Source organism: Streptomyces sp. NBC_01012, assembly GCF_045162755.1.
Classification (GTDB): Bacteria; Actinomycetota; Actinomycetes; order Streptomycetales; family Streptomycetaceae; genus Streptomyces.
In genome coordinates, this window is the sequence record NZ_CP108688.1 from 2177091 (window position 1) to 2234761 (window position 57671).

Consider the following 57671-nt stretch of genomic DNA (forward strand, 5'->3'; position numbering starts at 1 on the left):
AGCAGCACGACAACGATGCCACCGGCCATCGCGCCCTTGTCCCGCTTGAAGCGCGTCCAGGCGATGCGGCCGAGCGAACGTCCCTCGATCTCCTTGCGCCCGGCGCCTTCCAGCACCGTTTCGGGCAGCGCGTCCGCCCCGGTGGTCTCGATCGGTGCCGTCATTGCGCTGGAGACCCCTCTCGGCCGGCGGTGGCCGGCCTGTGACCGCCGCTGTAGCGGCTCGTATGACATGTGCGTGTGGTGGCGCTGCGGCCGAACGAACCCAGTTTGGAAAAGGGGTGCGAAGGGCATGGACCACCTGCTGTGTGGAGTCTTCAGCCACTTTGCGATCACCCGCCAGACCTGACGGGGAATGTTTGCTCAAACGTGATGCTGCCAGAGGGCTTCCGTTATCCGGACAGTCATGCTTGTTCAGCGGATCTCTCGGTCACTAATCCGCGATAACGGACATGCGGCGCAACAGCGTTGAACAGGCACCAATGACCCGCACGCCCCCGCGCCCGCTGACGCCTTCTCAGTATGCGTGGGGAGCGGGGCCCGCGGCGGGCGGATAGCCGTAACCGGGGGCGGCCGGTGCGGGGGCGTGTGCCTCGCGGTCGTAGAACGGCCGGGAGTTCGCGTTGAGCCACATCGCGACCGGGTCGTACTCGTCGGACAGCGAGACCGTCGAGACGGGCAGCCCGTCGGGGACCACGCCGATCGACTGCTGCATCATCACGCGGACCGCGTCGACCGAGGGCCTGCCGGTGTCGTAGAGGTCGAGCCCGATCGCGAGGTACGGGGCACCGAGCGCCGGCTGCACCCAGGCCCGGCGCAGCGCGCGGACCGCGGAGGTGCGGTGGGCGTTCTGCGTCAGCAGGGCGTAGAACTGCGGGAGTTCGATGGCGGGTTCGGAGAGCCGCAGCGGCCCGGCGGGCATCCGGTCGAGGCCGGTCGCGATGCGGCGCAGGTCGAGCCAGGGGATGCCGACGCCACCGCCCGGGGCGTGCGGGTTGAGCCAGATGCCCCAGCGGTCGGGAAAGAGGGAGCGGGCGATGTCGCGGCCCGTGGTCACCTCGTGGGCCCTGTTCCAGCCGCTGGCCGAGAGCTCCTGGGCGGAGGTCACGCAGGGGGCGTAACCCAGCCCCTGGACCTCCATGTTGCCGTACTGGGCGTCGGGGGAACCGGCGGTGCCGTGCCAGAGCAGCATCCAGACCTGGCCGTCCGCCAGGGACCGCAGCAGCGCCTCGTACGCGTCGAGGCGCCCCGGGGTCACCTGTCGAAGCATGTGCTCCAGCTGCCCGGCCGCCGCGGTGCCTGACGCACTCACCCTGGGTCCCGCCCCTCTTCGTTCCGCCTCGTCGTCGTCCAACAGCTTAGGCGTCACCCCCGACACGGGCTTGACGCCATCAGCCGCCGTGGACTTCCGCTCAGTACGCGTCTCAGTACGCGTCGCGCCGGTAGAACGGGCGCACCTTCTCCAGCATCCAGTCGCCGACCGGGTCCTGCGCGGCGTCGAGCAGGACCAGATTGACGGGCCAGGGCACCTGGACCCGGCCCAGCGCACGGCCCAGGGCGTCCAGCGGGGCGCTCTGCGCCGCGGATTCCCACACGGTGGGCGACTCGACGCCGACGAACAGCACGGGGCTCTCACCCTCGATGCTGGCCAGCGCCCGGCGCGCGGTGTTCACCACGCCGGTCGCCTGGAATTCGGCGGACACCGCGGAGAGGAAGTCCACGGGGTCCTCCTTCCAGTCCGGCTCGTACATCCGCACCCGGCCGCCGCTCGCGGGGCCGTCGAGCGGGGTGCGTCCGGCCCGGCAGAGCTCCGCGACGGCGGCCGGCGGCAGGGGGACCCCGACGGCACCACCGGGGTTGACCGCGACACCGAGCTGCGGGGGCAGCCCACGCGCGAACTCACGCGCGGGCGCGACGGTGAAGGAGAGATGGGAGCCGACGCACTGGAGGAACTGTGCCTCGGAGCTGAACACGGGGACGTACGCTCCGCCGTCGATGTCGACCGTGGGCAGGTCGAGACCGATGCTGTCCGGCCCTCCGCCGTTCGGCAGGGGCACCCAGACCTGGCTGCGGCCGAGCACCTCGACGAGCCTGCCGCCCGCCCCCGGCACGCCGATGGAGGCGCTGAGCACTTCTTCGAGCTCGTTGGCCGGCCACCCCTGCGACGGATGCGACGGGGCCTGGGCCTGAGCCGGAATGTCCACGGTGTCTGTGTCCCTTTCTCGCCTTGTGGTGCGGCTGAAACCTTAGACGGTCCGCCGCGCGTGGGGGGCGTCGCCGGCGGGCGCGACGCTCCGGTCCACCGCACCGTCCAGATACCGGACGGCCCGCCGGACGCATGCGAACTGTGCGTATGCGAACAGTGCGTATGCGAACAGTGACGCCCGCGGTGATCCCCCGGGAGCCACCGGGAAGCGCTCCCCGCCGGCGCCGGCTTCACGGGACCTACCCCTGTGGGAGCCGCGCCCGGGGGAACGAGATCCGGCCGATCCCCGAGGCCGCCTCCCGGTCGAGCAGCACCGCCGAGGCGCACCCCGGCGGGAGCAGTCCGGTCTCCGTGTCGCGCAACAGCCGGGCGAACGCCCGCCGGTGGCGGGCGAAGGCGTATCCGGACACCCGCCGCCCCCGCTCCCGCTGCCCCTGCCTGGCCACCCCCGGGGCGACGTCGAGCAGGACGAGATGCAGCTCGCCACCCCGGCGCCGGGCCTCACGCACCAGCCAGCGCCGCACCCAGGGCTGCGTGCCGCAGTCGTGCACGACGACGGACGCACCCGAGCGCAGGCGCCGCCGCAGTCCGGCGAAGTGCGCGGCGCGCACCAGGGGGCGGTAGAGGGCGTACGGGACGAACCAGGGCAGGACGGCCGCCCAGCGGTCCCTGGCGTCCTGCGAGTCGACCGCGTGCCCCCTGACCGCCCGGCGGATGAGTGTCGACTTCCCGCTGCCGGGCAGCCCCGAGACCACCACCACGTCACCCGCGGCGAAGTCGAGGGCGCCCGGCCCGCCGCGGCCCCCGCCCCGCAGATCACGCACCGCGGGCGCCGGCGGGGCCGCGCCGGGCCGTGGGTGGGGCAGCGCACCGGGCGGCGCACCGGGTAACGCCCCCTCGGTCGCCGCATGGCCCCGCAACGTCATCGCCGTCCCCCTGCCGAGTCGCCCACCGCGCTACCCGTGAAGTGTAAAGAAAAGGCAATCTTGCCCAACGCGTGCGATGATGACCCCGCCAACTGCATACCGGCCGTTTGAATCCGCGCGGGAGAGTCCCGGACACCGTGTGCGCCGGGCGCCGAAGGAGCAAGTTCCTCCCTTGAATCTCTCAGGCCCCGTACCGCGTGGATGAGGCAGATCTGAAAAGCGGGCCGCTCCGCGGCTCCACCCAAGGTGCAAGCCGGACCCTTCCAGGGGCTCTCGGCGAACCTCTCAGGTTCCGATGACAGATGGGGAGGGAACCATCCCCTGTCGTCATGCCCTGGAGTCATGCCCATGAGCACTGCCCCGAGCGCCCCCCGCCGCACCGCCCTCCCGTCGCCCGCCACCACCCTGCCTGAAGGCGCTGCGCGCCAAAGCCCTATTCAGGCCCTGCACCGTTCCCTGGGCGCGACCATGACCGATTTCGCCGGCTGGGACATGCCGCTGCGGTACGCCAGTGAGCGCGACGAGCACAACGCCGTACGCGGCGGGGCCGGCCTGTTCGACCTCTCGCACATGGGTGAGATCACGGTCACGGGTCCGCAGGCGGCGGCCTTCCTGAGCTACGCGCTGGTCGGCAACATCGCCACCGTCGGCGTCGGCCGGGCCCGCTACACGATGATCGTCGCGGCGGACGGCGGGATCCTGGACGACCTGATCGTCTACCGCCTGGCGGACGCCGAATACATGGTCGTCGCCAACGCGGGCAACGCCCAGCTCGTCCTGGACACCCTCACCGAACGCGCCGGGGGCTTCGACGCCGAGGTGCGCGACGACCGTGAGGCGTACGCGCTGCTCGCCGTCCAGGGACCCGACTCCCCCGCCGTACTGAAGTCGGTCACCGACGCCGACCTGGACGGACTGAAGTACTACGCCGGACTCCCCGGAACGGTCGCCGGTGTCCCCGCCCTCATCGCCCGTACGGGCTACACCGGTGAGGACGGCTTCGAGCTCTTCGTGGACCCGGCCCACGCCGAGCAGCTGTGGAAGGCCCTGACGGAGGCCGGCGCACCGTACGGGCTGATCCCCTGTGGGCTCTCCTGCCGCGACACGCTCCGCCTGGAGGCCGGCATGCCGCTGTACGGGCACGAGCTGACCACCGCGCTGACCCCCTTCGACGCGGGCCTCGGCAGGGTCGTGAAGTTCGAGAAGGAGGGTGACTTCGTCGGCCGCGACGCACTGTCCGCCGCCGCCGAGCGGGCCGAGGCCGCCCCGCCCCGCAAGCTCGTCGGCCTGATCGCCGACGGCCGCCGGGTGCCGCGCGCCGGCTACCCGGTCGTCGCGGGCGGCGAGGTCATCGGCGAGGTGACCTCCGGCGCGCCGTCGCCCACCCTGGGCAAGCCGATCGCCATGGCGTACGTGGACGCGGCGCACGCCGCACCCGGCACCGAGGGTGTCGCGGTCGACATCCGGGGCACGCACGAGCCGTACGAGGTCGTGGCGCTGCCCTTCTACAAGCGCCGTAAGTGACGCGGCGCGCGCAGCGCACGTGACGCAGTCCTGTCTCACACCGTAAGACCATCGTTCATCAGCACTCCCCCGCGTACAGGAGAATTCAGGTCATGAGCAACCCCCAGCAGCTGCGGTTCAGCAAGGAGCACGAGTGGCTGTCGGCCCTCGAGGACGGCGTGGCCACGGTCGGCATCACCGAGTTCGCGGCCAACGCGCTCGGTGACGTCGTCTTCGCCCAGCTCCCCGAGGTCGGTGACACGGTGACCGCGGGCGAGACCTGCGGAGAGCTGGAGTCGACCAAGTCGGTCAGCGACCTGTACTCGCCGGTGACCGGCGAGGTGACCGCGGCGAACCAGGACGTCGTGGACGACCCGTCGCTGGTGAACTCCGCTCCCTTCGAGGGCGGCTGGCTGTTCAAGGTGCGCGTCGCGGAGGAGCCGAACGACCTTCTCTCCGCCGACGAGTACACCGCGTTCTCCGGCAACTGAGACCTTAGGGACTTAACTGATGTCGCTTCTCAACTCCTCCCTCCACGAGCTGGACCCGGACGTCGCCGCCGCCGTCGACGCCGAGCTCCACCGTCAGCAGTCCACCCTCGAGATGATCGCCTCGGAGAACTTCGCTCCGGTCGCGGTCATGGAGGCGCAGGGCTCCGTCCTCACCAACAAGTACGCCGAGGGCTACCCCGGCCGCCGCTACTACGGCGGCTGCGAGCACGTCGACGTGGTCGAGCAGATCGCGATCGACCGCATCAAGGCGCTCTTCGGCGCCGAGGCCGCGAACGTCCAGCCGCACTCGGGTGCGCAGGCCAACGCCGCCGCGATGTTCGCGCTGCTGAAGCCTGGCGACACGATCATGGGCCTCAATCTGGCCCACGGCGGTCACCTGACCCACGGCATGAAGATCAACTTCTCCGGCAAGCTCTACAACGTGGTCCCGTACCACGTCGACGACACCGGCGTCGTGGACATGGCCGAGGTCGAGCGCCTCGCCAAGGAGTCGAAGCCGAAGCTCATCGTGGCCGGCTGGTCCGCCTACCCGCGTCAGCTGGACTTCGCCGCGTTCCGCCGCATCGCGGACGAGGTCGGCGCGTACCTGATGGTCGACATGGCGCACTTCGCGGGCCTGGTCGCCGCGGGCCTGCACCCCAACCCGGTGCCGCACGCCCACGTCGTCACGACCACCACGCACAAGACCCTCGGCGGTCCGCGCGGCGGTGTGATCCTCTCCACCCAGGAGCTCGCCAAGAAGATCAACTCGGCGGTCTTCCCCGGTCAGCAGGGTGGCCCGCTGGAGCACGTGATCGCGGCCAAGGCCGTCTCCTTCAAGGTCGCGGCGACCGAGGAGTTCAAGGAGCGCCAGCAGCGCACCCTGGACGGCGCCCGCATCCTCGCCGAGCGCCTGGTGCAGCCGGACGTCACCGAGGTGGGCGTGTCCGTCCTCTCCGGCGGCACGGACGTCCACCTGGTCCTGGTCGACCTGCGTAACTCCGAGCTGGACGGCCGGCAGGCCGAGGACCGGCTCCACGAGCTGGGCATCACGGTCAACCGGAACGCCATCCCGAACGACCCGCGCCCCCCGATGGTCACCTCGGGTCTGCGGATCGGTACGCCGGCGCTGGCCACCCGTGGCTTCCAGGCCGAGGACTTCACCGAGGTCGCCGAGATCATCGCGTCCGCGCTGAAGCCCGCGTACGACGCGGACGACCTCAAGGCCCGCGTGATCGCGCTGGCCGAGAAGTTCCCGCTCTACCCCGGCATCAAGTAGTCACCCGCAATTTGCACACAGGGTGGGGGCACCGCGCACACTGAACACAGTGAGCCCGGTGCCCCCACCCCTTTGCCCCGCGCTCACGGGCCCATCAGGCCCGTCCCCCGCACCACCCGGCGGACAACGACGTCCACCAACGCCTTAGGAGTACTCCCGTGGCCCTCTCGGTCTTCGACCTCTTCTCGGTCGGTATCGGCCCGTCCAGCTCCCACACGGTCGGCCCGATGCGCGCGGCCCGTATGTTCGCCCGCCGCCTCAAGAACGAGGGCCTGCTGGCCCACACCGCCTCGATACACGCCGAGCTGTACGGCTCGCTCGGCGCGACCGGTCACGGCCACGGCACCCCGAAGGCAGTCCTGCTCGGCCTGGAGGGCGAGTCGCCCCGCACGGTCGACGTCGAGGGCGCCGACGCGCGCGTCCAGGAGATCCGGGACTCGGGGCGCATCAATCTGCTGGGCATGCACGAGATCCCCTTCGACGCCGACGAGCAGCTGGTGCTGCACCGGCGCAAGGCCCTGCCCTACCACGCCAACGGGATGACGGTCATCGCGTACGACCGCGACGGCGCCCCGCTCCTGGAGAAGACGTACTACTCGGTGGGCGGCGGCTTCGTCGTCGACGAGGACGCCGTGGCCGGCGAGGACCCGATCGTCCCGGACGACACCGCCCTGAAGCACCCCTTCCGCACCGGCGACGAGCTGCTGCGGCTCGCCCAGGAGACCGGCCTGTCCATCTCGTCCCTGATGCTGGAGAACGAGCGGGCCTGGCGCACCGAGGGCGAGATCCGGGCCGGGCTGCTGGAGATCTGGCGCGTCATGGAGGCCTGCATCGCGCGCGGCATGTCCCGCGAGGGCATCCTGCCCGGCGGCCTGAAGGTCCGCCGCCGCGCCGCGAACTCGGCCAGGCAGCTGCGCGCCGAGGGCGACCCCCAGACGCACGCGATGGAGTGGATCACCCTCTACGCGATGGCCGTCAACGAGGAGAACGCCGCCGGCGGCCGCGTCGTCACCGCCCCCACCAACGGCGCCGCCGGCATCATCCCGGCCGTCCTGCACTACTGGACGACCTTCGCCGCGGGCGGCTGCACCGAGGCCGAGAAGGAGGACAGCGTCGTCCGCTTCCTGCTGGCCGCCGGCGCCATCGGCATGCTCTTCAAGGAGAACGCTTCCATCTCGGGCGCCGAGGTCGGCTGCCAGGGCGAGGTCGGCTCCGCCTGCTCCATGGCGGCGGGCGCCCTCGCGGAGGTCCTGGGCGGCTCCCCCGAGCAGGTCGAGAACGCCGCCGAGATCGGCATGGAGCACAACCTGGGCCTGACCTGCGACCCGGTCGGCGGCCTCGTCCAGATCCCGTGCATCGAACGCAACGGCATGGCGGCGGTCAAGGCGGTCACTGCGGCGAGGATGGCACTGCGCGGCGACGGCAGCCACAAGGTCTCCCTGGACAAGGTCATCAAGACCATGAAGGAGACGGGCGCGGACATGAGCGTCAAGTACAAGGAGACGGCGCGCGGCGGGCTCGCGGTGAACATCATCGAGTGCTAGGGAAGCGGGCCCTGAACAGCACTTCTTCACCTTTCCGTGCTGTGGTCCCTCCCTCGGCTCCGTAGGCCCCTGTGGTGTCCCCTTCACGCACCGGTGAGGGCCACCAGGGCGGCCAGACGGTCGTCGAGGGGACCGGAGACCGTACGGACGGGGGCGCCCGCCGCGTGGAGGGTGTCCAGGAGAAGGCGGTCCGAGAGGGCGCGGAAGTGCTCGGCGACGGGCGGTGTGCCGTCGTGCAGGGGGAACTCGACGGGGAGGTGGACGAAGACGTCGTACGAGGTGAGCGCGCGGTGCAGGAACTCGCGGCCCAGATGGTCGAGCACGGTGCGGTAGGGGTCGCCGTCGCCCACGCCGGCCACCACGTCCCGCACGTCCTGGCCGGCGCCGGGGTGGAGACCGACCGCGAGCCGGACCGTCGCGTAGATCCACTCGTGCAGGAGCGAGCCGTCCGAGAGAAACCCTTTCGGGTACGCGGCCTCGGCCAGGAGCCGCTCGGCGTGACGGCGTACGACGAGTTGGACCAGCTCGGGCTCGGTGGCCTCCTCCAACGAGGTGGGCCGGCGGCTGCCCACCGGGTCCCGCATGGGAGTGCCGTGTGCGGCGGGCAGCCCGACGCGCGCCGTGGCGGCGCTGATCAGGGTGGTCTTGCCGGCTCCGTAGGCGCCGACGAGGGCGATCCTCACAACAGTGCTCCTGGTGGGGTGGGATTCGGTTCGGGCAGGGGTACGGCGAGGGACGAAGGCGCCTTCGGTAGCCGGTGCCACCCGTGGTGGGCCGCGAGGCGGCGCAGGTGCGGGTCGTCACCGACGATCACGGCGCGGTCGGTCAGGGCGAGCATGGGCGCGTCGGAGACGTGGTCCCCGTAGGCGATGGAGGAGGCCAGGTCGATGCGGTGGACGGCGGCCAGTTCCCGTACGGCCGCCGACTTGGCATCGCCGATCATCGGCTGGTGCGGGCGATCGGGCAGCCTGCCGGTGTACAGGCGCGAGACCGGATCGATCTCGGGCTCGGTGCACAGCAGGTGATGTGCACCGATGTGCTCCGCGAGGGGCAGCAGCACGGCGGGGAACGAACCGGAGACCAGTACGACTCGGTGACCGTCCCTGCGGTGGGCCCGCAACGCTTCCAGGACGGGTTCGTGGAAGAAGCCGCCCCCGGCCACCTCGGCGAGGAACCACGCCTCGGCGAGTCTCGTGATCTCGACGGCGGGCGCTCCTGTCAGCAGCCGGAAGTAGGCCCGGTTCGTCTCCTCACGGCTGACCCCGGCCATCGTCATGGCCTTCAGGCGCTGGCGGGCGTGCACGGCCTCGTGCGGGGGCCGGCCACGGGCCGCGTACCAGTAGACGAGAAAGCGGAAGATCGCGGTGCCGCGGGTCAGAGTGTCGTCGACGTCGAAGAACGCGGCGGATCGGTGATCGGCAGAGGTCATGTCGGAGCCATCCCGGAGGAGGTGCGCGGCCGGCCCTGGCCGGGGCCGGCCGCGCTGCGGGCGTAGGGGGCGGACGAGAGGACCCCGAGGTCAGGCGGCGGCGCCCTTCACCACCAGCAGCTCGGCGACCCCGAGAGCGGTACCGGCCTCATGGAGCTCGTCGTCGGCGACCTCCACGCCGTACTGGCGGCTGAGGTCCACGGCGACCTCGACGAGGATGAGCGAATCGAAGCCGATGCTTTCGAAATCCGTGTCGACGGTGGTGGTTTCGGCCGGCGCCTCGTACTTGTCGACGAGGAGGGCCAGGACCACGTCGGCGAAGGAGGCGGCGGAGGCAGAAGTGACGGAGTTGCTCATGGAACTGTGTTTCCTCTCCGGAGGTTCGGGGCGGTGTGGTGCACGGTTCCCGTGCCGAGTGCGCGGGGTTTCCACGGAGTTCGGCCGTTTGTGGGGTGCGGCGCGTGAGCTGTGGGACGGCCCGGGGAACGCACGCGGTACGCGCGCGCAGCGGCAGTGGTGCGCGCGAGGGGCCACGAAGGGCGCGCAGCGGAATCGGTGCGCGAAGGGCCACGCGGGACGCGCAACGACACCGGTGCGTGTGGGAAAGCGGTGCGCGGGCGTGTGGTGGGCACTCGCGCCGTACCTGGGACGCCGGAATCAGACCGGGACGATGTCCGGCCAGGTCAGGGCGGCGGAACCCCAGGTCAGGCCGCCGCCGAAGGCGGTGAGCAACAGGCGGTCACCGGTCTTGAACTTCCCCTCCGCCACCGCGTCGGCGAGAGCCAGGGGAATGGATGCGGCAGAGGTATTTCCGACCTTGTCGATGTTGGTGACGGCCCGCTCGGCTTCGAGGCCGATCTGCTTCGCCACGGACCGGAGGATCCGGAGATTGGCCTGGTGGCCGACCAGGTACTCCACCTCGTCCGTGCTCCAGCCGACGTTCCCCAGCAGGGCGAGCGAGGACTCCGCCATGCGGCGGACCGCATGGGCGAACACCTTCTTGCCCTGCATGGAGAAGTAGTGGTCGTCGGCGGCCACGGGCACGTCGCTGGAGCGCTGTCGGGAGCCGCCCGCAGGGATCCTGATGAGGTCCTTGCCGGTGCCGTCGCTGCCCAGGTCGAAGCCGAGCAGCCGGCCCCGCTCCTCTTCGGTGCCCCGGCTCAGCACGACGGCGCCGGCTCCGTCACCGAAGATCACCGATGTGGTGCGGTCGTTCGGGCTGAGGATGGTCGAGTAGGTCTCGGCACCGATGACGAGCGCCCGCTCGACCCGGCCCGCCACGATGGCGTTGGCGGCGGCTTCGAGGGCGTAGACGAATCCGGAGCACACGGCGGCGATGTCGTAGGCCGCGGTGTGCCCGAGCCCCAGCCGCGCGGCGACGTCGGGCGCGGTGGCGGGGCAGGGATGGTCGGGTGTGGTGGTGGCGACGACGAGAAGACCGACCTCGGCTCCTTCGCCGAGTCCGGCGGACTTCAGGGCCGCGCGGCCCGCCTCGGTGGCCAGGTCACCGGTCGACTGGCCGGGCGGAGCCCAGTACCGTTCCCGGATTCCGGTACGGGTGGTGATCCACTCGTCGGAGGTGTCGAAACGGTTGGCGAGTTCGGCGTTGGTGACTCGTCCGGACGGCAGATGTGTGCCGAGACCGCGCAGGACTGCGTGCGGCATGGATCTCCCCCGATTTCTTCTGGATGGTTCTGTGTGTGTCCTCGCTGTGGTGGTTCTGGTCTCCGGTACGGGTACTCGGGGACGCGGGCCGTGGCGGGCCGCCGGGGTTCAGCCGGCGGCGCGGACGAGCTCCGAACTCGTGTCGATGAGCGCGTACTCCGCCTGGGCCAGCTCGATCGCCTCGTCGATGCTCACCACGGGCTTGAAGCCGTAGATGTCGATGATCATCTGGAGGCGCTCGGGTATGGAGCCGCCCACCGTGTGGTACGGGATGTTCAGCTCGTCCAGGGTCCTGAGCATCAGCTCGTCCGCGAGTGACCGGAAGCGCTCGTTGACCGGGCGGTGGCCGTCCGGGACCAGCGGGAACTCGATGGGCAGGTGGACGAAGGAGTCGTAGGTGGCACGGGCGTGCTGCTTGGCGGGCACCGCCATCTGCTCCAGGACCTTGCCGTAGAAGCCGATCTCCTCGGTGACCTCGATGCTGTCCAGGTTCACCGACTCGTTGGGGTTGATGCCGACCAGCACACGGACGGTGCCGTACGCCCACTCGTGCAGGGACGATCCGTCGGAGACGAAACCGTCGGGCAGCTGGGACTCGTTGACCGCGCGCTCCTGGTTGCGCCGCATGATCAGCATGATCAGCTCCGGCGGGGTGCACTCCTCCAGCGTCTTGCCGGGGATGGAGATGGGCAGCAGCTCCCGCATGGTCTTGGCCGACGAACGCGGCAGGCCGACCAGATGCGAGACGGCCATCGTGGTCAGGGTCTTGCCGACGGAGTAGGTACCTGCGATGGCGAGCTTCATGTGATGTCTCCCGTGATGATCGAGGCGCTCGGCTCCGGTGCGCGAACGCCGTAAGTCGTGAGGAGGTTCAGGACGAGGACCGCGGAAGCCGGTGGACCACCGAGCAGACCACGGAGATGTCGGCGAGCTGCGCGGCGATGTCCGCCCGGCGCCAGGTCTCGCCGAGGCGGTTGTTGAGCAGGACGGAATCCCGCAGCTCCGCCCGCATGGGCAGCGGTCCGCCGTCGGCGGCTGCGCGCGGCCGGTGCGGCGTGATCGCCTCCAGCAGAGTGCTGCGCATCCACAGGGTGTCGGAGTCCGCGCGGGGGACCTGGTCCAGCTCGTAGAGCAGTACCTGCCCGATCTGGAGGGCCGTCACGAACGCGTCCACCAGGTGCACGGACGGCTGCTGCTCGCCCTCCATGCCGCCGAGCGTGCCTTCCGGCCCGCCGGTGAGCCGGATGTCCGCGGTGGCGACGCTGCTGCCGGGCCGGACCTGCACGCTCTCGACGCGCTGGACACCGAGTCGGCGGGTGTCGCCGTAACCGCCGTCACGGACGACGGGCGCGGTGCGGGCTCGTACGCCCGGAGGGACATCCGGGTGGTCGGCCTCCAGTCGGACGCGCAGGGTGCCCACGGTGGCCTCGACGGCGGTCCGCGCGCGGCCGGGCCGGGGGGAGGACAGCCGGCCGGCTGTCTGCGCGGAGACCGGGAAGCCGGCCAGGTCGTCCTCCACCGGCCGGTTCCCGGCCTTGATGCGGACCCGGGCGAGCCAGACGGTGGCGAGCTCCCACTCGGTCAGCCCCAGGTGGCTCGTGAGCAGGGCCTCGGTGAGCTGGGCCCCGAGCAGCAGGACGTCGACGGTGGAGAGATGCGGCCGCTGGTCGGTGTCGCCCTTGCGGGACCAGTCGCTCGGATACTCGACCTGCGCGGTGGCTGCCAGCCGGGGAACCTCTGCGACCGCACCGTCCGGCTCCGGTACGTGGAAATCGGTGAGGCGATGCCGGGAGCGTTTGTACCCCTCGCCGAAGAAGCGGCGTTCGGGCGCGCCCAGGTAGTCGGAGATGTCCGGAAGGTAGGGGGAGGCGACGGGCAGAACGGACGAGGCGGACTGAGCAGGCATCGGGTTCCTTCCTGTGCTCGGGTCGTGTGCTCGGCTCTCGTGCTCGGGACGTGACGTCGGGCGGTGTGCTCGGTTCCTGCGCTCGGTACGGGCGCCGGGCCGGACGGGTACGGGGCGTGGGCCCCGCGCCCGGGTGGACCGGCCGGGCGCGGCACCGGTTACGGAGCTGCCGTGAGGCTGGGCTCCGCCGAGTCGTCGGTCGTGGTCACCCCTGCGGACGCGGCGGGCTTCGCCCTGCGGAGCAGGAGGCTGATGACGAGGGCTCCGGCGAGGACCACCAGGCCGTCGACGAGGATGCCGAAGGTGGTGCCGTCCAGGACCCCGGCGACGGAGGCGACGCCGTCGTCCAGATCCCCGTACTGCGAGGCGGCCACCGCCGACATCACCGGGATGCCGAGCGTGAAACCGATCTGCTGGGTCATCGCGGCCAGACCGGTGGCCAGGCCCTGCTCGCGGTCCTCGATGCCGGAGGTGGAGACGACGGTGTAGGAGACGATCGCCAGGACGTGGCCGAATCCGCCGACGAACGTGGTGAACAGGACGGCGGCGATGCCCGCGGACTTGTCCTCACTCAGCCAGAACAGCACACCGGTCATGACACCCTGCACGGCCAGACCGAGGACAAGACCGCCCTTGGCGCCGGTACGGGCGATGATCTTCGATGCGAAGGTGCCACCGATGAACGCGCCGAGTCCCAGGAAGCCGAACATCAGACCGGTCTGGAACGGGGTGAGGTTCAGCACCTGCTGCAGGTAGAGGGTGAGCAGGAAGGACAGCGCGGACTCCATGGAGAAGGTGATCAGCCCGCCAAGGTTGCCCCACTTGACGGAGTTGGCCTTCAGGACGCGCACCGGGGCGAGCGGCGCGGCGGCCTTCAGCTCGATCATGTAGAAGGAGGCCAGGAGCACGGCGGCGACCAGCAGCATGGCCCAGGTCTGCGCGGAGTCCCAGCCCTCGCGCTCGGCGCTGGTGATGCCGTACACGAAGGCGAGCAGGCCCGCGGTGACGGTGATCGAACCGGGGATGTCCAGCTTGGGACGGTCCTCGGCAACGGAGTTGCTGATCACCAGCACGCCGCCGATGAACAGGGCGACGCCGACCGGGACGTTGATGAAGAAGTCCCAGCGCCAGGAGAGCAGGTCGGTGAGCACACCGCCGAGGATCGCGCCGCCGGCGAACCCGAGGGAGAGCAGCGCCCCGTTCAGCCCGAGCGCCTTGGTTCGCAGCGGGCCTTCCGGGAAGCTGGTGGTGATCAGCGCCATGCCCGAAGGCGTGACGATGGCAGTGGCGAGACCCTGCAACACCCGGGCCACGATCAACAGTTCGGGACTGGTGGCCAGGCCGCCGAGCAGCGAGGAGACCGTCAGCAGAGCCATGCCGACGAGGAAGAGCTTCTTCCGGCCGATCAGGTCGCCGATGCGTCCGAAGAGAAGCATGAAGCCCGCGGCGGTCAGGGCGAAGGCGGTGGAGATCCACTGGAGGCTGTCGAGCCCGAACCCGAGGTCCGACCCGATCTCCGGCAGCGCCACCGTGAGGATGGAGAAGTCGACGGCGAACATGAACTGCGCGCCCAGCAGGACGACGAGGATCGTCTTCTGCTTCCCTGTCATGGACAGTTCTGTGGAGTGTGTCTTCGGCATGGGCAGAAGCCTCACGGCGATCCTCCTCACCAAACAGTGCGCGCTCAACATATTGGTCCCCCCAACAGGCTCGGCCCGGGGCGCCACATGTCCCGGCACGCACGACGGGCCGGGACATGTGGTGCCCCGGCCCGCCGGCCGCTCGATCGGCTCTTCCCCGCACGTGTGGGCCGTCCCGCGCCGCGCCCCCCGGCGGGTGCGCGACGACCTGCGGGACGGCCCCGGGCTCACTCCACTGACTGCCAGACGTACCCGTCGCCCGTGGCCTCCACCCGGCCGAAGACCACGTCGGCGAAGTGCCCGGCGTAGCAGACGGTGCCGGGCCGGGCGGCCTCCTCCAGCACGGCCCGGCGCGTGCGGACCGCCTCCTCGCCCTCGCCGTCGAAGAAGACCTGCCACTCGGGGTGTGCCGTCTGCGCGGGAGAGTGCAGCACGTCCCCGAGCACCAGGAACCGGCGGACGCCGTCGTCCCCGGTCCCCTCGTCGGCCACCTCCACCACGTACCCCGCGTGACCGCTGGTGTGCCCTGGCCACTCCCGCAGCGTGACGCCGGGAAACACCTCGCCGCCATCGGCGGGCGTCCGTACCCGGTCGGCGAGCCCCGCCGGCAGCAGGCTGCCCCGGTCCCGCCACTCGGCGGTGGACATCACGAGGGAGGTGGCACCCGCGAAGTGGGCTCCGTCGGCCGCCTGCACCCAGCCGACGTGATCGTCGTGCAGGTGCGTGAAGGCGACCGTGTCCACGGCTTCCGCGGGAACCCCGGCAGTACGCAGCTGGTCGATCAGGTCACCACCCGCCAGCGTGCCGAGCGCGGGATGCGTCTGCGCCGCCGCCAGACGTCGCGGGCCGAATCCAGCGTCGATCAGCAGGGAGCGGCCCTGGTGCTCGACCAGCAGGCCCCCCACCGAGGCGACCAGCGAACCGTCCGGGCCCCGGTAGGGGGCCAGCCCGGCGAGGTCGTCCGGGCCCAGGCCGGTGAACCAGCCCTCGGGCCTCAACTGGACCAGTCCGTCCGGAACATGGGTCAACCGCCAGTCTCCGAAGGTGAGCGAACGCAGCGGCGAGGGACGGGTCAGCCGCTCCAGCGGCAGTACAGCAGACATGGCTGAGGCACTTTCGGCAGAGAGAAGGGCAAGGAGGAAGTCGAGAAGGCGGGTGCAGGGTCGCCCCGCCGGACCGGCGGGGCGACCCTGCACTCAGGCCGCTGTGCTTGTCACGTCCCGCGACAGGGTGAGCAGCGGCAGGGCGCGCTCCGCCCGGGTGCCGGGGACGGCCATGAACACGGTGAGCCGCAGGCCCAGCCTCGGGGTGAAGTCCAGCGTCGTCCGCCGCAGTGACAGCTCACCGGCGTGCGGATGCTGGAGGAGGTCGATGCCGCAGGAGTCCTCGCGGACCTCCTGCGCACTCCACAGCTTCGCGAACTGGTCGCTGCGCGCGAGCAGCCGGTCCACCATCGCCTCCAGCAGCCGGTCGCCGGAGTGGTTCGCGGTGTGCGCGCGGAACCGCGCCACCATCGTCGCGGCGTCCTGCTCCCACTCCGCGTACCGGGTGCGCGTCTGCGGGTTGAGGAAGAAGTCCTCCATCAGGTTGCCGCAACCGGATCCCAGAGCCAGCAGTTCGCAGGCGGCGGTGTTCGCCACCACCACGTTCCACATCCGGTCGGCGATGTAGGCCGGGTTGGGCAGCCAGTTGTCGACGAAGGGCGCGAAGGCCTCCCCGTCCGGCTGGGACGAGAGTGCGAAGTGGGACGAGCCCAGGCCGGCGAGCCTCCATACGTACTGCCGCTGGGTGTCGTCGAGGCTGAGAACCCGGGAGATGGCGCCGAGCACCTCGGCGGACACGTTCTCGGCCCTGCCCTGCTCGATCCAGGTGTACCAGGACACTCCCACGCCCGCCAGGAGCGCCACTTCCTCACGGCGCAGGCCCGGCGTCCTGCGCACACCCGCTCGCGGCAGACCCACCTCGGTGGGGTTCACCTCCGCTCGACGAGCTTTCAAGAACTGTCCGATTTCCTTTAACTGACGGCCAGTCGGCATGGCCCTCCGCCCCCTTGTCCACCCATAGACGCTGAGATATATGCCACCTTACGCACCTGGATCCCGGCCACGCGTGGTACGTGACAGGAGTTACACGCCCTCGTGCGGGCCCCGACTCCGTTTGTCAGATAGGGACTTGAGGCGCTCCGCCCTCGCGCGGCGGCAGAGCGCACCGTGCCGTCGTCACAGGTCCGGGCCGAGCTCCGGCTCGCGGGTGGCCATCATGGTGCCGATGACTCGCAAGCCCGCAGCCAGTCTCTCGCTGCGGGCTAAAGTGCGGCTTAGGGCTTCTCGTCCGCATCATGCGGATCCTGCGTTTCGGACCGGGCCGGGCGGCGGCGGGGGCGAGTACCACGCGGCGGGTCGCGTGTGAGTTCCGCGTGACGTCCCACCGCCGAAGCGCCCCGGAGCGCGCCGCCGTTAGAACGCCTTTAGACAGCCCCTCGACGATGACGCGACCGGCGACGCGACGCCGGGCAGCGCGGCGGTTCGGCGTCACCTCCTCGCCCCCCGCTCCCCCTCTCCGTTCTCCGGTTCGCCGGAAGTCGTCGAGTGCGTCGGGCCCGCTGAATCCGCCCGGCGGCCACAGAGCCTGGGAGGGCTGAACTCATGACCACCGTCCATGGCCCCGCCTCCGGAACCGTCCCGTCCTGCCTGCTGCCGAACCAACCGCTGCCCGACAGCACCTCGATCCGACTGCTGTGCTTCCATCACGCGGGCGGCGCCGCCTCCTCCTTCGCCCCCTGGCAGGCCGGGCTCGGACCGGACGTCACCGTGATACCCGTACAGCTGCCCGGGCGGGAACGCCGGGTGCGTGAGCCTCGGTTCCGGGACTTCGGCCGCCTGCTGGACGAGCTCGACGAGCAGCTCGACCCCCTGCTGGACCAGCACCACGCGGTGTACGGGCACAGTCTGGGCGGCCTGATCGCGCACGAGCTGACCCGACGACGGGTGACGACGGGCCGGCGCCCACCGGAAGTTCTGATGGTGGGCGCCTGCGCACCGCCGCACCTGCCGCGCACCGCCGTGGCCCCGCGGACCGCCTCCGACTCCGAACTCGGCGCGTGGATGGAAGAACTGGGAGGGGCCCCCACACATGCCTCGGGGCACCCGCAGTGGTTCCTCCGGTGCGTCGACCGGCTGCGGGACGACCTGGGCCTGGCGCACAGCCATCCGCGTCGTCCCGTCGTTCCGCTGCCCGTACCGATACGGGTGCTGGCGGCTGAACACGATCCCCTCCTCCTGCCCGCGCAGGCCCGGGAGTGGGCACGGCACACCACGGGCGGCTTCGAGGTGCACACCGTGCCGGGCGGCCACTTCTTCCACCGGGAGTTCCCGGAGGCCACATTGCGGGTGATCTCGCGGCTGCTCCAGGTCGCCGCCGCGGGGCGCTCCGGGGCCGCCGAGCGGTCCTGGATCTCGGACGTGTAAATGCAGTGCTTCGTCCACCTGTCAGATACCAAGAACTGGTCAAGAAATACGGTCAGGACATACCCATTTCGCACGCTGTGTATTGTCTGTGCCCCTGAATTCTTCCCCGCCATTCGGACAGCGGTGGTTAGCTTGAGACCGTCCCGCAAATTCTGACGGGTGTGCGACGACAGCGGTCTTGGAAAAGATCGCCCGGTACGGGGGAAAGGTTTCAGTCATTGTGGGATCATTATTGGCCACCACGAATACCGCACGGAAGACATCGGTGCGCTGCGATGAATCACTGCGACTGCTGCAAGCGCTCCGGGGCATCGGCGAAGACCGGGGCGGCGTCGTCGAGTTGCACGGGGACCCCGGGTCCGGAAAGACCCGGCTGCTGTCCCTCCTGATGGCGGCGGCAGAGACCCAGGGAGTCCGGGTGCTCGACGGCCGCTGCCAGCCCACGGAACAGGACGCCTTCGGGGTCTTCACCCGAGCTCTCGGCGACCTGCTGACGCCCCGGGCTCTGGCCCGGCTCGATCCGGTCCACGCCGAGCTGATCCGGACGCACCTGTGCGTCCCCCGGGATCACGCGGTCGCCCCTCCCCCGCCGCTCCCGTTCTCCCGCGCGGTGCACGCGCTGCTGGCCGACGCCGCGGGCGAGGGGCTGCTGCTGGTGCTCGACGACTTCCACCGGGCAGATCCGAAGGCCCTGGAACTCGTCGACCACCTGGTGCGCCGACCGCTCGGGGCTCCCGTCCTCGTCGTCATCGCCCAGCGGTCCCGGCAGGCCGACCCGTCGCTGCTCGGCACCCTCGCCTACGGTGCCGAACAGGGCCGTGTGGCCCGTGTGGCGCTGGGGCCGATCGACCCGGAACAGGCTGCCCGCCTGCTGAACGTACGACCCGACACCGGCTGGCTGCGGTCGGCGTACCAGGAGAGCCAGGGAAACATCCTGGATCTGCTGGTGCTCGGCGAAGCGGCACCACTGCGCTCCTCCCTCACCGCCGATCTGGTCACCGGCCCGCTCGCCCCGCTCGCCGCGGAGCTGGAGTCGCTCGACCCCGTCGAACGCCTGGTGGCCGAGTGCGCGGCCGCGCTGGGCGACCGCTTCACCCGCGAGGAACTGGCCGACGTGTGCGAGCTCCCCTTCGACCAGGTGTGCGCGGCGGTCTCCGGGCTGGTCCGGCTCGACATCCTGCGCCCACTGCCCCACTCCGCCACCCAGTTCGTCTTCCGCCAGCCGGTGTTGCGCGCGCTGACGCACGAGCGGACGGACCGCTGCCGGCGCCGGCAGGCCCACCGCAGGGCGCTGGCCGTCCTCAACCGCCGCGCCGCGTCCGCGGCCGAGCGCGCCGTGCACATCGAGCTGTCCACCGGCGCCTTCACGCCGGAGGACCTGGAGACCCTGGCCCTGGCCGGCAAGGAGACGACGCTCAGCGCCCCCGAGGACGCCATACGCTGGCTGCTGCTCGCGCTGCGCGGCCTCGCCCCGGGCGACCGCTCACCGGGTCGGCTCCTCGGCCTGATCCCGCCCCTGGCCCGGGCGTTCCAGGCCGCCGGCCTCCTCGACGACGAGGCATCGCTGCACCTGCTGGCCCACGACGCCGGGGTACGGCCGGACGAGGCCCGTCACGCCGTGATACGCATCTGCGTGCTGGTGGAGTGCCTGCACGGACGTTTCGCCGAGGCCGACGCGTTGCTGCGTACGGAACTCGCCCGGGTCGGATCCGCCGCGGACACGGATCTGCTCGCCCGGCTGACGGTCTTTCGAGGCATCCTGTCCTCCCTGTGCAGCGACGGCGAACTGGCCACCCACGCCTCCGCGGCTCTCCGGCTGGCACGCACCGGTGGCCGGGCGACCACGCTGGCCGGCGCGCTGTCGCTGCACGCACTCGCCGAAATGACCGCCGGTCGCACGGCGGGTGCCCTGGCCGCCTACGACGCCGCCGTGCGGCAGATGGACGAGCTGCCCGACAGCGAACTTCGCCTGCACACCGAGTACTTCGCGCTGCTCGGAGCATGCGCCCTGGCACTGGGACGACCGCAGGAGGCCGAATCCCGCTACGCCCGTGGCCTCGCCGTCTCGGCGGGCCACTACCCCGATGCCATGCTCCCCGCACTGTACGGGGGGCTCGCCGAGGCTCAGCTGCGTCAGGGACGGCTGGAGGGCGCGCTGCGCTCGGCCGCCGAAGCCGCGGACCTGGCCGGACACCTCGGCGCGGACCGGCTGCGGGCGTACGCGATGGCCCAGGAGGCACTCGCGGTCACCTACGGAGAACCGCCGGGCAGCAGCCGCGCCTCGGCCCGTACGGAGGAAGCACTGCGGGTCCTGCACCACTGGCACGACTCCTGGCATTCCCTGGCCGTGCTGACGATCGCCGAAACCCTCCTCCTCCAGGGCCGCCAGGAACGCTGTCTCGACCTGCTGCTCGATCAGGGCGCGCCCGACTTCGGCGCGCTGAACCCCCCGCGGCGGGCCCGGGCCTACGAACTGCTCGCCCTGGCCTCCGCCTCCAGCGGCGCCCGTGCCGCGATCTGGGCCGAGCGCGCTTCCCGGGTGATGGAGGACTGCCCGCTGCCGCACTCCCGGGCCTACGCCCTCTTCGCCCGCGGCCACGCACTCTCCCAGCAGAACGACTGGACCGCAGCGATCATCGCCTACCGGAAGGCCGAGCGCCTCTTCGACGGGGCGCAGTTGAGACTCCAGAGCCTGCGCGCGGCGGTACGTTCCGCCGAGGCCGCGAGTTCAGGCCGGCGGTTGGAGGAGGCCAGGGAACTGTGGTCCGCCGCACGGGAGCTGGCCGATCAGTGGCACATGGCGCTCTTCGCCCAGCCACCGTCGGGCGGCTTCCCTGAGGACTCCCAGGAGGCCGACCGGGCCTTGGCTCCGTCCTCTCCGGCGGGGCAGGACGCCGACCTCGCGTCCCTGACACGCCGCGAGTTGGAGGTGGCGCGCCTGGTCGGCACGGGGCGGCGCACCCGCGAGGTCGCCGAGAAACTGCGGGTGAGCCCCCGCACGATCGAGGTCCACCTCGCCCGCATCTACCGGAAGCTGGAGATCGGTTCCCGGGCGGAGCTGGCCGGCCTCATGGCCGTACGTATTTCTACTGACGCACGTAGGTCGCGTTACTGAGAGGCTAAAAGAGTTCCGCGGGTACAGCACGGCACACGACGTTGATTCGCCCCCGAGACGGCCGGCGCGCAAGGGCCGCCCCGAGGCAATGGTCTGCCGCACCCTATTGCCCCGACGAGCGCACCGGCCCGGTGCAGTGCCGAGCCTCGTCGGATCTCCCCCACGAGGAAGGCACCATCGTGCGATTCGAGATCCTGGGAAGCCTGCGTATCACCGACGGCCAAGACATGTTCACGGTCACGGCACCGAAGATGGAGTCCCTGCTCGCGGCCTTGGCGGTGCGTTCCGAGGACGTCGTCTCCATGGACCAGATGCGCATCGAGATATGGGGGGAAGGACCACCCCGCCGTGCCACGGCCACCCTGCACGTCTACATCTCGCAGCTGCGCAAACTGCTGGGCCGCGTGGACCAGGACCACAGCCCGATCGTCACCCGGTTCCCCGGCTACGTCCTGGAACTCGGCGACGGAAGTCTGGACGCGCACGAGTTCCAGCGCTTCGCCCGGCAGGGCCGGTCCGCGTTCCGCGTCGGCCGCTACCAGGAGGCGTCCGTGGCCTGCCACCGGGCGCTCGCGCTGTGGCGCGGCACGGTACTCGGCGAGCTGCGCGGCGGCCCCATCGTGGACGAGTTCGCCACCTGGGCGGAGGAGACCCGGCTGGAGTGCGTCGAGTGGGGAAACGAGGCCGACCTGATGATGGGACGCCACCGCGAACTGGTGGGGCCGCTGTACGCGCTGGTGAACAGGCACCCGCTGATCGAGGCGTTCCACCGGCAGCTGATGCTCGCCCTGTACCGCTCCGACCGGCGGGCCGACGCCCTCCAGGTCTTCCAGCGGGTGCGCTCCCTGCTCGACCGTGAGCTGGGCATCGCGCCCTGCCGCGCGCTGCACGAACTCCACCAGCAGATCCTGGCCGACGACGGATCCCGGGTGCCGGCGGCAGCGTGAACCGCCGGCACCCGGGTCCACTCGTGGCCCGGGACCGGCCGGCCGCGCCCTACGTCACTGTCGGCACCGGGCGCACCGGCGCTCCCCGTCTCACTCCGCCGAGACGCGGTCCAGCAGGTTGCCGGCCAGGTCGAGGGTGTGGCCGACGCTGGAGGCCGCGAAGGTGAAGTCGACGAAGGCCTCCTCCACCGGCAGCACCGAACGCACCTTCAACACCTCCTCGGCGACCACCTCCACCTGGGTGCCGGCAGCCACGTTGACCCGGAGGATCATGCTGATCGTGCCCGGGTCGCGCCCCGCTCCCTCGGCCGCCTCCCGTACGGTCGCCCATCCCTGGGTGAGCTGCGCCACGGGAAAGGCCTCGGGCGCCCACCACACCGGCATCCACCCGTCGGCCCGCTCTCCGACGCGCCGCAGCGCCCGGGGCCCGAACGCACCGAGGTAGACCGGAGGACGGGGCCGCTGCACCGGTTTCAGCTCCACATGACCGGCCGGGATCGTGAACAGCGGCCCCCGGTGGCTCACGGGGTTGGCCGTCCACCAGGCCACCAGCACGTCCAGCAGCTCGTCGAGCCGCGCGCCGCGCCCTTCGAACGGCACCCCTGCGGCCTCGTACTCCTCCGGTGACCAGCCGGTGCCGAACCCGGCGACGAGCCGGCCGCCGCTGGCCACGTCGATACTGGCCAGCGCGCGGGCCAGCAGCGCGGGCGGGTACCACGGTGCGTTGATGCCGCTGCTGCCCAGGCGGACCTCGTCGGTGGCCGCCGCCGCGACCGCCAGCGCGGTCAACGGGTCCGCCGCCACCCGGAATTCCTCCGGAATGGCCGTGGAGCCCGGTGAGTAGCCGACCACCGGATCCACCGGCGTCAACAGCCGGTCGCCTACCCAGAGACTGGTCGCGCCGATTTTCTCCGCGTCGGCGGCGAACCGGGCGATGCCGTTCACCTCGTTGGCCGCCGGACCGAACGTCGGAAGACCGAAGCCCAGACGCATATGTCTGCTCCACCCACTATGGAATGCCATCAACAAGGAAAGTGCGGGAACCTGCCGGAATCCTGCCGGCAGCCCCGCCCACGCTAGGGGATCGGAATGCGGTGCTCCAGAGTGCGTCGGTACCCGTGTCAAGGGTTCTGGTGGTACGGCCCATAGGAGAAACGGGCTCCCCTCTCGGCCCCCGGCCGCGACCTATATTCGTTCAGGTGTCGACCCATCCGAGACAGACAGGGGATGCGATGTATCCGGAACGACTCAAATTCGGCGCGTTTCTGGCACCGTTCCACCCGCTCGGCGAAGATCCCACTCTCCAGTTCGAGCGGGACCTCGAAATGATCGAGCTGTTCGACCGGCTCGACTACGACGAATTCTGGATCGGCGAACACCATTCGCTGGGCTGGAACAGCATCGGGTTCCCCGATCTGTTCGTGGCCGCCGCCGCCGCGCGTACACGCCAGATCAAGCTGGCCACCGGCGTGATGACGCTGCCCTACCACCACCCGTTCATGGTGGCCGGCCGCGCCCTGCACCTCGACCATCTGACCCGCGGTCGCTTCATCCTCGGGGTCGGGGCCGGCAGCAGCCCGGTGGACGCGCACATGCTCGGCCGTGAGTGGGGTGAGATGCGCCGCATGTTCAGCGAGTCCCTGGAGGCTGTCGTGGAACTCCTCCACGGGGACCAGCCGGTCACCAGGAAGACCCCGTGGTTCACCCTGCAGGACGCCAAGCTCCAGCTGGAGCCCTACCGCGGCGGCAAGGTGGAGATAGCCGCCGCGAGCGTCGCCTCGCCGCACAGTGTGCGGCTGTCGGGACAACTCGGCATCAGCACCGTCTCGTTCGGGGTCTCACGTCCCGGTCACCGGCCGCCGGACATGAAGACGCAGTGGAGCTACGCCGAGGAGGCCGCCGCGGAGCACCGCAGGACCGTCGACCGCCGGAACTGGCGGATCACCCTGCCGATCCACGTGGCCGAGACGCGCGCCCAGGCCATCGAAGACGTACGGGCCGGCTACCAGCGCTGGGCCCACGAGTACTGGGGCGATCTGCGCGGGCTCGACGTGACCATCCCCGGCGTCGATCCGGAGAACGCCATCGAGGCGGCCATCGAGGCCGGCAGCGCCATCGTGGGCTCGGTCGAGGACTGCGTGGCGGGCATCCAGCGCATGCAGGAGGAGACCGGCGGCTTCGGCACCCTCCTGGTGTACCTGCAGGACTGGGCCGGTCCGGAGCAGACCAGGCGCAGTTACGACCTGCTCGCCCGCTACGTGGCACCTCACTTCACCGGTTCGGCGCGCCCGCTGGCCGAGTCCGCGCGGTGGTACCAGGAGAACCGCGACTTGTTCGGCGGCAAGCTCACGCTGCCCGACCACGGGGCACGGCCGCGCGGCGCCGGCGCCGGCTGAGCAGCCGTCCGTGAACGCCGCCGCCGCACCCGGCGAACATCGCCCGGTGCGGCAGCGGCGTCGGCGACGGACAACGCCGACGGTGGAGTTTCGGGGCGTCCGGTCGACCGGACGTTCAGGCGGTGGCGAGGGCCGCCTCCTCACGGTGTTCCCCGCGGGCGATCAGCAGCCAGGCGCCGGCGGCGGCGACGAGGTACGCGACACCGACCACCGCGAAGCACAACGCCGGCCCGCGGTCCCAGTCCGAGGCGGTGCCGAGGACCACGCCCATCGCGGCGATGCCCACCAGGGTGCCGATCTGACGGTTGGCGTTCAGCACGGACCCCGCCACGTTGGTGTGCTCGGCACCGGCGGCGTCCACCAGGGCGGCCGTCATCCCGGGGGAGATGATGCCCGCGCCGATGTTGGCGAGGCCCACGGCCACCGCCAGCACCCAGTAGGGCGTTTCCGAGGAGACGGTGACCATGGTCAGCGACGCGATCCCGGCGACCAGCAGGAAGACCGTCAGCAGCGCCCCGTTGGAGAAGCGCGCGGAGATCCGCGAGTAGACGATGTTGGCCAGCGGGAACCAGATGGTCATCGGCAGCAGTTCGAGCCCGGCCCGGAAAGGACTGGACCCCCTGGCATGCTGAAGATACAGACTCAGCATGAACATGCTGCCGTACAGCGCGAGGTTGAACAGGAAGCCGACCAGGTTCGCTCCGGCGAACCGCGGACGCTTGAACAGGCTCCACGGCATGACCAGGTTGGCCGCACGCCGCTCGCGCACCACCAGCAACAGGGCGGCGACCACCAGGACGGCGTACGCCACCAGCATCTCGCCGGCTCCCCAGCCGAGCCGGGGCCCCTCGATCAGCGCGAAGCTCAGGGCGGCCAGCGCCACGATCCACAGGACGTGGCCGGGCACGGCCAGCTTGGTGGGGCGCACCTCGGTCGCCACGATGTAGCGCTTGGTCAGCAGCATCCCGACGATGCCGATGGGCAGGTTGAGGATGAAGATGCTCTGCCAGCCGAACGCGCTGACCAGCAGGCCGCCGACGGTCGGGCCGAGGCCGGCGGAGGTGGCCACGATCGCCGACCAGAGGCCCAGCATGCGGGTGCGCTGCCGCTTATCCGGAAACGAGAACACCAGCAGGGACAGCGAGCTCGGCATGAAGAGTGCCGCTCCCACGCCCTGGAGGAGGCGCGCGGCGATGAGAAGGCCCGCGTCCGGTGCCAGCGCGCAGCCGAGGGAGGCGACGAAGAAGACCGCCATGCCCCACAGGTAGACGTTCTTCGCCCCGAGGCGGTTCGCCAGGCCACCGGCCAGCAGCAGCAGCGAACTGAACACCAGGACGTAGCTGTCGACGATCCAGGTGAGTTCCGGCAGCGAGGCGTTCAGCTGCTCCTGGATCGCCGAGCCGGCGACGTTGATGACGGTCACGTCCAGGGCTGCCATGACGAAACCGGTGGCCAGGGCGGTCAGCCGCAGACCGGGGGACGCTTCCCGTGGAGGCGGCGCCGCCTCACCTGTCAGCTGCACTGCTCGGGGCTCGGCACTGGGCATCGTTGTCTCCTCCGGGAGGCTCGCTGAGCGCTGAACGACCGCACCACCGACGACCGCGGCCAGGGATCTTCCCTGTGCCCATTGAAGCCACTATGACGATGACGGTCAAATTTGACGCCCATCATCATATGACCGCTGTCGTAGGATGAAGGCGCCGCGCCGGAACGCAAGGAGGCAGAGTTCACGTGACCGCGCAGACCGAACGCATCACCGATCACCTCGCAGCCGAGGACATCGCCCTCCAAGGCGTGCTGGACGCGCTGACCGACCCGGTACGACGCACCATCGTGCGCCAACTCGCCGACGCCGAGAGCGGTATGGCGTGCGGGACCTTCGACATCAACGTCACGCGCTCCACCAGCACCCACCACTTCAAGGTGCTGCGACGGGCCGGCATCCTCCGACAGGAGTACGAGGGCACGGTGAAGACGAACTCCCTGCGCCGGACCGACCTGGACCGGGCCCTTCCCGGCCTGCTCGACGCGATCATCGCCGCAGCCCGCCACGAGGCGGGCCAGTAGCGGGCACGCCCGGCCCCGCTCGGATGCCCGGCGGCGTCCCGCGCGGGTCACCCGTCCCGGTCGGTCCCACCCGGCCCGGTCAGCCGACCCGGTCACCGGCGATCTGGGCCGGCAGGTAGAGCATGAGCAGCGGTTCGGACCTCTGGTGAAGGCCCATGACGACGTGGTGGAAGGCGGCCCTGCGGCCGGGTGCGGGCCGCACCTCGACCGTCGCGATCCCGGTGTCCCGGGTCTCGTGGCGCGCCCACAGCCGGTCGAAGTCCTTGCTCGCCGAACACAGCCTCCGCGCCAGATGCTCGAAGTTCGGATCATCGAGGAACCGCACCGCCTGGACCCGGAACTGGCCGACCAGACGGCTCCCCACGTCCAGCCAGTGGGGGTAGCGGCTCCTGTTGTGGCCATCGGTGAAGAACGACCAGAGGTAGTTGGAGCCCGCTTCCTGAACGCCGAGGAGTGCGCGTGCGGGTGCGTTGCTCGCCAGGACGTTCCAGTACCGGTCGACCACGAAGGCCGGAGCGGGCTGCCACACCTCGACGGCGAGCCGGAGCCGGCACAGCTCCTCCGGGGACATCTCCTGCCTGGCGGCCGGCGGATTCATCCCGGCCAGCAGATACAGATGGGCTCGCTCGGTGCGGTCCAGGTCGAGCGCCTTGCTGACCGCTTCGAGCACGTCCTCGGACACCTTGATATCCCTGCCCTGTTCGAGCCACGTGTACCAGGTGGCGCTCACCCCGGCCAGCACGGCGACCTCTTCGCGCCGGAGGCCCGGCGTGTTACGCCGCCCGCCCGCCCTCAGCCCGACGTCACCGGGCGAGAGCCGGGCGCGGCGGGATCTGAGGAAGTGGCGCAGCGCGGCCCGTCGCTCCCTGTCGGCGTCTCTGACGTTCCGGGTCTCCTCCTGGCCCAATGCCACACCGCTACTCACGAAAGCCACCCTCCACGCGCGAAGAACCAGTCCGGGTCACCGGGATCGGCTGTCAGAAGGCGAGGATCAGACGCCCCCGTACGCCGCCCGCCTCCAAGCGTCGATGGGCTTCGGCAGCGCGCTCGGGAGCGAGTACGTCGGCGGTGCGCAGGGTCAGCACACCCTTCTCCGCCAGGGCGGAGATCTCCTCCAGGGCGGAGCGCTTGGCGGGATGCGTCATCACCACCACCCCCTGGACGACGATGTCGCGCTCGGAGGCAAGCTCGAAGGGGCGGCACTTGACGAAGCCGCCCCCGTCCTTCACCACGCCCAGGGCGTCGGCCCCCACGATGGCGGCGTCGACGACTCCGTCGGCCCCCTCGGGGACCGCGGCACGGTAGGCGGCGGCGAGATCGGCGGAGTCGGCGGCGCGCGGGACGACCACGTCGGCGCCGAGCCCCCGGATCAGATCCCGGTCGCGGTCGGCGGCGTCGGCGACGACCCGGAGCCCGCGGTACTTGGCGAGTTGCACCACGTACCCGCCCAGCGCGCCCGCCGCCCCCGTGACGGCCAGGGTCGCCCCTTCGGACAGGCCGAGCAGGGAGAGGGCGAGGTGCGCGGTGAGACCGTTCATGGGCAGGCCGGCGACGTCACGGAGGTCGAGGCCCCTGGGCGCGGCGACGACCTGCTCGCGAGGCACCACGACGTATTCCGCCTGGGCCCCGCCGGTGGGATGGAAGGGGTTCACGAACGCCATGACCGGTTCATCGACCGCGAGGTCGACCCCGTAACCGACGGCGTCGACCACTCCGGAGGCATCCATACCGGGGATGTGGGGAGGCTCCTGCCCGGCCGCGGCAGCGGCCAGGTCCCCTGCGCGCAGCAGCAGGTCGGTGGGGTTGACCCCGGCGGCGGTGACCCGGATGCGGACCTGCTCCGGGCCTGGCACGGGCAGCGGACGGTCGATGACCTTCAGCACTTCGGGTTCGCCGAACTCTTCGATGCCGACAGCGCGCATGGTGGGGGTTCCTTCCACGAATCGATTCAAGGGGTCGGTCGTGACGGGGGGATATCCGGCCGGAGCACCGGTGACCGGGACGCGGACGCGGCGGCCGGGCGGACGCGTGGCCCCTGTGCGCCCGGGAACGGGGCGGAAGAGGACAGCCGCGTCACGCTCGTGCGCCGGAAACCCGACCCGGGCCTGGTCATCCCTGACATGGCCTCAATGATTCACCGGGAGGCGGGCCCGAACCAGTTCGCAAACGTCATATGGCCAGCACCAACACCTACGGAACGCCTGCGTGGTGGTGCCGCTCCCAGGTGAACGGCAACCGGCACATACTCGCCCTCTCCACCGACCGGATCAGCTCCTACGATTTCCATATGAGCGATCAACTGTCGTGCGTCTGTGCGGTGGTTACCTTCTCATGAGGAGAACGATGGCGACTCGTCCGGATGCCCCCGCCTTCGACTCGGCGTACTTCCGCCGGGTGCTCGGGCACTTTCCGACCGGTGTGGTGGCCGTCTCGGCCATGGCCGGGGACGAGCCGGTCGGCCTGACCGTGGGGTCCTTCGCATCGGTGTCCCTGGACCCACCCATGATCGGCTTCTTCCCCGGTGTGACCTCCACCAGCTGGCCCCGTATCGAACGAGCCGGCACCTTCGTGGCCAACGTACTCGCGGAGCACCAGGCGGACCTGTCCTCGGTGTTCGCGACCAGCGGGGGCGACAAGTTCGACCGGCTCGCCTGGCGGCGGTCAGCCACGGGCGCCCCGATACTCGACAACGTCGCCGCATGGATCGAGTGCGAGGTGGCGGACGTCGTCCCGGCGGGCGACCACCTTTTCGTCCTGGGCCGCGTGCTCGACCTGGCGGTCGCCCGCGCCCTCCGCCCCCTGGTCTTCTTCCAGGGGGAGTACGCGCGCCTCGCAGGAGAGTGACCAGGGAGGCCGGGTGCGTATCGCCACAGGGCCTCCTGACACGACCCACCCTCCGGGCCGCGCCGCTGCCCCCGTCGGTCTTCACCCCTTCGGCGCCTCGTGCACGTCCACCTGGTGGCGTCCCGGCATGACCTCACGGCCGTCCGCGCACACCGGCGCGAGCGACACCTGGCTCCACGAGCAGGCCGCCGCCGCACCGGTCGGCGGTACCTCCATCCGTATGACGGTCGGCTCCAACGAGGGCGTGATGCTCGACGACCTGCGCAAGCCGCGCACGCTCATGGCGGCCAGGGGCTTCGACGCCTCGCTCGACGTCTACGCCGGTGGTCATGACCACTGCTGTTGGGCGGCCGCGCCGATGGAGGGACTCGCCGCCCTGCCGGAGCGTGCTTGACAGGCACACTCCCAAACAACCATGATTCCATTAATTGACTAATGGAATTGAGGTGAGGCGTGTGGTGGGGACGAGCGACCCGGGCGGCAATCCGGGCACCTGGGCCCTGGAGGCCGACGGTCTCGGCAAGCGTTACCGGCGCGGCTGGGCCCTTCAGGACTGCACCTTCCGGCTGCCGGCCGGCCGGATCTGCGGCCTGGTCGGGCCCAACGGGGCGGGCAAGAGCACCCTGTTGGGCCTGGCCTCCCGTCAACTGGGGGCGACGCAGGGCGAACTACGCGTGTTCGGGGTGCCCGTGGGCGACCCCGGGGTGATGCCGAGGTTCGCCTTCCTCGGGCAGGACAAGCCGATGTTCAAGCGGTTCACCGTGACGGAGACCCTGCGGATCGGCGGTGAGCTCAACCCCTCCTGGGACGCGGCGGCCGCGGAGCGGATCGTGCGCTCGGGCGACGTACCGATGAACGCGACGGTCGGGACGCTCTCCGGCGGTCAGCGCACCCGGGTCGCCCTCGCGCTGGCCTTCGGCAAGCGCCCGGATCTGCTGCTGCTCGACGAGCCGATGGCGGATCTCGACCCGCTGGCCCGCGACGAGATGGCCACGCTGCTGATGGCCGAGGCCGTCGAACGCGGCACCACGGTGGTGATGTCCTCCCACATCCTGGCCGAGCTGGAGGACATGTGCGACTACCTGCTGGTGGTCGCCGACGGCCGGATCCGGATGGCCGGTGACGCCGACGCACTGGTCCCCGCACACGCCCTGGTGACCGGGCTGGCCGAGGACGGCGGCCTTCCCACCGCTCTCACCCGCCACACGGTGATCGAACAGCGGGTGTCGGGGCGGCAGTTCCAGGCCATGGTGCGGCTCGACGGCCCGCTGTCCGGCACCTGGCAGGTGACCGAGCCCAGCCTGGAGGAAGTACTGCTCGCGCATCTGCGCTCACCGGAAGCACCCGCGTTGTACACACCCGGCGCGCGGACCGGGACCGAGGGGAGCAGGACCGCATGAGCACCACCCTGACCGACCCACCCGCACCGACCGCACGCAGCACACGTCCGCGGATACTGCGCGGGCTGACCTGGCTGGTCCTGCGGCAGCACCGGGCCACGCTGATCTGCGTCCTCGCCCTGACCGCGCTGGGCACCCTCTGGATCGTGTACCAGCGCGCCCAGCTGAACGACGTACTGGCAGCCGCCGGCTGGCCGGAGAAGTCCCCGCCGCTGCCCGTCGTGGGCGAGAGCTACAGCCGGCTCACCGCACTGCTGACCCTGCTGCCCGGCGTGCTCGCCGTCTTCCTCGGCGCCCCGCTGATCGCCGCCGATCAGGAGCAGGGCACCGTACAGCTCGTCACCACACAGTCCGTGACACGCCGCCGCTGGCTCGTCGCGAAGCTCGGCTGGTGCCTGCTGATCACCCTGGTGTCCTGCTCGGTGCTCTCCGCCGTCTTCACCTGGTGGTGGCGCCCCCACCACGCGCTGCTCTCCAGCAGCTGGATGGACGCGTCGGCCTTCGACACCACGGGCCCCGTCCTGCCCGCACTCGGCCTGTTCCTCACCGCGGCCGGTTTCACGATCGGCATCCTGCTGCGCCGGGTCCTGGCCTCCATGGTCGTCACCTTCGTCTTCTGCGTGGTGACGCAGACCGCCTGGGGCATGTACCGCACCCTCCTGGGCACCACGCGCACGTTCACGTATCCGCTGGACAGCCCTCTCCCCGCCCGCTTCGACGACGCGTACGAGGTGGACCGCTGGGTCGGCAGCGCCGACGGTCACCTGTACGGATGGGGCTCGTGCGCCGAGGCGACCGAGAAGGCCACCGACGCGTGCATCAAGGAGAAGGGCATCGTCAACGACGTCTTCGAGTACCTGGACTACGACCAGATGGTGACCATGCAGTGGACCGGCGCAGCTCTCCTGCTGGCGGGCACCGCGATCCTGACCGCGTTCGCCCTGTGGTGGGCCACCCGTCGCCCCCTGTAGGGCCGAGGCCGCCCTGTACGTAAAATGTCACGCATCGAGCGGAAGGTGATGTCCGTGGTCGTGTTCCGCATCGACCGGCGCAGCGGAGTGGCGACGTACCTACAGATCGTCCGTCAGGTCGAGCAGGCGCTGCGGATGGGCGCGTTGGAGGAGGGCGACCGGCTGCCCACCGCGGCGCAGGTCGCCGCGACCACCAAGGTGAATCCGAACACGACGCTCAAGGCCTACCGGGAGCTGGAGCGGGCGGGGCTCGCCGAGGTGCGCCAGGGGGCGGGGACCTTCATCACCCGCACGCTCGCCGAACCGGGATCGGGCCCGGAGTGGCCGCTGCGCACCGCGCTGAACGAATGGCTGCACCAGGCACGCACCGAGGGCCTCGGTGCCGACGAGGTCCAGACCCTGTTCCGGGCCTCGTTCGAGGCCACCTATCCGGATCGATGAATCACCCGACGAAGCCGGTGAATCAGCGGGAAATGCCAGGTACGTGACCCATCCCACCTACGATTGATTGATAGAATGGGCGCTTTTGGGACGTCATGACCGTTTTGCGGCTTTGGATCCGAGGTCGCCCGTCTGCCATAGTCGAGGCCACGACCTCCTCCGACCCGAGCCAGGTCCCCCGCGCGGCCGTGGACACACCCCCCATTCCACGGCCCCCTCAGAAGCCCCCGACGCGCCACACCCAGGCGAACCGGGGGCTTCTGCGTGTCAGCGGTCGGTGGTGCGCATCTCGAACCAGGTGGTCTTCCCGCGCGGCAGGAGATCCACGCCCCACCGGTCGGAGAGCTTGTCGACCAGGAAGAGCCCCCGGCCGCTGACGTCCATCGCACGGACGGGCATCAGACACGGCAGTCCGCGCGACGGGTCACGCACCTCGATACGGACCCAGCCCCGGCGGCGCAGCATCCGCAGACCGAAGATCCGTGCCCCGGTGTGCCGCACCGCGTTGCCCACCAGCTCGGAGACCAGTAGCACTCCGTATTCGGCGGTCTGCGGGGGAAGCTGCCACTGGCGCAGCATCACGCACGAGGTGATCCGGCGAGCGGTCGCCGCGGACTCGGGACGGGAGGGTAGCCGGACTTCGCCCTCCGTCGGATTTCCGAACAACTCCAGCGCCTTGAACGCCTGTTCGTCTTCGACGGCAGTCGTCAAGCGCGCCGCTGTCGCGCCGCTGCGCGGTCGCGGCTGTTCCACACCATCGAGGCCCGCCATGCTCACCATCATGGAGGCACAGAACGCTCTCCGTGACCGTTCCGGTGAATCCCTCTACCGGAACCAGTCATTCCGGGCTGGTTCTCCGGCATATGCCAGAGGCAGAACAGCCCCTTGTTCAGCCCCATCCACCTGCGGCGACGCCAAGACGCCGGGTAATTACACAGGAGGGGCGGACGCCGAGCCTTAAGGTTGGCTTAAGGTTCAGCTAATCCGCCCGCACGGATGAACGTGCGCGTCCGTGTACGCAACTCACGCTCGGTCAGAGGAACTCGGCCTTGCCCGGCCCCTCCTCCACGAAGCTGCGCATGCCGCGCTCGCGGTCCTCGGTGGCGAACAGACCTGCGAACAAGGACCGTTCGACGGTGAGCCCGGTGTCGATGTCCGTCTCGAGCCCCGCGTCCACCGCCTCCTTGGCGGCACGCAGCGCCAGCGCGGGCCCCCGGGCCAGCCGGGCGGCCCAGGCGTGGGCCTGCTCGTAGACCTCGGCCGCCGGCACCACCCGGTCCACGAGACCGATCGCCAGAGCCTCGTCCGCCTTCACCTGACGGCCCGTGAAGATCAGGTCCTTGGCCTTGGACGGGCCCACGAGACGGGCCAGCCGCTGGGTGCCGCCCGCGCCGGGGATCAGCCCCAGCAGGATCTCCGGCTGGCCGAGCTTCGCGTTGTCCCCGGCGACCCTGAAGTCCGCACAGAGGGCCAGCTCGCAGCCACCGCCCAGGGCATAGCCGGTGACGGCCGCGACCACGGGCTTGGGGATGCGCGCGACGGCCGTGAAGGACTCCTGCAGGGCCCTGGAGCGCACGACCATCGCGGCATGGTCCATCACCTGCATCTCCTTGATGTCCGCGCCCGCCGCGAACACCTTCTCGCCGCCGTAGAGGATCACCGCGCGCACGTCGTCCCGCAGGGCCGCCTCGTCGGCGAGCTCGCGCAGCCGGTCCTGGACGGCGGAGTCCAGGGCGTTCATGGGCGGCCGGTCGAGACGGATGGTGCCGACGTTGTCGTGTACTTCGAGGGTTACGGTCATGGGAGGCAGGTTAACCGTCGCTAACGCGGGCGGGCCCGGTGCCGTTGGTCACAGCTTGGGTTCCAGGGGTCCTCGCAACGCCACCTGGTTTTAGGTGGTGAGTAGATCACGTAGACGCTCGGCTGGGTTTGCCCAGCCGAGCGTCTTGCGTGGGCGGCCGTTGAGTTCCTGGGCGACGTGTTCGAGGTCTTCGGGGCTGTGGACGCTCAGGTCGGTGCCTTTGGGGAAGTACTGGCGCAGGAGTCCGTTGGTGTTCTCGTTCGAGCCGCGTTGCCAGGGCGAGGCCGGGTCGCAGAAATAGACGGGCATGCCGGTGGCCAGGGTGAACTGCTTGTGCCGTGCCATCTCGCTGCCCTGGTCCCAGGTCAGGGAGCCGCGCAGGTGCGCGGGCAGGGTCTGGACGGTGCGCACCAGGCCGTCACGGACGGTCTCGGCGTCGTGGGCTCCGCCGGGCAGGTGGACCAGCATGGTGTAGCGGGTGGTCCGCTCGACCAGGGTCGCGATCGCGGAGCGACTGTTCGTGCCGATGATCAGGTCGCCTTCCCAGTGACCGGGCACCGCCCGGTCCTCGATATCAGCAGGGCGTTCGCTGATCATCACCATCGGGTCGGTGAATCGCGGCGTGCGTGCGGCGGGGTCGCGGTGGGGTTTGCGGCGGGTGCGGCCGCTGCGTATCGCGGCCTGCACTTCCCGCTTCAGCCCGCCACGGGCCTGGAAATACAGTGCCTGGTAGATCGTTTCCACGCTCACCCGCATGCTCCGGTCCTCGGGATGCTCCTGGACCAAAGCGTGGCAGATCTGCTCGGGTGACCACCGTCTGCGCAGCCCGTCCTGGACGAAGGAGCGCAACCGGCCCTCGCGCAGCAGCTTGCGGCCCTTGGGCCGGGGCCTGCGTGCGGCCGCCGCCCGGTGGGCCGCATAGGGCTGGTAGCCGCCGGGGCCGGAGTTGGCGTCGATCTCTCGCTTGACCGTGCTGGCCGGCCGTCCCAAAGCGCGTCCGATCGCCCGCAACGAGTGACCCGAGGCCCGAAGGTCGCGGATCTGCTCGCGCTCGGTCAGCCTCAGATACCTCGGATGCAGTTGCTTCTCCAGAGCCGCCAGACCTGCCGATGCCGTGATCACAGAGCCCATCGTGACGGTTCCCGCCGCGTAATCGACTCGGCGGCCATCGGCGTAGGTCCGTGTCATGGCACTCTTCCTGACGCCCTGGTCCCAGTCCCTGGCCGTGCGCTCGTTCACCCCGACCCGCCTGGCCGCCGCTGACTGCGCAACCCCCTTGGCCCTCAGTCGCTCGTACTCGTCGCGCCGTGGATCGCGTCGCGGCAGGCGCACCGACCCACGACCGGCTTTCCGGGCCCAGCCGAACGCTGTGTTCCGGTTCACGCCCAGCTCGGCCGCCGCTGCCGTCACGCTCCCCACGACATCCAGCCGAACAAGGAAACGCTTTCTCAACCCCGCAAGATCAACCCGCTCAACGCCCACGGTCCTCGCAACTCCCACAGATCGAGGGTGTTGCGAGGACCGTTAGAACCCAAGCAGCACCGGGCCCGTTTCACATCCGCGGGGCGGAGGGAGTTACTTGATCCACTCCGACCAGTCCATGTTCCAGCCGTTGAGGCCGTTGTCCGGCTGGATCACCTTGTCGTCGGAGTTCTTCACGACGACCACGTCGCCGATCAGGGAGTGGTCGAAGAACCAGGCGGCGGGCGTCCCGCTGTCCCCCGCACCACGCGCGTCCCGCAGGCCGACACAGCCGTGGCTGGTGTTCGTCGTGCCGAAGATGCCCGAGCCGCCCCAGTAGTTGCCGTGGATGAAGGTGCCCGATGCCGACAGACGCATCGCGTGCGGCACGTCCTTGATGTCGTACTCACCGCCGAAGCCGACCGTGTCGCCGTTCATCCGGGTCACCTTGAGCTTCTCGCTGATGACCATCTTGCCGTTGTACGTGGTCGTGGCCGGGGCGCCCGCGGAGATCGGGATGTCCTTGATCTGCTTGCCGTCACGGACCACCTTCATCCGGTGCGAGCGCGCGTCGACGGTGGAGACCTGGCTGCGGCCGACGGTGAACTTCACGGTCTTGGCCTGCTTGCCGTAGACCCCGGGCCGTCCCTCGACGCCGTCGAGGTCGAGGCGCAGGGTCACCTTCGTGCCCGCCGCCCAGTAGTCCTCGGGGCGGAAGTCCAGGCGGTCGTTGCCGAACCAGTGGGGCTCGATCTCCACAGCGGGGTCGGCCGTCACGGTGACCGCCTTCTCGACGGCTTCGGGGTCGGTGATGCCGCGGGTGAAGTGGATCGACACGGGCATGCCCACGCCGACGGTGGAACCGTCCTCGGGCGTGTACTGGCCGATGAAGGTGTTCTGCGGGACGAGTGTCGTGAAGCTGGTGTCCTTGGCCGACTCCCGGCCGTCCTCGTCCTTGGCGACCGCGTGCACCGTGTACTTGGTCGCGGCGGCCAGGTGGCGGTCGGGCACCCAGGTCAGCCCGTCCTTCGCCACCTTGCCCGCGACGTCCTTGCCCTTGGGGTCCGCGACCTTCACCGTGCTCAGCCTGCCCTTGGCCGCCGAGACCTTCAGTGCCCCGCTGGTCGCGACGCCGTCGGCGCCGTCCTTGGGCGCGACGGTCACCACCGCCTGCGAGGCGCTGGTGTCGTCGGTCTTCGCGCCCGGCTTGTCACCGTTCTTGTCGGCGGCGTTCCCGCTGCCTCCGCACGCGGTCGCCAGCAACAGCAGCGCGCCAAGTGCCAGTGCGAGAAGGCCCCGGGCACCTCGCCCGCGCCGTTCCCCGCCCGCGTCGGCCCATGCCCCCGATATCGGCTGCCCGTTCAATGTGGTCGTCTCCCCTCGCACGGCCTGGCCCCGCCATGGCCCGCACTCCCGCGCGCTGTACATGCACGCTGGACGTAAGACAATCACACCGCAGATGGGGAGACTCCCCCCGGAATGTCACCGTTCGGTCCCAAGTCGTCCGGGTCCGCCGCCGGGTGGTCCCGGAGGGTGCGCCTCCGGGACCTGCCCTGGTCGGACCGGTGATCAGCGCAGGGCGGAGCCCGCCGTCCACTGCGGCCAGCCGACGTTCCACCCGGAGAGGCCGTTGTCGGCGGCGACGGTCCCGTCCGTGGAGTTGACCACCTCGACCACATCGCCCACGAGCGTCCGCTCGAAGAACCAGCCCGCCGGGGTGTCCGAGCTTCCTCCCTTCACGTCGCGCAGCCCGATACAGCCGTGACTGGTGTTCTCCGAGCCGAAGATGTCGGGGGACTCCCAGTAGTTGCCGTGCAGGAAGGTGCCCGACTTCGTCAGCCGGATCGCATGGGGCACGTCCTTGATGTCGTACTCACCGCCGAAGCCGACGGTGTCACCGTTCATCCGGGTCATGTCGTGCAGCTCGGAGACCACCATCTTCCCGTTGTACGTGGTCGTCTTCTCGGCGCCCGCGGTGATCGGCACCGTGCTGACGGTCTCGCCGTCGCGGCGTACCTCCATGGTGTGCGCCCGCGCGTCCACCACGGACGTCTGGGAGCGGCCCACCTGGAAGGTCACCTTCTTCTGCTGGCTCCCGTACACCCCGGGCGCGCCCTCCACATCGCGCAGCCCCACATCGACGGTGACCTCGGTGCCCGGCTCCCAGTACTTCTCGGGGCGGAAGTCCAGCCGGTCCTTGCCGAACCAGTGGCCCACCACTTCGACCTCGGGATCCGTGGTGATCCTGATGGCCTTCTCGACCGCGTCCCGGTGGGTGACGGGACGGTTGAAGTCGAAGGAGATGATCATGCCGGTACCCACGGTGGACCGGTTCTCCGGCTTGAAGTAGCCGATGAAGCGGTCCTTGGGCACCAGCGTGGTGAAGGAGGTGTTGCGGGCCGATCGATGGCCGTCACCGTCGACGGCGACGGCCTCCACGCTGTACTTCCCGGCCAGCCCGAGCCGGTATCCGGCGTCCCGGGGAGCCCACGAACGGCCGTCCTTCGCGATCCGGCCCGGTACCTCCTGCTCTTCCGCGTCCTCCATCCGGGTCACCTTCACCCGCTCGATGTGCCCGTCGGGGACCTCCACCCCGAGCGGACTGTCGGCGCCGACGTTCGCGGCACCGTCCTTGGGTGTGATCCGGATGGCGTCCCCGGGAGAGCGGTCGTCCCCGAAGAACGACGTCGCATCGGTGCAGCCCGTCAGTAGGACCAGCACGGTGAACAGTCCTGCCCATGTCAGCACGGCGGCCGAACCCGCCCGTGCTCTCTTCGCTACGTGGTTCACGCTCCCCCCAACGACGTGACCGCCCGGGGGAAACGTGAGGGCGGGGCCACCGGTGGGCAGAACAGAGGGAGGACACCGCCAGGGAGGCCGCGGCCGGGACGCCGCTCACTCCTTCTGCCGGGTGGCCGCTCCTACGAGCCGCAGGAGGCTGAGAGGTGTCGAGCACAGCCGAGCAGGAGGAAACTCCGCGTGCGACGGGGCAGGTGGTGGTTGCCCGGCCGGCCCCGAAGCGCGAACCGGACGAACCACCCGTATGGCCGGGTGCACCGATGCCGTTGGGCGCACGCTTCCGGGTCGGGCCCGACGGGGTCGCGGGCACCAATTTCGCCCTCTGGGCGGGTGGTGCCGAGGCCGTCGAGCTCTGCCTCTTCGACGAGCGGGGCACCGAGACCCGGCTCCCGCTGACCGAGCTGACCCATGAGATCTGGCACGGCTTCGTCCCCGGGGTGGGTGCCGGACAGCGGTACGGCTACCGGGTGCACGGCCGCTGGGACCCCTGGACGGGGGCCCGCTGGAATGCCGCGAAGCTGCTCCTCGACCCGTACGCCCGCGCGGTGGACGGATCGTTCACCCTGCCGCCCGAGGTGTACGGCCATGTGAGGGACTGGCCCGAGCAGCATGTCGCCGACACCGTGCGCGACGACCGGGACTCCGCGCCGTACGTCCCCAAGGCCGTCGTCGTGCACGACGACGACCCGTGGGTGGAGGACCGCAGGCCGAAGACCCCGTGGGCGGACACGGTCATCTACGAACTGCACGTACGCGGCTTCACCAAGCTCCACCCCGACATCCCGCCCGAGCTGCGCGGCACGTACGCCGGGCTCGCCCACCCCGCGGCCGTCGGCCACCTCAAGCGGCTCGGTGTGACGGCCGTGGAGCTGCTCCCCGTCCACCAGTTCGCCCACGAGGACCATCTGCTGCGGCGCGGACTGCACAACTACTGGGGCTACAACTCCATCGGCTACTTCGCGCCGCACGCGGACTACGCGGCGAGCGGCACGGCCGGCCGGCAGGTCGGCGAGTTCAAGCAGATGGTGCGCGCCCTGCACGACGCCGGGATCGAGGTGATCCTCGACGTGGTCTACAACCACACGGCGGAGGCCGGCGAGCTCGGCCCGATGCTCTCCCTGCGCGGCATCGACAACCGCGGCTACTACCGCCTCCAGCAGGACGCCCGCCGCTACGCCGACTACACCGGCTGCGGCAACACCCTGCACGTCGTCCAGCCGCAGGTCCTGCGGCTGATCACGGACTCCCTGCGCTACTGGGTGACCGAGATGGGCGTCGACGGCTTCCGCTTCGACCTGGCAGCCGCGCTCGCCCGCTCGATGCACGACGTCGACATGCTCTCCCCCTTCCTCGCGGTGATCGCCCAGGACCCCGTGCTGCGCCGGGTCAAGCTGATCGCCGAACCGTGGGACGTCGGCAACGGCGGCTACCAGGTGGGCGCCTTCCCTCCGCTGTGGACCGAGTGGAACGACCGCTACCGGGACGCCGTACGCGACTTCTGGCGCGGCGCCCTGCCCGACGTACGCGACATCGGCTACCGGCTCACCGGATCGAGCGATCTGTACGCCTGGGGCGGCAGGCGGCCGTACGCCTCGGTCAACTTCGTCACCGCGCACGACGGCTTCACCCTGCGCGACCTCGTCAGCTACGAGAACAAGCACAACGAGGACAACGGCGAGGACAACCGCGACGGCACGAACGACAACCGTGCCTGGAACGGCGGCGCCGAGGGCGAGACCGACGACCCCGCCGTCAACGCCCTGCGCCTGAAGCAGCTGCGCAACCTCCTGACGACACTGCTCCTGTCGACCGGGGTGCCGATGCTGGTGGCGGGCGACGAGATGGGACGTACGCAGGGCGGCAACAACAACGCCTACTGCCAGGACAACGAGATCAGCTGGCTGGACTGGTCACTCCTCGACGAGCCCAGGTGGCGGGAGCTGACCGAGCTGACCGCCCGGGTGCTCGCCCTGCGCCACCGCCACCCCGTGCTGCGCCGCCGCGCCTTCTTCTCCGGGACCCCGCAGGCCCCGGACGGCCTGCGGGATCTCGCCTGGTTCACCGCACAGGGCGCGGAGATGACGGAGGGCGACTGGTACGCGCCTGCCGCGACGCTCGGGCTCTATCTCTCCGGGCGCGACATCCCTGGCCGGGACGCCCGGGGCGGGCAGATCACCGACGACAGCTTCCTCGCGGTGCTGCACGCGGACCAGGGGCCCTGCGGATTCCAGCTCCCCGGCCCGCCCTGGGCCCAGGCCTACGAACTGGTCCTGGACACCGCGCGGGACGAGCAGTCCACCGCGCCCGGCACGCTCCACAGGGGCGGCACGGAACTCACGGTGGAGGGCAGGTCGGTGCTGCTGCTCCGGGTGGCGGAGTAACGCTCGCGGGTGAGGTGGTAAGACCGGAAAACCACGTGAGCGATGTCAGTGGTGAACCATAGGCTCGGTCCTGATGCCCGAACAACCTGCAGAGCCCACGGACCGGTCCGCCGTGCGCTCCCTCCTGCGCCTGTGGCCCTATGTCAGACCGGTGCGTGTGCGCTGGATCAGTGCCGCCCTCGTGGCGGTGCTCGCGTCCTGTCTCGCCCTGGTGATCCCGCTGATCCTGAAGTGGATGGTCGACGGGCCCGTCGCGGACCGTGATCCGGGCGGGGTCTGGCTGGGGGCTCTCTACCTGCTGCTGCTCGGGATCGTCGAGGCCGGTCTCTTCGGGCTGCGGCGCTGGCTCGTGGCCAGACCGCTGGCCGGCGTCGAGGCATCGATGCGCGCCGACCTCTACCGCCATCTCCAGCGGCTGCCGGTGGCGTTCCACGACCGCTGGCCCTCCGGGCAGCTGCTCTCGCGCGGGACCACGGATCTGATGCTGCTGCGGATGTTCCTGGCCTTCCCGCTGACGTTCCTCCTGGTCAACGGCACGACGATCCTCGTCGGCTTCATCATCCTGTTCGGCCAGGACTGGTCGCTCGGTCTGGTGCTGCTCACGCCCGCCGTCCCCCTGATGATCCTGTGCTCCCTCTTCGAGACGAAGTACTCGCTGGTGGCGCGCAAGGCCCAGGACCAGGTCGGCGATCTGACGACGGTCGTCGAGGAGAGCGTGCTAGGCATCCGGATCGTCAAGGGCTTCGGCCGTAACCGCAGCCAGGCGCTGGCCTTCCGCGCGCTCGTGCAGCGGCTGCGCTCCACGGAGCTCGGCAAGGCACGGCTGCTAGCGGGGATCTGGGCGCTGATCACGGCCATCCCGGAGCTGGCGATCGGCGCCGCGCTGGTGCTCGGCACGATCCAGGTCGCGGACGGCGATCTGTCCGCGGGCACCCTCGTCGCGTTCCTCTCGACGGCGCTGGCGCTGCGCTGGCCGGTCGAGTCGATCGGCTTCCTGCTGGCGATGAGCCAGGAGTCGGCGACGGCGGCCGACCGCTTCTTCGAGGTGATGGACGTCGCGGAGGAGCCGGAACCCGAGCCCGGGACGCCAGGTGAGGGCGCCGACGGTGCCGGGCGGGGCCTCGTCTTCGAAGGGGTGGAGTTCCGCTACCCGGACGCCGGTCCCGGCTCACCCCCCGCGCTCGCCCGGATCGATCTGCGGATCCGTCCGGGCGAGACGATGGCCCTGGTGGGCGCGACCGGATCGGGGAAGACGACGCTGACGGCGCTCGTCCCCCGGCTGCACGAGGCCACCGGTGGCCGGATCCTGCTGGACGGCGAGGACATCGCCACCATGGAGCGCTCCCGGCTGCGCGAGCTGGTGTCGGTGGCCTTCGAGGAACCCACCCTCTTCTCGGCGACCGTCGGGGAGAACGTGCTGATGGGCGCGGAGGACGCGAGCGAAGGGGAGCTCCACCGGGCGCTTTCGGTCGCACAGGCCGACTTCGTGCACGACCTGCCGCAGGGTGTCGGCACCCAGGTGGGCGAGCAGGGGCTGAGCCTGTCCGGCGGTCAGCGGCAGCGCCTCGCGCTGGCCCGCGCCGTCGTCGGTACACCGCGCTTCCTGGTGCTCGACGACCCGCTCTCCGCCCTGGACGTGCACACGGAGACGCTGGTGGAGGCGGCTCTGCGGCGTGTGCTGGCGGAGACGACGGCCCTGGTCGTCGCCCACCGGCCGTCCACGGTGATGCTCGCGGACCGGGTGGCGCTGCTGTCCGAGGGCCGGATCAGCGCCGTGGGCACCCATCAGGAACTCCTGCGCACCCACGCCGAGTACGCCTGGCTGATGTCGGGCGCCGATGACTCCGGTGTTCTCGTCCCCGAGGAGGGCAGCACCCGATGACCAGTACGACTGCCGACGGACCCGCACTCGCCGACGACGACCTCGCCGGGGCCGGACCCGGCCGGGCTCCGGACGGCGATGACGTCTTCGACGCCGACGCCCTGCCCGCGCCCCGGGGCGCCACCCGGATCCTGCTGGCCTCCCTGCTCGCACCGCTGCGGACCAGGGTGGTCGTGGCCACCCTCCTGCTGCTCGTCCAGCAGGCCGCGGTGCAGGCGGGGCCGCTGCTCGTCGCGTACGCCATCGACAGCGGGGTGCCCGCCTTCCGGGACCACGACTACGGTCCGCTGGCCGCCGTCGGCATCGGATACGCGGCATGCTCGGTCGGCGCCGGGGCCCTCCAGTACGCCTTCATCCGGGCCGCCGCCCGGATCAACCAGGACGTGCTGCTCGATCTGCGCGGCCGTATCTTCCGTCATGCGCAGGCGCTGAGCGTCGACTTCCACGAGCGCTACACCTCGGGCCGGCTGATCTCCCGCTCGACCACGGATGTGGAGTCGCTGCGCGAGCTGCTGAGCGAGGGCCTCCAGGAACTCATCGGGGTGGTCCTCTCGTTCGTGTCGATCTCCCTGATGCTGCTCTGGCTCGACCTCGGCATCGGCTCCATCGCCGTGGCCTCCTTCGTCCCGCTGTATCTGCTCGTGCGGAACTACCGGCGCCGGGCGGCCAAGGCGTACTCGGCGCGCTCATCGGCCATCGCCACCGTCATCGTGAAGTTCGCCGAGACGATGAACGGCATCCGTCCCGTGCAGGCCTTCCGCAGGGAGCGGGCCAACGACGCGGACTTCGCGGTGTTCAACCACCGCCATGAGCGCACGAACGGCGATGCGCTGCTGGAGATGGCCCGTTACGTCGTCGGCTCCCGGCTCATGGCCAACACGGCGGTGGCCGCGATGGTGCTGTGGGGTGCTTACCGGGTGGCGTCGGACACGCTGGCGCTCGGTGTCCTGGCCGCGGCGGTGCTGTATCTGCGGCGGCTGTACGACCCGATCGACCGGCTCGCGATGTTCCTGAACTCCTATCAGTCGGCGGCGGCTTCGCTGGAGAAGATCGCGGGCCTGCTCGCGCAGACGCCCACGGTGCCCGAGCCCGTCGCTCCGAAGGAACTGCCCGTGCTCACCGGTGAGCACCCGGGCCGCGAGGTCACGTTCGACGGGGTGCGGTTCGCCTACCGCACGGGCGGCGAGGTCCTGCCGCGCTTCGATCTGACGATCCCGGCGGGACGGACGGTGGCCGTGGTCGGCTCGACGGGTGCGGGCAAGTCGACGCTGGCCAAGCTGCTGGCCCGCTTCTACGACCCGACCGACGGCCGGGTCCTCCTGGACGGCACCGATCTGCGCGACCTGGCGACGGCCGAGCTGCGCAGGGGCGTGGTCATGGTGACCCAGGAGGCGTTCCTGTTCTCCGGGACGATCGCCGAGAACATCGCGATCGGCCGTCCCGATGCCACGCCCGAGGAGATCGAGCACGCGGCCAAGGCCATCGGGGCGCACGACTTCATCAGCTCCCTGCCCGACGGATACGACACGGATGTCCGTAAGCGGGGCGGCCGGATCTCCGCGGGACAGCGTCAGCTCGTGGCGTTCGCACGGGCGTTGCTCGCGGACCCGGCGGTGCTGATCCTCGACGAGGCCACCAGCTCGCTGGACATCCCAGGTGAGCGGGCGGTGCAGCGGGCGATGGACACGGTGCTGCACGGCCGCACCGCGGTCGTCATCGCGCACCGGCTGTCGACGGTGGAGATCGCGGACCGGGTCCTGGTGATGGAGCACGGCCGGATCGTGGAGGACGGTGTCCCGGCCGAACTCATCGGCGGCACGGGCCGGTTCGCCGGCCTGCACCGCACATGGCGGGAGAGCCTGGCCTGAGGGCCGGGTCCGGGATCCCGCTCCTGGCCCGAGGAGGTCGGGTGCGGGATCCCCGCATGCGCCGCTACCGCGCGCCGTAGGCCGCCCATCGCCGGAGGGTGAATCCGCCGCCCTCTCGCCCGACCTCCACGGCACCCGCCCCGCCGAAGTGCGCGGGGATGACCAACTCCCCCGCAGATCCGGGACGGCGCGTAACTGGCCACAGTTGCGCGCCGTCTCAGCACGTGGTCCCCTTCGCTTCCCCGCACGCACCTCGGATGCGAGGGATACCGACGGAAACCCCTCTCTGCCCTGCGGCGCACGGAGAACGGCCGGCGTGACGATCGAGGGCGCCACGGAGATGACACGCGGCGAAACGTCCGCTTAACGAACACACCCCTTCGGGCACCGGACGAGTTCCGGCCAATCTGTTGACGCGGTCCTGACATACACCCGCTCCGGCTGACACTCTTCCCCCGTTCCACGCACCGCCTGCTCCGCCCGGTCCGCTCACCCGGCAGACCGTCGCCCCCCCCTCGCAGAAGGAGCCCGCGTGAGACCCACCTCCAGCCGTCGTGCCACCGCGACCGGCGCTCTGATAGCCGCAGCCGCCCTCCTCGCCGTCGGAATGCAGGGCGGTGCCGCAACGGCCGCCCCCGAAGCCGCGAGCGCCGCCCCCGCGGCAGCGGTGAAGGGCGCCGACCCCGGCGCGCTCCCCGCGAAGCTCTCCCCCTCCCAGCGTGCCGAACTGCTCCGTGAGGCGGACGCCACCAAGGCGGCCACCGCCGGTGAACTCGGGCTCGGCGCAACGGAGAAGCTCGTCGTCCGCGATGTCGTCAAGGACGTCGACGGCACCACGCACACCCGCTACGAGCGCACCCTGGACGGTCTCCCCGTCCTCGGCGGCGACCTGGTCGTGGCCGAGTCGAAGTCCGGCACGACGAAGGCCGTCACCAAGGCGTCGAAGGCGACCGGGGCCCAGCTGAAGGCGGTCGGCACGACGGCGGACATCGCGCCGGCCACCGCCGAGAAGCAGGCGCTCGGCGCCGCCCGGGCCGACGGCTCGAAGAGCACCGAGGCGAGCAAGGCCCCGCGCAAGGTCGTCTGGGCGGCGAGCGGAACCCCGCAGCTCGCCTACGAGACCGTCGTCGGCGGCCTCCAGCACGACGGCACCCCGAACGAGCTGCACGTCATCACGGACGCCACATCGGGCGCCGAGCTCTACACGTGGCAGGCCGTCGAGAACGGCATCGGCAACACCCAGTACAACGGCCAGGTCACCCTGGACACCTCGGGCTCGGGCAGCTCGTACAACCTCACCGACACGACGCGCGGTGGCCACAAGACGTACAACCTCAGGAACGGGACGTCCGGCACCGGCACCCTGTTCTCCGGCACCGACGACGTCTGGGGCGACGGCACCGCGTCGAACCCCGAGACGGCCGCCGCCGACGCCCACTACGGGGCCGCGGAGACCTGGGACTTCTACAAGAACGTCATGGGCCGCACCGGCATCAGGGGCGACGGTGTCGGCGCGTACTCCCGCGTCCACTACGGCAACAGCTACGTCAACGCCTTCTGGACCGACAGCTGCTTCTGCATGACCTACGGCGACGGCAGCCGCAACGCGGCCCCGCTGACCTCGCTCGACGTGGCGGCCCACGAGATGTCGCACGGAGTCACCTCCCACACCGCGGGGCTCAACTACAGCGGCGAGTCGGGCGGGCTCAACGAGGCCACATCGGACATCTTCGCGACGGGCGTGGAGTTCTACTCCGACACCGCCGAGGACCCGGGCGACTACCTGATCGGCGAGAAGATCGACATCAACGGCGACGGTACGCCGCTGCGTTACCAGGACAAGCCGAGCAGGGACGGCGCGTCCAAGGACTCCTGGTACTCCGGGATCGGCAACATCGACGTCCACTACTCGTCGGGCCCGGCCAACCACTTCTTCTACCTGCTCTCCGAGGGCAGCGGCGCCAAGACCGTCAACGGGGTGGCCTACGACTCCCCGACGGCCGACGGCCTTCCGGTGACCGGCATCGGCCGGGACAAGGCGCTGCAGATCTGGTTCAAGGCGCTCACCACGAAGTTCACCTCCACCACCAACTACGCGGCGGCCCGCACCGGCACCCTCGCCGTGGCCGGTGAGCTGTACGGCACCACGAGCGCCGAGTACACCGCGGTCGCCGACGCCTGGGCGGGCATCGCCGTGGGCTCGCGTCCGACGGCGACACCCTCCGCACAACAGCGGTGACACAGCGCGGCGCCGGGAGGCAGTCCCCTCCCGGCGCCGCTCAACGCGTCAGCCCGACGGGTTCGCGCCCCGGCCGGGGATGATCTGCTCGGCCCAGACGATCTTCCCGGTCGCCGTGCGGCACGAACCCCAACTGCGGCACAGCAGGTTGATGAGCTGGAGCCCCCGGCCCCCCTCGTCACTGACGTCGGCGTGCTGGATCTGCGGCAGGTCGGGCCCGGTGTCGGCCAGCTCCACCTGGAGCCGCTCGTCGCGCAGCAGCCGGAGGCGGCCCGGGCCACCGCCGTAGCGCAGGGCGTTGCCGACCAGTTCGCTGACCACCAGCTCCGTCACATCGGCGAGTTCGGCCAGGTCCCACCGCGTGAGCTGCTCCGTGACGAGGTTGCGCGCGGTGGAGGCGGGGTTGCCTTCGGTGGGCAGGTCCCACTCCTGCAACTCCACCTCGGGGGACAGCTCATGGCCCCCGGCCACCAGCAACACCGCCTCGTCGAAGCGGCCGTCGTCCTGCCTCGGCCGGGTCAGCGGACCGCCCGCGTCGAGCTCCTCGGGCGTCATCGAGGCCACGGAGGCGCGCAGTGACTCCAGTTGGACGTCCACGTCGTCGGTGCGGGTCTTGATCAGGCCGTCGGTGTAGAGGACGAGCCGGCCACCGGCCGGGCCGCGCAGCCTCAGCGGGTCGTAGGGGATGACCCCGGCGCCCAGCGGCGCTCCGACCGGCATCTCCGGATAGCGGGTGGTGCCGTCCGCCTCCACCAGCAGCGGCGGCGGGTGACCCGCGCTGGCGATGGTGTAGCTGGAGTCCGCCGGGTCGTAGACCGCGCACAGACACGTGGCGACCTGGTCGTCCTCCAGGTCCCGAGTGGCCAGGTCGAGCCGGGCGAGCAGCCGGTCGGGCGCGATGTCCAGCATCATCAGCGTACGGGCGACGGCCCGCAGCCTGCCCATCGTGGCGGCGGCGGGCAGCCCGTGGCCGGTGACGTCGCCGACGACCAGTGCCGTACGCCCGGCGGGGAGCGCCACCACGTCGTACCAGTCGCCGCCCACCCCGTGCGCGTCGACGGCCGGCGCGTAGTGGGCGTGCACCCGCAGGCCGGGGGTGTGCGGGGTGGCGCGCGGGAGCAGGGTGCGCTGGAGCGAGACGACATGCTCGCGCTCGCGCCCGTAGAGCCGGGCGTTGTCCATGAACACGGCCGCTATGGCGGCCAGCTGTCCCGCGAGGTCCAGATCGGCGCGGTTGAACGGCGGGCTGTCACCCGCGCGTACGAAGTCGGCCGAGCCCAGCAGGACACCACGGGCGACCAGTGGCACGGCCAGGTAGCTGTGGACGCCCTGACGGCGCATCGCGTCGGCCGCGCTCGGCGTCGGTGTGACACGGTCGTAGTCCTCGTCGGTCATCCGGCTGACCAGGACGGGCCGTCCGTTGCGCAGGCACTCGGTGGTCAGCAGCGTCTCGCGCAGTGCGGTGCGGTCGACCACCTCGCCCACCGGGGCGGGTTCGAGTTCGTCCAGCGTGTCGATGGAACGCACCGCCATGGCACGGGTGACGGGCACCGCCGCCCCGGTGACACGCTCGCCCTCCTCGCCGCGCAGCACGGACTCCAGCAGGTCGACGGCGGCACCGTCGGCCAGCCGCGGGACACTGAACGCGGCGAGCTCCTGGGCCGTCCGCTCCAGGTCGAGCGTGGTGCCGATCCGGGTGCTCGCGGCGTGCAGCCACCGCATCCGGGCGGCGGTGGTGAAGCGGTCGCCCCGCGAAGGGCCCGCGGGTTCCGGGCGGCGGACGTACAGCTGCCGTGAGGTGCCGTGCTGGGCGGCCAACCGACGGGTCAGGCGTCTCGCTCGGCCTCCGCCGCCGTTCACCGTGCTGACCTCCACTCGCGCCCGGTGGGACGCATCGCTGTCACGTCGGTGGCCGGGAGGCCACACCGGCCGGGCTGTCATGTTAGCGAGATCACGGCGAAAACACCCCCGCCCGTCCGCGCCGGACGGACAGACGGACAGACGGACAGGCGGACGCGCGGGTGGGCCCGGCGCGGGGACACGCCGGGCCCACCCTGGACGGGACGCGTCAGCGCAGGAGCACTCCGCCGCCCTCGCCCGTGGCCGCGTTCGGCACAGCGACCAGGCCCAGTTCCGCGCCCGACGCGAGCCGGGGGTGGGAGGGCAGGACACGCACGGTGTAGCCGTAGGGGCCCGTACGGTCGAGGGCGAGCGGGCCCTCGTACAGCCAGCGGTCCTCCAGGTCGTGACCGCCCGCCGGCTTCAGCGGGAACGTCTGCGGCTCGGCGATCGCGTCCCCCGAGTCGACGCGCCCCGCGACCACCTGTACCTCCACGTCCTCGGGGTCGAGGCCGCCCAGGGCGATCCTGACCCGGAGCGCCAGGGTGGACCCCAGCTCGGCGGAGCCACCGACGACCGTGTCGGCCGTCGCCTCCACATGGTCGACCGCCACCTGCGGCCAGGCCGCACGGATCCTGGTCTTCCACTCCGCGAGGTCACGGGCAGCGGCCGGCTCCAGCGCCCGCCTGGAGTGCGCCGCCGGGGCGTAGAGCCGCTCGACGTACTCACGCACCATCCGGCCCGCGAGGACCTTGGGGCCCAGGGTGACCAGCGTGCGGCGGACCATCTCGATCCACCGCTCGGGCAGGTCGTCGGCGTTGCGGTCGTAGAAGCGGGGGGCGACCCGGTCCTCGATCAGCGCGTAGAGGGCGCCGGCCTCCAGCTCGTCGCGCCGCTCCTCGTCGGTGGCGGAGCCGTCGGCGGTCGGGATCGCCCAGCCGAAGTCGGGCTCGAACCACTCGTCCCACCAGCCGTCGCGCACGGAGAGGTTGAGGCAGCCGTTGAGCGCGGCCTTCATCCCGCTGGTGCCGCAGGCCTCCAGGGGACGCAGCGGATTGTTGAGCCAGACATCGCAGCCCGGGTAGAGCTTCTGCGCCATCCCCATGCCGTAGTCGGGCAGGAAGACGATGCGATGACGCACCCGGGGGTCGTCGGAGAACCGCACCAGCTCCTGCACCAGCCGCTTGCCGCCGTCGTCGGCGGGGTGCGCCTTGCCCGCGACGACGATCTGAATGGGGTGCGTCGGGTGGAGCAGCAGGTCACGGAGCCGGTCACGGTCGTGCAGCATCAGCGTCAGCCGCTTGTACGAGGGCACCCGGCGGGCGAAGCCGATGGTCAGCACGTCCGGGTCGAGCACATCGTCGATCCAGCCCAGCTCGGCGGTGCCGGCGCCGCGCCTGCGCCAGGAGGCGTAGAGGCGTTTGCGTACCTCGGTGACGAGCTGCTCGCGCAGTCCTCTGCGCAGCTCCCAGATCTCCCGGTCGCCGACGGCGGTCACGGCGTCCCAGCGCCGGGGCGTGCCCGCCGCCCCGCCGTCCGCGCCGGTCCGCTCCTCGACCTCGGCCCCGGCGAGTGCGTTCTCCGTGCGTTCGGAGCCGAACTTTCCGGCGCCGAGCCGGAGCACCTCGGGGGCGACCCAGGTCGGGGCGTGCACCCCGTTGGTCACCGAGGTGATCGGCACCTCGGAGGGGTCGAATCCCGGCCACAGCCCGGAGAACATCTCCCGGCTCACCGCGCCGTGCAGGCTCGAGACCCCGTTGGCGCGCTGGGCGAGCCGCAGCCCCATCACCGCCATGTTGAAGAGCTCGGGCTCACCGCCGGGATAGGTCTCCTGCCCGAGGCGCAGGATGCGCTCCACGCCGAGACCGGGCAGCTCGCCGTCGTCACCGAAATGACGGGCCACGAGCTGGCGTTCGAACCGGTCTATCCCGGCGGGCACCGGGGTGTGGGTGGTGAACACCGTGCCCGACCGCACGACCTCCAGGGCGGCGTCGAAGTCCAGACCGGTCTCGGAGAGCTCCTGGATCCGTTCGAGACCGAGGAACCCGGCGTGCCCCTCGTTGGTGTGGAACACCTCGGGCACCGCGTGCCCGGTCAGCCGGCAGTAGGTGCGCACGGCGCGCACCCCGCCGATGCCGAGCAGCATCTCCTGGAGCAGCCGGTGGTCGCTGCCGCCGCCGTAGAGCCGGTCGGTGACGTCGCGTTCGCCGGGCGCGTTCTCCTCGACGTCGGAGTCGAGGAGCAGCAGGGGGACACGCCCGACCCGGGCCTGCCAGATCGAGGCGTGGAGCGAGCGGCCTCCGGGCAGGGCGAGCACCACCCTGCTGGGGGTGCCGTCGGCCTCCCGCAGGAGGGTGAGCGGCAGCTCGTTGGGGTCGAGCACGGGGTAGTGCTCCTGCTGCCAGCCGTCCCGGGACAGGCTCTGGCGGAAGTAGCCGTGCCGGTAGAGCAGACCGACCCCGATGAGCGGTACGCCGAGGTCGCTGGCGGCCTTCAGATGGTCACCGGCCAGGATGCCGAGGCCGCCCGAGTACTGGGGCAGGGCCGCGGTGACCCCGAATTCGGGTGAGAAGTAGGCGATGGCCGCGGGGAGCTCCGCGCCCTGGGACAGCTGGTTCTGATACCACCTCGGACCGCCGAGGTACTCCCGGAGGTCATCGGACACCTCGGTGAGCCGGCGCATGAAGTGCTGGTCCCCGGCGAGCTCGGTGAGGCGCGCCGCGGAGACGGCACCGAGCAGCCGCACGGGGTCGGCGTCCGCGGGCCGCCAGCCCTCCGGGTCGGCCGCCTGGAAGAGCTGCTGGGTCTCGGTGTGCCAGGACCAGCGCAGGTTGCGTGCGAGGTCGCTGAGCGGTTGCAGGGGTTCGGGGAGGACGGGACGCACGGTGAATCGACGAATGGCCTTCACGTATCCCACCTTTACAGGGGACCTGCGGATCCGAGGGGACGCACGACGGTGGGCGCCCTCTCCGTCACCCTCGACGGTAGCGGCGTGCCGCCGTACGCGACCACGGCGCGCGACCGGCTCAGTGGGTCCGGCGCGGAGCGGTCCGCCCGCCCCTGTCCCGGCGCCGCACCGCGCGCGCCCTCTCTCCGCCGGCTCCTGGAACCGTCCTGCCGCCCCGGTCCCGCCGGTATCTCCGGCCCCTGTGGGCCCTGTGGTCCCCTGGGCCAGATGCGCCAGTTTCGTCCTCGTCTGTCACGGGCGATATGGCTGATTTCCCCTCCGCGCACGGACTTGTGGCACCCGGCACCGCAGGGAAGGCTTCGGGGGTGCCCGCTCGTCGGCCTACGGACCGGCGTGCGGCCCACGGCGCGTGCGCCTGATGCACCCAGGAGTTAACACACCACCGGGTTGGCCGCCCGAAATCGGTGGGAAGGCTCCCGGTGACACCCCGGTGACACTCCCGCGTCGCACATCCCAGGTGCCCCGGCCGGAGTACGAATCCCCCACGCACCTGCCATTCGAGTGCCATTCGAGTGAACGCGCACAGGAGCGGCCATGCCCACAGCCCGCCAGCCCATGACCGAGCAGCTACAAAGGACGCACCCCCACCATCGCGGCGCGCGCGGTCAGCCCTTCACGCCCATGTCGCTCGCCGTGCATGCCGAGCTCCGACCCCCAGGTGATTCCATGATCGGTCGCATTCCCGTCCTGGACGTCCGTCCGCTCGTCGACTGCGGCAGACGGCCCGCCAAAGCCGTCGCGGGCGAGACCTTCGAGGTCAGCGCCACCGTGTTCCGCGAGGGCCATGACGCCGTGGCCGCCAACGTCGTCCTGTGCGACCCGAACGGACGACCCGGCCCCTGGACGCCGATGCGTGAGCTCGCCCCGGGCACCGACCGGTGGGGCGCCGATGTCACACCGGGATCGGAAGGCCACTGGACCTACACCGTCGAGGCGTGGAGCGACCCGGTCACCACCTGGCGCTCGCACGCGCGGATCAAGATCCCGGCGGGCATCGACACCGCGCTGGTGCTCGACGAGGGGGCCGAGCTGTACGCCCGCGCCGCCGAGGGCGTGCCCAAGAAGGACGGGCGCGAGGCCGTGCTGGCCGCCGTCGACGCGCTGCGCGACACGAGCCGCCCCGCGGCCGCCCGGCTGGCGGCGGCGCTGACGGCGGAGGTGGACGAGGCGCTCGGCCGCCACCCCCTGCGCGAGCTGGTCACCGCGTCCCGGCCGCTGCCGCTGAACGTCGAGCGCCGGCGCGCCCTGTACGGCTCCTGGTACGAGCTGTTCCCGCGCTCCGAGGGGGCGCGCCCGGAGCCGGTGGAGCCTCCGAAGCCGGCCAGGAAACCGCGGGCCACGAAGACGGCGAAGACCGCGGCGGCCCGGAAGAAGGCGCCCGCCACGGTCACGGCGGAGCTCCCGCCGCCCGCCCCCCGGATGATCAGCGGCACCTTCCGTACCGCCGCCGAGCGGCTTCCCGCCGTCGCGGCGATGGGGTTCGACGTCGTCTATCTCCCCCCGGTCCACCCCATCGGCACCACCCATCGCAAGGGTGCCAACAACAGCCTCACTCCCGGCGCCGACGACCCGGGTGTGCCCTGGGCGATCGGTTCGGCCGACGGCGGGCACGACGCCGTCCACCCTGATCTCGGCACCCTGGAGGACTTCGACCACTTCGTGGCGACGGCCAGGACACTGCGGATGGAGATCGCGCTGGACTTCGCGCTCCAGTGCTCCCCCGACCACCCCTGGGTGAGTGAGCATCCGGAGTGGTTCCATCACCGCGCGGACGGGACCGTGGCCTACGCCGAGAACCCGCCCAAGAAGTACCAGGACATCTACCCGATCGCGTTCGACAAGGACCTGCCGGGGATCGTCGCGGAGACCGTGCGGATCCTGCGGTTCTGGATGGAGCACGGCGTACGGATCTTCCGCGTCGACAATCCGCACACCAAGCCGGTGGTCTTCTGGGAGAAGGTGATCGCCGACATCAACCGCACCGACCCGGATGTGATCTTCCTGGCGGAGGCCTTCACCCGCCCCGCGATGATGCGCACGCTGGCCGCGGTCGGCTTCCAGCAGTCCTACACCTACTTCACCTGGCGTAACACGAAGCAGGAACTCACCGAGTACGTCACGGAGCTTTCGGGCGAGAGCGCCTCGTACATGCGGCCCAACTTCTTCGTGAACACGCCCGACATTCTTCCCGGGTACCTCCAGGAGGGCGGCCGTCCCGCCTTCGGAGCCCGGGCCGTGCTGGCCGCGACGCTGTCCCCCTCCTGGGGCGTGTACGCGGGGTTCGAGCTGTACGAGAACACCCCGGTGCATCCCGGGAGCGAGGAGTACCAGGACTCCGAGAAGTACCAACTCAGGCCCAGGGACTGGGAGTCGGCGGAACGTGAGGGCCGCTCGCTCGCTCCCCTGATCACCTCTCTCAACCGGATCCGCCGTCGCCATCCGGCACTTCAGCAACTGCGCGACGTGCACTTCCACCCGGTCGACAACGAGGCACTGATCGCGTACAGCAAGCGCTCGGGCCCGGACACCGTCCTGGTGGTCGTCAACCTCGACCCTCACCACACCCAGGAGGCCACGGTCTCGTTGGACATGCCGCGTCTCGGCCTCGACTGGCACGAGAGCGTGCCGGTGCGCGACGAGCTCACCGGCGACACCTATCACTGGGGCAGGGCCTTCTATGTGCGTCTGGAACCGGGTGTGACACCCGCGCACATCGCCGTCCTGCGACCGTCCCCGCCGACCGGAGGGTCACCCACACCATGATCGTCAATGAGCCTGTCCACGACCTGTTCGAGGACACTCCCGCCAAGGACCGCGATCCCGACTGGTTCAAGCGCGCCGTCTTCTACGAGGTACTCGTCCGGTCCTTCCAGGACTCGAACGGGGACGGCGTCGGTGACCTCAAGGGCCTCACCGCCAAGCTGGACTATCTGCAGTGGCTGGGCGTCGACTGCCTGTGGCTGCCACCGTTCTTCAAGTCGCCGCTGCGCGACGGTGGTTACGACGTCTCCGACTACACGGCCGTGCTGCCCGAGTTCGGCGACCTCGCCGACTTCGTGGAGTTCGTCGACGCGGCGCACCAGCGCGGAATGCGCGTGATCATCGACTTCGTCATGAACCACACGAGCGATCAGCACGACTGGTTCCAGCAGTCCCGCACCGACCCGGACGGGCCGTACGGCGACTACTACATCTGGGCCGACGACGACAAGCAGTTCCCGGACGCCCGGATCATCTTCGTCGACACGGAGACGTCCAACTGGACCTTCGACCCGGTCCGCAAGCAGTACTACTGGCACCGCTTCTTCTCGCACCAGCCGGATCTCAACTACGAGAACCCGGCGGTGCAGGAGGAGATCATCTCGGCCCTGCGCTTCTGGCTGGACCTCGGCATCGACGGCTTCCGCGTCGACGCCGTGCCCTACCTCTACCAGCGCGAGGGAACCAACTGCGAGAACCTCCCCGAGACCCACGGCTTCCTCAAGCGGGTCCGCAAGGAGATCGACGCCAACTACCCGGACACGGTGCTGCTGGCCGAGGCCAACCAGTGGCCCGAGGACGTCGTCGACTACTTCGGCGACTACCCGGCCGGCGGCGACGAGTGCCACATGGCGTTCCACTTCCCGGTGATGCCCCGCATCTTCATGGCCGTACGGCGTGAGAGCCGTTACCCGGTCTCGGAAGTCCTGGCGAAGACCCCGGCGATCCCTTCCGGCTGCCAGTGGGGCATCTTCCTGCGCAACCACGACGAGCTCACGCTCGAAATGGTCACGGACGAAGAGCGCGACTACATGTACGCGGAGTACGCCAAGGATCCGCGGATGCGGGCCAACATCGGCATCCGCCGTCGCCTGGCTCCGCTCCTGGACAACGACCGCAACCAGATCGAGCTGTTCACGGCACTGCTCATGTCCCTGCCCGGGTCCCCGATCCTCTACTACGGGGACGAGATCGGGATGGGCGACAACATCTGGCTCGGCGACCGCGACGCCGTACGCACCCCCATGCAGTGGACGCCCGACCGCAACGCCGGTTTCTCCTCCAGCGATCCGGGGCGGCTCTACCTCCCCACGATCATGGACCCGGTCTACGGCTACCAGGTCACCAACGTCGAGGCGGCGATGGCCTCGCCGTCGTCGCTGCTGCACTGGACGCGGCGGATGATCGAGATCCGTAAGCAGAATCCGGCGTTCGGCCTCGGTTCGTACACCGAGCTGCCGTCGTCGAACCCGGCGGTGCTGGCGTTCGCCCGGGAGTACAAGGACGACCTCGTGCTGTGCGTCCACAACTTCTCGCGGTTCCCGCAGCCGACGGAGCTGGATCTGCGGGCCTACGAGGGGCGTCATCCGGTGGAGCTGATCGGCGGGGTGCGCTTCCCGGCCGTCGGTCAGCTGCCCTACCTGCTGACGCTCGCGGGGCACGGCTTCTACTGGTTCCGACTGCGGAAGGACGCTCCGGTCAGCTGACTCCGGTGACGACCGGCTGACGGCGCCTCACCACGGGGGCGCCACCCGCGGGGCGGTTTCCGCCGCCCCGCACAGGGCACTCTCTCCCCAAATCGAGCAGTTCCTGTCTCTTCCCGACCCTTCCATGCACTTTATGGCTCATTGACCGAGCCTTGATCGAGTATTGATCGCGCATTAATCGAGTCCATTTGGACTTTTCCTCACCCGACACGTCCCGCACAGCCGGACAGCCATTGCCGCAATCCGGGACACTCTTCGCATCCTGTGGTGTGCCCGGGGAAAGGACGCGATGCCATGTCGGAGGCTGCATCCACTCGAGTCGCCCTGGCGAAGAGCACAACATCGAGAAAGACGACACAACGACATCCGCCGAGCATCACGGGCACCACCGCCCTGCTGCCGTCGCTCGCCCCGCTGCTCCACGAGTGGGTGCCCCGACAGCGCTGGTTCGCCGGCAAGGGGCAGCCCGTCACCGGCTTCTCGCTGGTCTCGGCCACCGAAATACTGCCGATCGACAGCACGGGTACGGCCCCGGGGCTGCTGCATCTGCTCGTACGGGTGCACCAGGCGGGCGGCCACCCCACGCAGTCCCACGGGGACTGCTACCAACTGCTGCTCGGCGTGCGCACCACGCTGCCCCCGCGCCTGGCCGGCGCACGCATCGGCCCGGTCACGGAGGGGCCGCTGGCCGGCCGCACGCTGTACGAGGGGCTGCACGACCCACGCGTCGCCGACCTGCTGCTGGAACGATTCCGTACGCCCGGCCCCCTCGGCCCCCTCCGCTTCGACCGGGCCGAGCCGATCCCGTCGGGCCTCACCCCGCGCGTCCTGGAGACCGAGCAGTCCAACTCCTCACTGGTCTACGGTGACGCGCTCATCCTGAAGATCTTCCGCAGGGTCTTCCCCGGCACCAACCCCGATCTCGAACTGCCGCTCGCCCTCGGCCGCGAGGGCTGCGGCCGGGTGCCCGCGCCGGTGGCCTGGTTCGAGACGACGACGACCCCGCAGCCGCTCACGCTCGGCGTGCTGCAGCCGTTCCTGCGCGGCGCCCAGGACGGCTGGCAGCTGGCCCTCGCGGCACTGGCCGCCGGGCAGGACTTCGTGACCGAGGCGCACGCGCTCGGCCGCGCCACCGCCGAGGTGCACACGGCGCTCGCCGCCGCACTGCCGACACCACCGCTGGCCCACGACCGGACCAGGGACCTGGTGGCCGGGATGGTGGAGCGTCTCGAAGCCGCCGCCCAGGCCGTCCCGGCCCTCGTCCCGTACGTACCGGGGCTGCGCGCCGCCTTCGACGCGGTCGCGGCACTCGGGGACACGGGGTGCGGCTGGGCGGCGCAGCGGGTCCACGGGGATCTGCACCTCGGCCAGACCCTGCGGGGGGACGACGGCTTCTGGTCACTGATCGACTTCGAGGGCGAACCCGCCCGGCCGCTGCCCGAGCGGCGCGCACCGCAGCCGACGGTGCGTGATGTCGCCGGAATGCTGCGGTCCTTCGACTACGCCGCCCGCTCCCACCACCCCTGGAACCCCGAGTGGGCGGCCCGCTGCCGCGCCGCGTACTGCGAGGGCTACGCCCGCGCGGCGGGCACCGATCCACGCGCCGAACCGGAACTGCTGCGCGCCCACGAGACCGACAAGGCGGTGTACGAGGTGCTCTACGAGGCCCGTAACCGCCCCGACTGGCTGCCGGTCCCGATGGCCGCCATCCAGCGCCTGGCCGCCGGCACA

General features: G+C 70.7%; 44 protein-coding genes, 1 pseudogene and 1 riboswitch (2 of these 46 cut by a window edge). Of the genes and pseudogenes, 21 read left to right on the top strand and 24 right to left on the bottom strand.

Features of this window, described 5'->3' with window-relative positions; genetic code table 11:
• From OG623_RS09435 to OG623_RS09450, 4 genes are all read right to left on the bottom strand, one after another.
• Positions 1 to 164 carry the start of an ABC transporter permease gene (locus tag OG623_RS09435; RefSeq protein WP_406145798.1) on the bottom strand. It extends 829 nt beyond the left edge of the window, so only the first 164 of its 993 coding nucleotides appear in the window; it begins with the start codon at positions 162 to 164; its stop codon lies off the left edge, out of view.
• A gap of 352 nt (positions 165 to 516) precedes the next feature.
• On the bottom strand, positions 517 to 1311 hold the full coding sequence (locus OG623_RS09440; RefSeq protein ID WP_406145799.1) for an enhanced serine sensitivity protein SseB C-terminal domain-containing protein: 795 nt from the start codon (positions 1309 to 1311) through the stop codon (positions 517 to 519).
• 112 nt (positions 1312 to 1423) lie between these two features.
• Complete coding sequence (locus OG623_RS09445; RefSeq protein WP_406145800.1) at positions 1424 to 2203, bottom strand: enhanced serine sensitivity protein SseB; 780 nt, start codon at positions 2201 to 2203, stop codon at positions 1424 to 1426.
• A gap of 241 nt (positions 2204 to 2444) precedes the next feature.
• Complete coding sequence (locus OG623_RS09450) at positions 2445 to 3131, bottom strand: AAA family ATPase (protein ID WP_406145801.1); 687 nt, start codon at positions 3129 to 3131, stop codon at positions 2445 to 2447.
• A gap of 108 nt (positions 3132 to 3239) precedes the next feature.
• Positions 3240 to 3337, top strand: a riboswitch (glycine riboswitch).
• Between the two features lie 142 nt (positions 3338 to 3479).
• On the opposite strand from OG623_RS09450, the gene gcvT reads away from it, so the two are divergent.
• The 4 genes from gcvT to OG623_RS09470 all read left to right on the top strand — a co-directional run bounded on the left by gcvT (position 3480) and on the right by OG623_RS09470 (position 7948).
• Positions 3480 to 4655, top strand: coding sequence for a glycine cleavage system aminomethyltransferase GcvT (gene gcvT / locus OG623_RS09455; protein WP_406145802.1), 1176 nt, complete (start codon positions 3480 to 3482; stop codon positions 4653 to 4655).
• Between the two features lie 92 nt (positions 4656 to 4747).
• On the top strand, positions 4748 to 5125 hold the full coding sequence (gene gcvH / locus OG623_RS09460) for a glycine cleavage system protein GcvH (RefSeq protein WP_406145803.1): 378 nt from the start codon (positions 4748 to 4750) through the stop codon (positions 5123 to 5125).
• 19 nt (positions 5126 to 5144) lie between these two features.
• Positions 5145 to 6404: a serine hydroxymethyltransferase gene (gene glyA, locus OG623_RS09465; RefSeq protein ID WP_406145804.1), complete on the top strand. Its 1260-nt coding sequence runs from the start codon at positions 5145 to 5147 to the stop codon at positions 6402 to 6404.
• 158 nt (positions 6405 to 6562) lie between these two features.
• A complete protein-coding gene (locus OG623_RS09470) occupies positions 6563 to 7948 on the top strand; it encodes an L-serine ammonia-lyase (protein WP_406145805.1) in 1386 nt (461 codons plus the stop codon).
• 83 nt (positions 7949 to 8031) lie between these two features.
• On the opposite strand, the gene OG623_RS09475 is transcribed toward OG623_RS09470, so the two are convergent.
• The 9 genes from OG623_RS09475 to OG623_RS09515 form a co-directional block, all read right to left on the bottom strand.
• Positions 8032 to 8631 (bottom strand): AAA family ATPase, encoded by a 600-nt coding sequence (locus OG623_RS09475; RefSeq protein WP_406145806.1) that lies wholly within the window; start codon positions 8629 to 8631, stop codon positions 8032 to 8034.
• Positions 8628 to 9377, bottom strand: a complete 750-nt coding sequence (locus OG623_RS09480; protein ID WP_406145807.1) for an HAD family hydrolase — start codon at positions 9375 to 9377, stop codon at positions 8628 to 8630. The genes OG623_RS09475 and OG623_RS09480 overlap by 4 nt, the downstream gene beginning before the upstream one ends.
• A gap of 90 nt (positions 9378 to 9467) precedes the next feature.
• Positions 9468 to 9734 (bottom strand): acyl carrier protein, encoded by a 267-nt coding sequence (locus tag OG623_RS09485; RefSeq protein WP_406145808.1) that lies wholly within the window; start codon positions 9732 to 9734, stop codon positions 9468 to 9470.
• 300 nt (positions 9735 to 10034) lie between these two features.
• The gene (locus tag OG623_RS09490) at positions 10035 to 11042 is read right to left on the bottom strand and encodes a beta-ketoacyl-ACP synthase III (protein ID WP_406145809.1); all 1008 of its coding nucleotides are present in this window, start codon (positions 11040 to 11042) and stop codon (positions 10035 to 10037) included.
• Between the two features lie 108 nt (positions 11043 to 11150).
• Positions 11151 to 11846, bottom strand: a complete 696-nt coding sequence (locus OG623_RS09495; protein WP_406145810.1) for an AAA family ATPase — start codon at positions 11844 to 11846, stop codon at positions 11151 to 11153.
• Positions 11847 to 11913: 67 nt separating this feature from the next.
• A complete protein-coding gene (locus OG623_RS09500; protein ID WP_406145811.1) occupies positions 11914 to 12948 on the bottom strand; it encodes an AvrD family protein in 1035 nt (344 codons plus the stop codon).
• 158 nt (positions 12949 to 13106) lie between these two features.
• A complete protein-coding gene (locus tag OG623_RS09505) occupies positions 13107 to 14558 on the bottom strand; it encodes an MFS transporter (RefSeq protein ID WP_406145812.1) in 1452 nt (483 codons plus the stop codon).
• Positions 14559 to 14815: 257 nt separating this feature from the next.
• On the bottom strand, positions 14816 to 15691 hold the full coding sequence (locus tag OG623_RS09510; RefSeq protein ID WP_406145813.1) for an MBL fold metallo-hydrolase: 876 nt from the start codon (positions 15689 to 15691) through the stop codon (positions 14816 to 14818).
• A gap of 93 nt (positions 15692 to 15784) precedes the next feature.
• Complete coding sequence (locus OG623_RS09515) at positions 15785 to 16624, bottom strand: helix-turn-helix domain-containing protein (RefSeq protein ID WP_406145814.1); 840 nt, start codon at positions 16622 to 16624, stop codon at positions 15785 to 15787.
• A 609-nt stretch (positions 16625 to 17233) separates the two neighbouring features.
• On the opposite strand from OG623_RS09515, the gene OG623_RS09520 reads away from it, so the two are divergent.
• From OG623_RS09520 to OG623_RS09530, 3 genes are all read left to right on the top strand, one after another.
• Positions 17234 to 18055 carry a thioesterase II family protein gene (locus OG623_RS09520; RefSeq protein WP_406145815.1) on the top strand — a complete coding sequence of 274 codons (822 nt, stop codon included), beginning with the start codon at positions 17234 to 17236 and terminating at the stop codon, positions 18053 to 18055.
• Positions 18056 to 18287: 232 nt separating this feature from the next.
• Positions 18288 to 21170 (top strand): AAA family ATPase, encoded by a 2883-nt coding sequence (locus tag OG623_RS09525; protein ID WP_406145816.1) that lies wholly within the window; start codon positions 18288 to 18290, stop codon positions 21168 to 21170.
• Between the two features lie 179 nt (positions 21171 to 21349).
• Positions 21350 to 22117, top strand: a complete 768-nt coding sequence (locus OG623_RS09530) for a BTAD domain-containing putative transcriptional regulator (RefSeq protein ID WP_406145817.1) — start codon at positions 21350 to 21352, stop codon at positions 22115 to 22117.
• A 90-nt stretch (positions 22118 to 22207) separates the two neighbouring features.
• Here OG623_RS09530 and OG623_RS09535 read toward each other — a convergent pair whose 3' ends face one another.
• Positions 22208 to 23110, bottom strand: a complete 903-nt coding sequence (locus OG623_RS09535) for a TIGR03619 family F420-dependent LLM class oxidoreductase (protein ID WP_406145818.1) — start codon at positions 23108 to 23110, stop codon at positions 22208 to 22210.
• A 239-nt stretch (positions 23111 to 23349) separates the two neighbouring features.
• Between OG623_RS09535 and OG623_RS09540 the strand changes: the two genes are divergently transcribed.
• Positions 23350 to 24513 carry an LLM class flavin-dependent oxidoreductase gene (locus OG623_RS09540; protein ID WP_406145819.1) on the top strand — a complete coding sequence of 388 codons (1164 nt, stop codon included), beginning with the start codon at positions 23350 to 23352 and terminating at the stop codon, positions 24511 to 24513.
• A 115-nt stretch (positions 24514 to 24628) separates the two neighbouring features.
• Here the strand turns inward: OG623_RS09540 and OG623_RS09545 are convergent, their stop codons facing one another.
• Positions 24629 to 26059 (bottom strand): MFS transporter, encoded by a 1431-nt coding sequence (locus OG623_RS09545; protein ID WP_406145820.1) that lies wholly within the window; start codon positions 26057 to 26059, stop codon positions 24629 to 24631.
• Positions 26060 to 26244: 185 nt separating this feature from the next.
• On the opposite strand from OG623_RS09545, the gene OG623_RS09550 reads away from it, so the two are divergent.
• Complete coding sequence (locus OG623_RS09550) at positions 26245 to 26580, top strand: ArsR/SmtB family transcription factor (RefSeq protein WP_406145821.1); 336 nt, start codon at positions 26245 to 26247, stop codon at positions 26578 to 26580.
• A gap of 79 nt (positions 26581 to 26659) precedes the next feature.
• Here OG623_RS09550 and OG623_RS09555 read toward each other — a convergent pair whose 3' ends face one another.
• A complete protein-coding gene (locus OG623_RS09555; RefSeq protein ID WP_406145822.1) occupies positions 26660 to 27505 on the bottom strand; it encodes a helix-turn-helix transcriptional regulator in 846 nt (281 codons plus the stop codon).
• A gap of 52 nt (positions 27506 to 27557) precedes the next feature.
• Entirely contained in the window at positions 27558 to 28502 is a 945-nt protein-coding gene (locus OG623_RS09560) for an NADP-dependent oxidoreductase (protein ID WP_406145823.1), read from the bottom strand.
• A gap of 421 nt (positions 28503 to 28923) precedes the next feature.
• Between OG623_RS09560 and OG623_RS09565 the strand changes: the two genes are divergently transcribed.
• The 5 genes from OG623_RS09565 (at position 28924) to OG623_RS09585 (ending at position 32236) form a co-directional block, all read left to right on the top strand.
• Positions 28924 to 29424, top strand: coding sequence for a flavin reductase family protein (locus tag OG623_RS09565; RefSeq protein WP_406145824.1), 501 nt, complete (start codon positions 28924 to 28926; stop codon positions 29422 to 29424).
• A gap of 127 nt (positions 29425 to 29551) precedes the next feature.
• Complete coding sequence (locus OG623_RS09570; RefSeq protein WP_406145825.1) at positions 29552 to 29818, top strand: hypothetical protein; 267 nt, start codon at positions 29552 to 29554, stop codon at positions 29816 to 29818.
• Between the two features lie 61 nt (positions 29819 to 29879).
• A complete protein-coding gene (locus OG623_RS09575) occupies positions 29880 to 30824 on the top strand; it encodes an ABC transporter ATP-binding protein (RefSeq protein ID WP_406145826.1) in 945 nt (314 codons plus the stop codon).
• On the top strand, positions 30821 to 31795 hold the full coding sequence (locus OG623_RS09580) for an ABC transporter permease subunit (RefSeq protein ID WP_406145827.1): 975 nt from the start codon (positions 30821 to 30823) through the stop codon (positions 31793 to 31795). The genes OG623_RS09575 and OG623_RS09580 overlap by 4 nt, the downstream gene beginning before the upstream one ends.
• A gap of 24 nt (positions 31796 to 31819) precedes the next feature.
• The gene (locus tag OG623_RS09585; protein ID WP_406145828.1) at positions 31820 to 32236 is read left to right on the top strand and encodes a GntR family transcriptional regulator; all 417 of its coding nucleotides are present in this window, start codon (positions 31820 to 31822) and stop codon (positions 32234 to 32236) included.
• A gap of 267 nt (positions 32237 to 32503) precedes the next feature.
• Here the strand turns inward: OG623_RS09585 and OG623_RS09590 are convergent, their stop codons facing one another.
• The 5 genes from OG623_RS09590 to OG623_RS09610 all read right to left on the bottom strand — a co-directional run bounded on the left by OG623_RS09590 (position 32504) and on the right by OG623_RS09610 (position 38288).
• Entirely contained in the window at positions 32504 to 33019 is a 516-nt protein-coding gene (locus OG623_RS09590; protein ID WP_406145829.1) for an ATP-binding protein, read from the bottom strand.
• A 250-nt stretch (positions 33020 to 33269) separates the two neighbouring features.
• Complete coding sequence (locus tag OG623_RS09595; RefSeq protein ID WP_406145830.1) at positions 33270 to 34037, bottom strand: enoyl-CoA hydratase/isomerase family protein; 768 nt, start codon at positions 34035 to 34037, stop codon at positions 33270 to 33272.
• 90 nt (positions 34038 to 34127) lie between these two features.
• On the bottom strand, positions 34128 to 35168 hold the full coding sequence (locus OG623_RS09600; RefSeq protein WP_406151750.1) for an IS30 family transposase: 1041 nt from the start codon (positions 35166 to 35168) through the stop codon (positions 34128 to 34130).
• Between the two features lie 444 nt (positions 35169 to 35612).
• Positions 35613 to 36863, bottom strand: coding sequence for an Ig-like domain-containing protein (locus tag OG623_RS09605; RefSeq protein WP_406145831.1), 1251 nt, complete (start codon positions 36861 to 36863; stop codon positions 35613 to 35615).
• A 204-nt stretch (positions 36864 to 37067) separates the two neighbouring features.
• The gene (locus OG623_RS09610; RefSeq protein WP_406145832.1) at positions 37068 to 38288 is read right to left on the bottom strand and encodes an Ig-like domain-containing protein; all 1221 of its coding nucleotides are present in this window, start codon (positions 38286 to 38288) and stop codon (positions 37068 to 37070) included.
• Between the two features lie 155 nt (positions 38289 to 38443).
• On the opposite strand from OG623_RS09610, the gene glgX reads away from it, so the two are divergent.
• From glgX to OG623_RS09630, 4 genes and pseudogenes are all read left to right on the top strand, one after another.
• Positions 38444 to 40678, top strand: coding sequence for a glycogen debranching protein GlgX (glgX, locus tag OG623_RS09615; protein ID WP_406145833.1), 2235 nt, complete (start codon positions 38444 to 38446; stop codon positions 40676 to 40678).
• 73 nt (positions 40679 to 40751) lie between these two features.
• A complete protein-coding gene (locus OG623_RS09620; protein WP_406145834.1) occupies positions 40752 to 42560 on the top strand; it encodes an ABC transporter ATP-binding protein in 1809 nt (602 codons plus the stop codon).
• Positions 42557 to 44428, top strand: a complete 1872-nt coding sequence (locus OG623_RS09625) for an ABC transporter ATP-binding protein (RefSeq protein ID WP_406145835.1) — start codon at positions 42557 to 42559, stop codon at positions 44426 to 44428. Before OG623_RS09620 ends, OG623_RS09625 begins: the two co-directional genes overlap by 4 nt.
• A 532-nt stretch (positions 44429 to 44960) precedes the next feature.
• A pseudogene (locus tag OG623_RS09630) lies at positions 44961 to 46637 on the top strand (M4 family metallopeptidase); the annotation flags it as partial.
• Between the two features lie 78 nt (positions 46638 to 46715).
• Here the strand turns inward: OG623_RS09630 and OG623_RS09635 are convergent.
• Both OG623_RS09635 and glgP read right to left on the bottom strand, forming a co-directional pair.
• Entirely contained in the window at positions 46716 to 48527 is a 1812-nt protein-coding gene (locus tag OG623_RS09635; RefSeq protein WP_406145836.1) for a SpoIIE family protein phosphatase, read from the bottom strand.
• Between the two features lie 208 nt (positions 48528 to 48735).
• Positions 48736 to 51414 (bottom strand): alpha-glucan family phosphorylase, encoded by a 2679-nt coding sequence (gene glgP, locus OG623_RS09640; RefSeq protein ID WP_406145837.1) that lies wholly within the window; start codon positions 51412 to 51414, stop codon positions 48736 to 48738.
• A 726-nt stretch (positions 51415 to 52140) separates the two neighbouring features.
• Here glgP and OG623_RS09645 point away from each other — a divergent pair.
• The 3 genes from OG623_RS09645 to OG623_RS09655 all read left to right on the top strand — a co-directional run.
• On the top strand, positions 52141 to 54237 hold the full coding sequence (locus tag OG623_RS09645) for an alpha-1,4-glucan--maltose-1-phosphate maltosyltransferase (protein WP_406145838.1): 2097 nt from the start codon (positions 52141 to 52143) through the stop codon (positions 54235 to 54237).
• Positions 54234 to 55940 carry a maltose alpha-D-glucosyltransferase gene (gene treS / locus OG623_RS09650; RefSeq protein ID WP_406145839.1) on the top strand — a complete coding sequence of 569 codons (1707 nt, stop codon included), beginning with the start codon at positions 54234 to 54236 and terminating at the stop codon, positions 55938 to 55940. The genes OG623_RS09645 and treS overlap by 4 nt, the downstream gene beginning before the upstream one ends.
• A 294-nt stretch (positions 55941 to 56234) precedes the next feature.
• Positions 56235 to 57671: the 5' portion of a maltokinase N-terminal cap-like domain-containing protein gene (locus OG623_RS09655; RefSeq protein WP_406145840.1), read on the top strand. 9 nt of this gene lie beyond the right edge of the window; the window shows 1437 of its 1446 coding nt (coding positions 1-1437); its start codon is at positions 56235 to 56237; its stop codon lies beyond the right edge, outside the window.

Coding starts and splice junctions, on each gene's coding strand:
- OG623_RS09490 (WP_406145809.1), bottom strand. CDS start 11,042: ATGCCGCACGCAGTCCTGCGCGGTCTCGGCACACATCTGCCGTCCGGA.
- OG623_RS09590 (WP_406145829.1), bottom strand. CDS start 33,019: ATGATGGTGAGCATGGCGGGCCTCGATGGTGTGGAACAGCCGCGACCG.
- OG623_RS09580 (WP_406145827.1), top strand. CDS start 30,821: ATGAGCACCACCCTGACCGACCCACCCGCACCGACCGCACGCAGCACA.
- OG623_RS09510 (WP_406145813.1), bottom strand. CDS start 15,691: ATGTCTGCTGTACTGCCGCTGGAGCGGCTGACCCGTCCCTCGCCGCTG.
- OG623_RS09450 (WP_406145801.1), bottom strand. CDS start 3,131: ATGACGTTGCGGGGCCATGCGGCGACCGAGGGGGCGTTACCCGGTGCG.
- OG623_RS09560 (WP_406145823.1), bottom strand. CDS start 28,502: ATGCGCGCTGTCGGCATCGAAGAGTTCGGCGAACCCGAAGTGCTGAAG.
- OG623_RS09585 (WP_406145828.1), top strand. CDS start 31,820: ATGTCACGCATCGAGCGGAAGGTGATGTCCGTGGTCGTGTTCCGCATC.
- OG623_RS09540 (WP_406145819.1), top strand. CDS start 23,350: ATGTATCCGGAACGACTCAAATTCGGCGCGTTTCTGGCACCGTTCCAC.
- OG623_RS09495 (WP_406145810.1), bottom strand. CDS start 11,846: ATGAAGCTCGCCATCGCAGGTACCTACTCCGTCGGCAAGACCCTGACC.
- OG623_RS09535 (WP_406145818.1), bottom strand. CDS start 23,110: ATGCGTCTGGGCTTCGGTCTTCCGACGTTCGGTCCGGCGGCCAACGAG.
- glyA (WP_406145804.1), top strand. CDS start 5,145: ATGTCGCTTCTCAACTCCTCCCTCCACGAGCTGGACCCGGACGTCGCC.
- OG623_RS09485 (WP_406145808.1), bottom strand. CDS start 9,734: ATGAGCAACTCCGTCACTTCTGCCTCCGCCGCCTCCTTCGCCGACGTG.
- OG623_RS09620 (WP_406145834.1), top strand. CDS start 40,752: ATGCCCGAACAACCTGCAGAGCCCACGGACCGGTCCGCCGTGCGCTCC.
- OG623_RS09645 (WP_406145838.1), top strand. CDS start 52,141: ATGATCGGTCGCATTCCCGTCCTGGACGTCCGTCCGCTCGTCGACTGC.
- OG623_RS09600 (WP_406151750.1), bottom strand. CDS start 35,168: ATGGGCTCTGTGATCACGGCATCGGCAGGTCTGGCGGCTCTGGAGAAG.
- OG623_RS09625 (WP_406145835.1), top strand. CDS start 42,557: ATGACCAGTACGACTGCCGACGGACCCGCACTCGCCGACGACGACCTC.
- gcvT (WP_406145802.1), top strand. CDS start 3,480: ATGAGCACTGCCCCGAGCGCCCCCCGCCGCACCGCCCTCCCGTCGCCC.
- OG623_RS09595 (WP_406145830.1), bottom strand. CDS start 34,037: ATGACCGTAACCCTCGAAGTACACGACAACGTCGGCACCATCCGTCTC.
- treS (WP_406145839.1), top strand. CDS start 54,234: ATGATCGTCAATGAGCCTGTCCACGACCTGTTCGAGGACACTCCCGCC.
- OG623_RS09480 (WP_406145807.1), bottom strand. CDS start 9,377: ATGACCTCTGCCGATCACCGATCCGCCGCGTTCTTCGACGTCGACGAC.
- OG623_RS09570 (WP_406145825.1), top strand. CDS start 29,552: ATGACCTCACGGCCGTCCGCGCACACCGGCGCGAGCGACACCTGGCTC.
- OG623_RS09505 (WP_406145812.1), bottom strand. CDS start 14,558: ATGACAGGGAAGCAGAAGACGATCCTCGTCGTCCTGCTGGGCGCGCAG.
- OG623_RS09545 (WP_406145820.1), bottom strand. CDS start 26,059: ATGCCCAGTGCCGAGCCCCGAGCAGTGCAGCTGACAGGTGAGGCGGCG.
- OG623_RS09520 (WP_406145815.1), top strand. CDS start 17,234: ATGACCACCGTCCATGGCCCCGCCTCCGGAACCGTCCCGTCCTGCCTG.
- gcvH (WP_406145803.1), top strand. CDS start 4,748: ATGAGCAACCCCCAGCAGCTGCGGTTCAGCAAGGAGCACGAGTGGCTG.
- OG623_RS09565 (WP_406145824.1), top strand. CDS start 28,924: ATGGCGACTCGTCCGGATGCCCCCGCCTTCGACTCGGCGTACTTCCGC.
- OG623_RS09515 (WP_406145814.1), bottom strand. CDS start 16,624: ATGCCGACTGGCCGTCAGTTAAAGGAAATCGGACAGTTCTTGAAAGCT.
- OG623_RS09500 (WP_406145811.1), bottom strand. CDS start 12,948: ATGCCTGCTCAGTCCGCCTCGTCCGTTCTGCCCGTCGCCTCCCCCTAC.